This window comes from Actinobacillus succinogenes 130Z (assembly GCF_000017245.1).
GTDB classification, from domain to species: domain Bacteria; phylum Pseudomonadota; class Gammaproteobacteria; order Enterobacterales; family Pasteurellaceae; genus Exercitatus; species Exercitatus succinogenes.
The window spans coordinates 1843235-1900905 of record NC_009655.1 but is presented as its reverse complement, the minus strand read 5'-3'; the positions used below and the strand labels follow the sequence as shown (position 1 = coordinate 1900905).

General features: G+C 45.3%; 47 protein-coding genes and 1 tRNA gene (1 of these 48 cut by a window edge). 31 read left to right on the top strand and 17 right to left on the bottom strand.

Features of this window, described 5'->3' with window-relative positions:
• From ASUC_RS08940 to ASUC_RS11185, 8 genes are all read left to right on the top strand, one after another.
• Nucleotides 1-1756: the 3' portion of a DNA internalization-related competence protein ComEC/Rec2 gene (locus ASUC_RS08940; RefSeq protein ID WP_049752192.1), read on the top strand. It extends 608 nt beyond the left edge of the window; only the last 1756 of its 2364 coding nucleotides appear in the window; its start codon lies beyond the left edge, outside the window; its stop codon occupies nucleotides 1754-1756.
• A gap of 40 nt (nucleotides 1757-1796) precedes the next feature.
• Complete coding sequence (msbA, locus tag ASUC_RS08935; protein WP_012073457.1) at nucleotides 1797-3548, top strand: lipid A ABC transporter ATP-binding protein/permease MsbA; 1752 nt, start codon at nucleotides 1797-1799, stop codon at nucleotides 3546-3548.
• An 83-nt stretch (nucleotides 3549-3631) separates the two neighbouring features.
• Nucleotides 3632-4609 (top strand): tetraacyldisaccharide 4'-kinase, encoded by a 978-nt coding sequence (gene lpxK / locus ASUC_RS08930; RefSeq protein ID WP_012073456.1) that lies wholly within the window; start codon nucleotides 3632-3634, stop codon nucleotides 4607-4609.
• Between the two features lies 1 nt (nucleotide 4610).
• Nucleotides 4611-5390: a 3-deoxy-manno-octulosonate cytidylyltransferase gene (gene kdsB, locus ASUC_RS08925; RefSeq protein WP_012073455.1), complete on the top strand. Its 780-nt coding sequence runs from the start codon at nucleotides 4611-4613 to the stop codon at nucleotides 5388-5390.
• Between the two features lie 36 nt (nucleotides 5391-5426).
• On the top strand, nucleotides 5427-6032 hold the full coding sequence (locus ASUC_RS08920) for a YidB family protein (protein WP_012073454.1): 606 nt from the start codon (nucleotides 5427-5429) through the stop codon (nucleotides 6030-6032).
• A 112-nt stretch (nucleotides 6033-6144) separates the two neighbouring features.
• Complete coding sequence (gene uvrC, locus ASUC_RS08915) at nucleotides 6145-7971, top strand: excinuclease ABC subunit UvrC (protein WP_012073453.1); 1827 nt, start codon at nucleotides 6145-6147, stop codon at nucleotides 7969-7971.
• Between the two features lie 227 nt (nucleotides 7972-8198).
• Entirely contained in the window at nucleotides 8199-8789 is a 591-nt protein-coding gene (locus ASUC_RS08910) for a DNA glycosylase (RefSeq protein ID WP_012073452.1), read from the top strand.
• 8 nt (nucleotides 8790-8797) lie between these two features.
• Nucleotides 8798-8968, top strand: coding sequence for a YoaH family protein (locus tag ASUC_RS11185; RefSeq protein ID WP_012073451.1), 171 nt, complete (start codon nucleotides 8798-8800; stop codon nucleotides 8966-8968).
• Between the two features lie 56 nt (nucleotides 8969-9024).
• Here ASUC_RS11185 and ASUC_RS08905 read toward each other — a convergent pair whose 3' ends face one another.
• From ASUC_RS08905 to ASUC_RS08895, 3 genes are read right to left on the bottom strand one after another with little or no spacing between them, the layout of a single operon-like run.
• Complete coding sequence (locus ASUC_RS08905; RefSeq protein WP_012073450.1) at nucleotides 9025-10281, bottom strand: sigma-54-dependent transcriptional regulator; 1257 nt, start codon at nucleotides 10279-10281, stop codon at nucleotides 9025-9027.
• Nucleotides 10274-12256, bottom strand: a complete 1983-nt coding sequence (locus tag ASUC_RS08900; protein ID WP_012073449.1) for an ATP-binding protein — start codon at nucleotides 12254-12256, stop codon at nucleotides 10274-10276. Before ASUC_RS08900 ends, ASUC_RS08905 begins: the two co-directional genes overlap by 8 nt.
• A complete protein-coding gene (locus ASUC_RS08895; RefSeq protein WP_012073448.1) occupies nucleotides 12253-13500 on the bottom strand; it encodes an ABC transporter substrate-binding protein in 1248 nt (415 codons plus the stop codon). The genes ASUC_RS08900 and ASUC_RS08895 overlap by 4 nt, the downstream gene beginning before the upstream one ends.
• Nucleotides 13501-13855: 355 nt before the next feature.
• On the opposite strand from ASUC_RS08895, the gene ASUC_RS08890 reads away from it, so the two are divergent.
• Genes ASUC_RS08890 through ASUC_RS08875 form a run of 4 tightly spaced genes read left to right on the top strand, consistent with a single transcriptional unit; the run spans nucleotide 13856 to nucleotide 18722 of the window.
• A complete protein-coding gene (locus tag ASUC_RS08890) occupies nucleotides 13856-14851 on the top strand; it encodes an ABC transporter substrate-binding protein (protein WP_012073447.1) in 996 nt (331 codons plus the stop codon).
• Nucleotides 14852-14868: 17 nt separating this feature from the next.
• A complete protein-coding gene (locus tag ASUC_RS08885; RefSeq protein ID WP_012073446.1) occupies nucleotides 14869-15942 on the top strand; it encodes an ABC transporter ATP-binding protein in 1074 nt (357 codons plus the stop codon).
• Nucleotides 15943-15944: 2 nt separating this feature from the next.
• Nucleotides 15945-17642 carry an ABC transporter permease gene (locus ASUC_RS08880; RefSeq protein WP_012073445.1) on the top strand — a complete coding sequence of 566 codons (1698 nt, stop codon included), beginning with the start codon at nucleotides 15945-15947 and terminating at the stop codon, nucleotides 17640-17642.
• Nucleotides 17643-17663: 21 nt separating this feature from the next.
• Nucleotides 17664-18722: an ABC transporter ATP-binding protein gene (locus tag ASUC_RS08875; protein WP_012073444.1), complete on the top strand. Its 1059-nt coding sequence runs from the start codon at nucleotides 17664-17666 to the stop codon at nucleotides 18720-18722.
• A 109-nt stretch (nucleotides 18723-18831) separates the two neighbouring features.
• Here the strand turns inward: ASUC_RS08875 and tehB are convergent, their stop codons facing one another.
• A complete protein-coding gene (gene tehB / locus ASUC_RS08870; protein ID WP_012073443.1) occupies nucleotides 18832-19692 on the bottom strand; it encodes an SAM-dependent methyltransferase TehB in 861 nt (286 codons plus the stop codon).
• A 147-nt stretch (nucleotides 19693-19839) separates the two neighbouring features.
• Nucleotides 19840-20448, bottom strand: a complete 609-nt coding sequence (locus tag ASUC_RS08865; RefSeq protein ID WP_012073442.1) for a DedA family protein — start codon at nucleotides 20446-20448, stop codon at nucleotides 19840-19842.
• A gap of 283 nt (nucleotides 20449-20731) precedes the next feature.
• Between ASUC_RS08865 and rplY the strand changes: the two genes are divergently transcribed.
• From rplY to purF, 5 genes are all read left to right on the top strand, one after another.
• Nucleotides 20732-21019: a 50S ribosomal protein L25 gene (gene rplY, locus ASUC_RS08860; protein WP_012073441.1), complete on the top strand. Its 288-nt coding sequence runs from the start codon at nucleotides 20732-20734 to the stop codon at nucleotides 21017-21019.
• 140 nt (nucleotides 21020-21159) lie between these two features.
• On the top strand, nucleotides 21160-21954 hold the full coding sequence (gene truA / locus ASUC_RS08855) for a tRNA pseudouridine(38-40) synthase TruA (RefSeq protein WP_012073440.1): 795 nt from the start codon (nucleotides 21160-21162) through the stop codon (nucleotides 21952-21954).
• Nucleotides 21955-22395 (top strand): terminus macrodomain insulation protein YfbV, encoded by a 441-nt coding sequence (gene yfbV, locus ASUC_RS08850; protein ID WP_012073439.1) that lies wholly within the window; start codon nucleotides 21955-21957, stop codon nucleotides 22393-22395.
• A 72-nt stretch (nucleotides 22396-22467) separates the two neighbouring features.
• Nucleotides 22468-22959 carry a CvpA family protein gene (locus tag ASUC_RS08845; RefSeq protein WP_012073438.1) on the top strand — a complete coding sequence of 164 codons (492 nt, stop codon included), beginning with the start codon at nucleotides 22468-22470 and terminating at the stop codon, nucleotides 22957-22959.
• Nucleotides 22960-22971: 12 nt separating this feature from the next.
• Entirely contained in the window at nucleotides 22972-24438 is a 1467-nt protein-coding gene (purF, locus tag ASUC_RS08840; protein WP_012073437.1) for an amidophosphoribosyltransferase, read from the top strand.
• A gap of 263 nt (nucleotides 24439-24701) precedes the next feature.
• On the opposite strand, the gene ASUC_RS08835 is transcribed toward purF, so the two are convergent.
• The 3 genes from ASUC_RS08835 to ASUC_RS08825 all read right to left on the bottom strand — a co-directional run bounded on the left by ASUC_RS08835 (nucleotide 24702) and on the right by ASUC_RS08825 (nucleotide 27190).
• Nucleotides 24702-24787 (bottom strand) — tRNA-Leu (locus tag ASUC_RS08835).
• A 15-nt stretch (nucleotides 24788-24802) separates the two neighbouring features.
• On the bottom strand, nucleotides 24803-25156 hold the full coding sequence (gene secG / locus ASUC_RS08830) for a preprotein translocase subunit SecG (protein WP_012073436.1): 354 nt from the start codon (nucleotides 25154-25156) through the stop codon (nucleotides 24803-24805).
• Between the two features lie 99 nt (nucleotides 25157-25255).
• Nucleotides 25256-27190, bottom strand: coding sequence for a DNA topoisomerase III (locus ASUC_RS08825; protein ID WP_012073435.1), 1935 nt, complete (start codon nucleotides 27188-27190; stop codon nucleotides 25256-25258).
• A 434-nt stretch (nucleotides 27191-27624) separates the two neighbouring features.
• On the opposite strand from ASUC_RS08825, the gene ASUC_RS08820 reads away from it, so the two are divergent.
• A complete protein-coding gene (locus ASUC_RS08820) occupies nucleotides 27625-29463 on the top strand; it encodes an NAD(P)-binding protein (RefSeq protein ID WP_012073434.1) in 1839 nt (612 codons plus the stop codon).
• Entirely contained in the window at nucleotides 29460-32267 is a 2808-nt protein-coding gene (fdhF, locus tag ASUC_RS08815; protein WP_012073433.1) for a formate dehydrogenase subunit alpha, read from the top strand. The genes ASUC_RS08820 and fdhF overlap by 4 nt, the downstream gene beginning before the upstream one ends.
• Nucleotides 32268-32373: 106 nt before the next feature.
• Here the strand turns inward: fdhF and gntR are convergent, their stop codons facing one another.
• Nucleotides 32374-33372 (bottom strand): gluconate operon transcriptional repressor GntR, encoded by a 999-nt coding sequence (gene gntR, locus ASUC_RS08810; RefSeq protein ID WP_012073432.1) that lies wholly within the window; start codon nucleotides 33370-33372, stop codon nucleotides 32374-32376.
• A 208-nt stretch (nucleotides 33373-33580) separates the two neighbouring features.
• On the opposite strand from gntR, the gene ASUC_RS08805 reads away from it, so the two are divergent.
• From ASUC_RS08805 to cysB, 3 genes are all read left to right on the top strand, one after another.
• Nucleotides 33581-34204, top strand: a complete 624-nt coding sequence (locus ASUC_RS08805; RefSeq protein ID WP_012073431.1) for an L-threonylcarbamoyladenylate synthase — start codon at nucleotides 33581-33583, stop codon at nucleotides 34202-34204.
• Nucleotides 34205-34494: 290 nt separating this feature from the next.
• Nucleotides 34495-35403 (top strand): 23S rRNA pseudouridine(2605) synthase RluB, encoded by a 909-nt coding sequence (gene rluB, locus ASUC_RS08800; RefSeq protein ID WP_404799674.1) that lies wholly within the window; start codon nucleotides 34495-34497, stop codon nucleotides 35401-35403.
• A 77-nt stretch (nucleotides 35404-35480) separates the two neighbouring features.
• Nucleotides 35481-36452, top strand: a complete 972-nt coding sequence (gene cysB, locus ASUC_RS08795) for an HTH-type transcriptional regulator CysB (RefSeq protein WP_012073429.1) — start codon at nucleotides 35481-35483, stop codon at nucleotides 36450-36452.
• Nucleotides 36453-36525: 73 nt separating this feature from the next.
• Here the strand turns inward: cysB and pgsA are convergent, their stop codons facing one another.
• Both pgsA and ASUC_RS08785 read right to left on the bottom strand, forming a co-directional pair.
• On the bottom strand, nucleotides 36526-37086 hold the full coding sequence (pgsA, locus tag ASUC_RS08790) for a CDP-diacylglycerol--glycerol-3-phosphate 3-phosphatidyltransferase (protein WP_012073428.1): 561 nt from the start codon (nucleotides 37084-37086) through the stop codon (nucleotides 36526-36528).
• A gap of 129 nt (nucleotides 37087-37215) precedes the next feature.
• On the bottom strand, nucleotides 37216-38247 hold the full coding sequence (locus ASUC_RS08785) for a branched-chain amino acid aminotransferase (protein ID WP_012073427.1): 1032 nt from the start codon (nucleotides 38245-38247) through the stop codon (nucleotides 37216-37218).
• A 451-nt stretch (nucleotides 38248-38698) separates the two neighbouring features.
• Between ASUC_RS08785 and ASUC_RS08780 the strand changes: the two genes are divergently transcribed.
• Nucleotides 38699-39586, top strand: coding sequence for a transcriptional regulator GcvA (locus tag ASUC_RS08780; protein WP_012073426.1), 888 nt, complete (start codon nucleotides 38699-38701; stop codon nucleotides 39584-39586).
• Nucleotides 39579-40673 carry a 23S rRNA (cytidine(2498)-2'-O)-methyltransferase RlmM gene (gene rlmM / locus ASUC_RS08775; RefSeq protein ID WP_012073425.1) on the top strand — a complete coding sequence of 365 codons (1095 nt, stop codon included), beginning with the start codon at nucleotides 39579-39581 and terminating at the stop codon, nucleotides 40671-40673. Before ASUC_RS08780 ends, rlmM begins: the two co-directional genes overlap by 8 nt.
• A 58-nt stretch (nucleotides 40674-40731) precedes the next feature.
• Here the strand turns inward: rlmM and ASUC_RS08770 are convergent, their stop codons facing one another.
• From ASUC_RS08770 to cysT, 3 genes are read right to left on the bottom strand one after another with little or no spacing between them, the layout of a single operon-like run.
• Nucleotides 40732-41808 (bottom strand): sulfate/molybdate ABC transporter ATP-binding protein, encoded by a 1077-nt coding sequence (locus ASUC_RS08770; RefSeq protein WP_012073424.1) that lies wholly within the window; start codon nucleotides 41806-41808, stop codon nucleotides 40732-40734.
• 37 nt (nucleotides 41809-41845) lie between these two features.
• The gene (cysW, locus tag ASUC_RS08765) at nucleotides 41846-42712 is read right to left on the bottom strand and encodes a sulfate ABC transporter permease subunit CysW (protein ID WP_012073423.1); all 867 of its coding nucleotides are present in this window, start codon (nucleotides 42710-42712) and stop codon (nucleotides 41846-41848) included.
• Complete coding sequence (gene cysT / locus ASUC_RS08760) at nucleotides 42712-43533, bottom strand: sulfate ABC transporter permease subunit CysT (protein ID WP_012073422.1); 822 nt, start codon at nucleotides 43531-43533, stop codon at nucleotides 42712-42714. Before cysT ends, cysW begins: the two co-directional genes overlap by 1 nt.
• A gap of 247 nt (nucleotides 43534-43780) precedes the next feature.
• On the opposite strand from cysT, the gene ASUC_RS08755 reads away from it, so the two are divergent.
• The 7 genes from ASUC_RS08755 to cysI all read left to right on the top strand — a co-directional run bounded on the left by ASUC_RS08755 (nucleotide 43781) and on the right by cysI (nucleotide 53570).
• Entirely contained in the window at nucleotides 43781-44815 is a 1035-nt protein-coding gene (locus ASUC_RS08755) for a sulfate ABC transporter substrate-binding protein (protein ID WP_012073421.1), read from the top strand.
• A complete protein-coding gene (cysG, locus tag ASUC_RS08750; protein ID WP_012073420.1) occupies nucleotides 44815-46245 on the top strand; it encodes a siroheme synthase CysG in 1431 nt (476 codons plus the stop codon). The genes ASUC_RS08755 and cysG overlap by 1 nt, the downstream gene beginning before the upstream one ends.
• Nucleotides 46246-46316: 71 nt before the next feature.
• Nucleotides 46317-47048, top strand: coding sequence for a phosphoadenylyl-sulfate reductase (locus ASUC_RS08745; protein WP_012073419.1), 732 nt, complete (start codon nucleotides 46317-46319; stop codon nucleotides 47046-47048).
• Nucleotides 47049-47315: 267 nt separating this feature from the next.
• Nucleotides 47316-48242, top strand: coding sequence for a sulfate adenylyltransferase subunit CysD (gene cysD / locus ASUC_RS08740; protein ID WP_012073418.1), 927 nt, complete (start codon nucleotides 47316-47318; stop codon nucleotides 48240-48242).
• Between the two features lie 101 nt (nucleotides 48243-48343).
• Complete coding sequence (locus ASUC_RS08735; RefSeq protein ID WP_012073417.1) at nucleotides 48344-49633, top strand: sulfate adenylyltransferase subunit 1; 1290 nt, start codon at nucleotides 48344-48346, stop codon at nucleotides 49631-49633.
• A 296-nt stretch (nucleotides 49634-49929) separates the two neighbouring features.
• Entirely contained in the window at nucleotides 49930-51720 is a 1791-nt protein-coding gene (locus ASUC_RS08730; RefSeq protein ID WP_012073416.1) for an assimilatory sulfite reductase (NADPH) flavoprotein subunit, read from the top strand.
• A gap of 83 nt (nucleotides 51721-51803) precedes the next feature.
• Nucleotides 51804-53570 carry an assimilatory sulfite reductase (NADPH) hemoprotein subunit gene (gene cysI, locus ASUC_RS08725; protein WP_012073415.1) on the top strand — a complete coding sequence of 589 codons (1767 nt, stop codon included), beginning with the start codon at nucleotides 51804-51806 and terminating at the stop codon, nucleotides 53568-53570.
• Between the two features lie 109 nt (nucleotides 53571-53679).
• On the opposite strand, the gene ASUC_RS08720 is transcribed toward cysI, so the two are convergent.
• From ASUC_RS08720 to ASUC_RS08710, 3 genes are all read right to left on the bottom strand, one after another.
• Nucleotides 53680-54144: a hypothetical protein gene (locus tag ASUC_RS08720; RefSeq protein ID WP_012073414.1), complete on the bottom strand. Its 465-nt coding sequence runs from the start codon at nucleotides 54142-54144 to the stop codon at nucleotides 53680-53682.
• Nucleotides 54145-54385: 241 nt separating this feature from the next.
• Complete coding sequence (gene fbpC / locus ASUC_RS08715; RefSeq protein WP_012073413.1) at nucleotides 54386-55441, bottom strand: ferric ABC transporter ATP-binding protein; 1056 nt, start codon at nucleotides 55439-55441, stop codon at nucleotides 54386-54388.
• Nucleotides 55442-55572: 131 nt separating this feature from the next.
• Nucleotides 55573-57630, bottom strand: a complete 2058-nt coding sequence (locus ASUC_RS08710; RefSeq protein WP_012073412.1) for an ABC transporter permease — start codon at nucleotides 57628-57630, stop codon at nucleotides 55573-55575.
• Between the last annotated feature and the right edge of the window lie 41 nt (nucleotides 57631-57671).

The window sequence follows — 57671 nt, the reverse complement described above, 5'->3', positions numbered from 1 at the left end:
GGGGTTTGGCGAACGCGCTTGGTTGTCGCCCGAAATCCGGAAAGTTTATCAGCGAACCAATACGGCACATTTAATCGCGATTTCCGGGTTGCACATCGGATTAGCGATGATGTTGGGAACGGTTCTGGGACGGGTGTTGCAGTTTTTTCTGCCGACTATACGGATTTCGCCGCTGTTCCCGCTGTTTACAGGTGTAAGTTTGGCATGGATTTATGTAAATCTGGCGGGGTTTGCCGTCTCCACTTCCCGTGCATTACTGGCTTTATTGCTGGTAACGGGACTGCGTATGACACGGGGCTACTGTTCGGCTTGGCAGCTTTTTATTTACGGCGTCGCCCTTTTATTGCTGAGTAATCCGTTGATGGTTTTATCCGTCGGTTTTTGGTTGTCGGCGGGAGCGGTGTTTTGTCTGATTTTGTGGTATCGGATTTTCCCGCTGAGAGCCGTCCGTTGGCGCAATCGCCCGATTCCGGTCAAAGTGCGGTGGATTTTTGCATTGCTACATTTACAGTTCGGTTTGTTATGGCTGTTTACACCCGTTCAGGTTGCTTTATTCAACGGTTTTTCCTGGGCGGGACTGGCTGCGAACCTGATTGCCGTCCCGTTTTTCAGCTTTTTATTAGTACCGCTGGTGTTGTTTGCCGTGCTGACGGACGGTGCGGGAGCGACCTGGCAAATTGCCGATCAACTCGCTCAATGGATTGCTCGCCTGATTATGCGGTTTGACGGTTATTGGCTGACGGTCAGCGAAAAAACAGGTTGGATTTTGACCGCACTTTTAACGCTATGCCTGTTGATGTTTATTCGTCGGCTTTATCGTGAACTTGCGCAACCGGCTCCGTCGTTGCCGTCGCATACCCCTTCCTTAGGCGGATTCTCTTTATTTTCCGAAAATAAACCGGCGGAGCTGTCGGGAATCGTTATCGGTTGCCTGTTATTGCTTTCGTTGTGCGGCGGTCGTTTGGCATATTTATGGTTACAAGAACCGGATTGGCGGGTGGAAACGTTGGATGTGGGACAAGGGCTGGCAACCTTGATTGTGAAAAATCAACGCGCCGTTTTGTATGATACCGGTGTGGCTTGGGAAGGCGGCTCCATGGCGGAAATTGAGATCCTGCCTTATTTGCAACGGCAAGGGATTGTGCCGGAGCAGTTGATTTTAAGTCACGACGATAAAGATCATGCGGGTGGCGCACGGGTGATTTTACGGACTTATCCCGACATTGAACTGATTACGCCGTCACACAAAAACTACGGTAAAACCGACCGCACTTTTTGTGTTAAGGGACTGAACTGGCATTGGCAAGGTTTGACATTTGAGGCGTTATCACCGGCGGAAATCGTACCGCGTGCGGAAAACGGCGATTCTTGTATTATACGGGTTTCCGACGGTATTCACCGCGTTTTGTTGACGGGTGATGCGGATGTGGCGGCAGAAAATAGGATTATTGATCGGTTAGGGAAAATCAATGTGCTGCAGGTGGGGCATCACGGCAGTAAAACCTCTACGGGCAGTCGTTTGGTGCGGCAAATCCGACCGGATATCGCATTGATTTCAAGCGGACGTTGGAATCCTTGGCATTTCCCGCATCCGTCGGTGACGGAACGTTTGATTCGTGTGCAAAGTGCGGTGAAAAATACGGCGGTTTCGGGACAGATTTCCGTTCGTTTCCATGGCGGGAAGATGGCGCTGGAAACCGTGAGAACCGATTTTTCGCCCTGGTATCGTGGATTTATTGGCGAAAGTACGAAATAACGGGTACAATGCGTTCAAATTTTTACGGGCGATTGGATTTATGACACAAGAAAAAGATATTTCGACTTTTAAAACCTTTAAGCGTTTATGGCCGACAATTCAACCTTACAGCTGGGTGCTGGTGGGCGGCGGTGTCATGTTAATACTGAATGCGTTGATTGACTCGGGGTTGATTTACCTGCTCAAACCGTTGTTGGACGAAGGATTCGGCGCGGCGGATCACGATTTCCTGAAATTAATGGCGCTGGTTGTGGTGGTGTTTATCTTCTTCCGCGGCATTACCAATTATTTTTCCGCTTACGCCATTTCTTGGGTGGCGGGCAATGTGGTGATGAATATCCGTCGTCGTTTGTTCCGTCATATGATGTTTATGCCGGTGAGCTATTTTGATCAAAATCCTGCCGGACGTTTATTATCCCGCGTCACTTATGATACGGAAATGGTCGCCAATTCGTCATCCGGCGCTTTAGTGACAATCGTGCGTGAAGGCGTCTATTTGGTTTCACTGTTTGTAGTGATGATTTATACCAGTTGGAAGCTTTCCGTGGTGTTGTTCGTGCTGGCTCCTATTATCGGCGGACTGATTGGCGTGGTATCGAAACGTTTCCGGGAGTTAAGCCGTAATATTCAAGGCGCGATGGGAGAGTTAACCACGACCACCGAGCAAATGATCAAGGGGCATAAGGTAATTTTGTCTTACGGCGGACAACAAGTGGAAGAAAAACGTTTTAATGATGTCAGCGACGACATGCGCCGTAAAGGCTTAAAAATTGTGGCGGCGGACGGTATTGCCGACGGTGTGGTGCAATTAATCGCGTCGTTAGCCTTATCCGCCGTATTATATGCGGCGACCATTAAAAGTCTGGCGATTGATAATTTGAGTGCCGGTTCTTTCACCGTGGTGTTTTCCTCTATGATGGCGATGATGCGCCCGTTGAAATCTTTAACCAATGTAAATTCCCAGTTTCAGCGAGGAATGGCGGCTTGTCAGACTTTATTCGATTTTCTGGATTTAGATGTAGAAAAAGATCGGGGAACTAAAGAAGTTACACGCGCTAAGGGCGAGGTGACGTTTAAAGACGTCTTCTTTGCTTATGACGGTAAAGAAGAGTTAGCGTTGAAAAATATCAGCTTTAATATCGAACCGGGTAAAACCGTGGCGTTGGTGGGAAGATCCGGTTCGGGTAAATCCACCATTGCCAGTTTATTGACCCGTTTCTATGATGTTATGGACGGCGAAATTCTGCTGGACGGTGTGAATATTCAGGATTATAAACTTTCTAATTTACGCGAGCAGTGTTCTATCGTGTCGCAACAGGTACATTTATTTAACGACACTATTGCCAACAATATTGCTTATGCGGCGAATGATCGTTACAGTATCGACGAAATTATCGCTGCGGCGAAAGCGGCGCATGCAATGGAATTTATCGAGAAACTGGATAACGGATTGGATACGGCGATTGGTGAAAACGGTGCCAGTTTGTCCGGCGGTCAGCGTCAGCGTCTCGCTATTGCCCGTGCTTTATTGCGTAACTCGCCGGTACTGATTCTGGATGAAGCCACTTCGGCGTTAGATACGGAATCGGAACGCGCGATTCAGTCGGCATTGGAAGAGTTGCAAAAAGATCGTACCGTGTTGGTGATCGCCCATCGGTTATCCACCATTGAAAAATCCGATGAAATCATCGTGATTGAAAACGGCGAAATTAAAGAACGCGGTACCCATGCGGATTTATTGGCGCAGGACGGTGCCTACAAACAATTGCATTCTATGCAGTTTTCCCATTAAATAAAGCGGGTGTTCGCCCGCTGTTTTCTCATTAAAAACAACATTCATATGGGCATAAATAAGCCCGTATTACGGAGGCAATAATGAATTTCTGGTATTCCCGTTCCAAAATCGCCTATCTGTTGTTGCCTTTCTCTCTTCTGTTTTGGCTAATCAGCACTATCCGCCGTTTTTTATTTCAATCAGGCATCCTCTCCGCTTATAAAGCTCCCGTTCCCGTTATTGTCGTAGGAAATTTATCGGTAGGCGGTAACGGCAAAACCCCGGTGGTGATATGGTTGGTACAACAGCTACAGATGCGCGGCTTAAACTGCGGTGTGATTTCCCGCGGTTACGGCAGTCAGTCCGAGGTCTATCCTTTATTGGTGAATGCTGAAACTGATCCTGTTCGGGGTGGGGACGAACCTGTTCTGATCGCCAAACGCGCCGGCGTACCTGTGTGCATTTCACCGAATCGTCAGCAAGCGATAGAATTATTATTAAGCAGTTATCCTTGTGATGTTATCGTCAGCGATGACGGATTACAGCATTATAAACTACAACGCGATATCGAAATCGTGGTGATGGATGCCGTCAGAGGGTTAGGTAACGGATGGGTTTTGCCGGCGGGACCGTTGCGGGAATTACCGAGTCGTTTAGCGGATGCGGATTTCATTATCGGTAATGGCGGCGAGAATGTTTATACGGATACGGCAATGCGGTTGGTTCCTCATTATGCGATCAATTTAGTGACAAATGAAAAACGTGAATTAAACGCTTTTGAACAAGCGATAGCGATTGCCGGAATCGGCAATCCTGACCGCTTCTTTAAAATGTTACAGGATGAAGGTATTCGGCTGGTAAGCTCACAGGCATTTCAGGATCACCAAAAATTCAGCGCCGATTTATTTGCGCGATTTGCACCGAACGTGCCTTTGCTGATGACCGAAAAAGACGCGGTAAAGTGCGGTCGGTTTGCGCAACAAAATTGGTGGTATGTACCGGTGGACGCTGAAATTACAGGGGAAAAATCCGCCGCACTTTTAGATAAAATCGAACAAATGACACAGCAAGGAAAATAATATGACGACATTTACGGTAATTATTCCCGCGCGTTTTGCGTCAAGCCGCTTGCCGGGTAAACCGCTGGCGGATATCGCCGGTAAACCCATGATCCGACACGTGTGGGAAAAAGCCCGTCGGTCGGGGGCAAGCCGTGTGGTCGTGGCGACGGATAACGAGCAGGTCAAAAATGCGGTATTACAATTCGGCGGCGAAGTGTGTATGACGTCGGAAAAACACAATTCCGGCACGGAGCGTCTGGCGGAAGTGGTAGAAAAATTAGATATCGCAGACGATGAAATTATCGTGAATATCCAAGGTGACGAGCCCTTGATTCCGCCTGTCATTGTACAACAGGTGGCGGCGAACCTGGCAAAGTATCGGGTGAATATGGCAAGTTTGGCGGTGAAAATAGAGGATGTCCAAGAACTTTTCAATCCTAATGCCGTCAAAGTGCTGACGGATCAGGCGGGATACGTTCTGTATTTTTCGCGGGCGGCGATTCCGTGGAACCGTGACGAATTTGCGGATATTGCGGCAAATACGAAAAATCTTGATGACTTACGGTTGGGTGATCATTATTTACGCCATATCGGCATTTATGCCTATCGTGCGGGATTTATCAAACGATATGTGCAATGGCAGCCGACGGCATTGGAAAAAATCGAAAGTCTGGAGCAGCTGCGTGTGTTGTGGTATGGTGAACGCATTCATGTCGAACTTGCCGAAGAAGTACCGGCTGTAGGCGTGGATACACCGGAAGATTTAGAAAAAGTGCGGTCGATTTTGACGGCGTTTTAAACAACAAAAATTCAATCACATTAAAGGAAAAATAAAATGTTAGACAAAATCATCGGTTCGGTATTAAGCAATGTATTGGGCGGTTCCGCTAACAGCACAAGCCGCGGTTCCGTCATTACCGACGTGCTGGGTTCGTTATTGAAAAACCAGGGCGGTATGGAAGGCGTTTTCAATCAGTTACAAAAAGGCGGTTTGGAAGATTTACTGAATTCATGGATTGGTACCGGACAGAACAAACCGATGAATGCCAATCAGGTGAACGATGTATTCGGCGACGAAACTATTTCTAACGTAGCGCAACAAGCGGGAGTGGAAAAAACGCAGGCGCAGGATATTTTATCTCAAGCGTTGCCGCAGATTATCGATATGCTAACACCGAACGGACGTGAAGGCGGCGTGCGACCGGAAGTGATCGGTCAGCGTGCTCAACAGGCTCAGCAACAAGGCGGTTTAGGTTTGGATGATTTGTTAGGCGGGTTATTGGGCGGTCAACAAGCGCAGGCGCAACAGGGCGGTTTGGACGACTTTTTAGGGCAAATTTTAAACCGGCAACCGACCCGTACCAGCCAGACTTCCGCACCGAGCAGTAATAACGAATTGGCGCGGGATATCGGTTCCGTATTAAACAGCTTCTTTAAATAAGATTGTTTGTTATGCGATAAAAAGGCGACGATTTTGTCGTCTTTTTATTTGCCGATTTCCGCTAAAATTATGCTAAAATCGACCGCACTTTTATTCGTCAGTTTTAAATCGTATGTTTGATTCCAAAGCGTTTCTGAAAAACGTGCCTCATGATCCCGGTGTTTACCGCATGTTCGATAAAACCGATACGGTAATCTATGTGGGGAAAGCGAAAGATTTGAAAAAACGCCTGTCCAGTTATTTTCGTCCGAATTTAAGCAGCAAAAAAACGGAAGCGTTGGTGGCGTCCATTACCCGCATCGAAACTACCATCACCACATCGGAAACGGAAGCGTTATTACTCGAACACAACTACATCAAAACGTTTCAACCGCGTTATAACGTGCTGTTACGCGACGACAAGTCTTACCCTTATATTTTGCTGACGAAAGAACGTCATCCGCGGATTGCCGCTTATCGCGGGGCCAAGAAAATTCAGGGTGAATATTTCGGGCCTTATCCGCACGCAGGCGCGGTGCGGGAAACGCTGTCGTTGCTGCAAAAACTTTTTCCTATTCGGCAATGTGAAAATTCGGTTTATAAAAACCGTTCGCGTCCTTGTTTACAGTATCAAATCGGGCGTTGTTGCGCACCTTGTGTGGCGGGTTATGTGACAGATGAAGAATATCAGGCACAGGTGGAATATGCCCGTTTGTTTTTGCAGGGTAAGGATCAACAGGTATTGGATCATCTGATCGCAAAAATGGAAACCGCCAGTCGAGCACTGGATTTCGAAAATGCCGCCCGTTTTCGCGATCAGATTCAGGCGGTTCGCGCGGTGATTGAAAAACAATTCGTGTCTAATGATCGTCTGGACGATATGGATATTATTTCCATCGCTTACCGACACGGTGTTGCCTGCGTGCAGGTGTTATTTATCCGCCAGGGTAAAGTGTTGGGCAATCGCAGTTATTTTCCTAAAGTACCGGCAAATACGGATTTATCCGAATTAACGGCAACTTTTGTGGGACAGTTCTATTTGCAGGCGCATCAAGGACGTACGGTGCCGAACAGCATTGTGGTGGATCACAAACTGGAAGCGAAGGAAGAAATCGAACAACTACTTTCCGAACAGGCGGGACGCAAAGTTAGTATTCAGGATAACGCCAAAGGCAGTAAGAGCAAATATTTGTCGCTGGCGCAAATGAATGCGAAAGCGGCACTGACCTTGAAGCTCAAGGAAAGCACGCTGATCAGCGAACGTTATCGAGCATTGCGGGAATTGCTTGATATGGACAAAATAAACCGCATGGAATGTTTTGATATCAGTCACACTATGGGCGAACAGACCATCGCTTCCTGCGTAGTGTTTAACGATGCGGGTCCGTTCAAATCCGAATACCGTCGATTCAATATCGAAGGCATTACCGGCGGCGATGATTACGCGGCGATGGAACAGGCGTTGAAGAAGCGTTACGATCGGGACTTAACGCCGGAAAAAATTCCCGATATTATCTTTATTGACGGCGGTAAAGGTCAGCTGAACCGCGCGTTGAAAGCGTTCGGCGAACTGAACGTAAAATGGGATAAAAACCGACCGCACTTGATCGGCATTGCGAAAGGCGTAGATCGCCGGGCCGGGCAGGAAACTTTGATTTTAAGCAAAACGGGGCGGGAAGTAAATTTAGATCCGGATAATCTGGCGTTGCATTTGATTCAGCATATTCGCGACGAAAGCCATAATCATGCCATTTCCGGACACCGTAAAAAACGTCAGAAAGCTTTCACGCAAAGCGGTTTGGAAACCATTGAAGGCGTCGGACCGAAACGTCGTCAGGCGCTGTTAAAATATCTTGGCGGTATGCAGGGGGTGAAAAATGCGACGCTGGAGGAAATCGCCTCCGTACCCGGCATTTCAAGAGCGTTAGCCGAGATTATTTTCGAAACCTTGAAACATTAGGAACGGGTGATGAAAGGTAATCGGAGCCTGAAAACCGCAGAAAAACGTGCGCCCAAACGTGAAGTAAGGCGAGCAAAAGTAAGCTACTGTTGTTTTTTAAACCTATACGCGCCGTATAGAGTTCTTTAATTTCGGCTGCTTTGCCGCCCACAATAAAGCCTCGGCGGGGTTCAGGTTAATTAACCTGGTACAGTTTGAGGCAGAATATAAAACTTAAGGATGATTTTATGTCGGAATTTGTTATTGAAAGCCACCCGTTTCCGCCTCTTTTGCCGTCACAGGCAACGGTCATGATGATGGGAACCTTTCCGCCGCCGGCGGATAAACGCAGTATGGCGTTTCATTATCCGAATTTCCAAAACGATATGTGGCGCATTTACGGTACGATTTTCTTTGAGGATAAAGATTATTTCGTGGTAAAAAATGAAAAACGGTTTGATGCCGACAAAATCAAGGCTTTTCTTACGGAACGGGGAATCGCTTCTTGTCCTACCGTGCTGAAAGCCATTCGTGAACGGCGCAATGCGTCGGATAAATTTCTGGACGTTGTAGAACCGGTTCCGCTGGCGGATGTTTTACGTCAAGTTCCGCAATGCAAATGGATTTTCACCACCGGCGGCAAAGCGACGGAAGTGTTGTGCAGTCTGTCGCCGCAGAAACTGAAAGAACCGAAAACCAACGAAGTGATTGACTTTCTCTTTGCGGGAAGGGAGTTGAAACTTTACCGCGCACCGTCCACTTCAAGAGCTTATCCGTTGAGTTTTGACAAAAAAGTGGCATCGTATCGTACCTTTTTTCAACTAGCCGGCATTTTATAGGAGTCACCATGTTAGACAGCACTTTATTAGGTTTAACGCATGCACAGCAGCAACAGGCCGTAGAAGAAATTCAAAAACTGATGTCGAAAGGCATTCCCGCCGGTCAGGCCATTAAGCTTGTGGCGGAAGAATTGCGTAAACAACATGAGGAAAAGGGAAAAGGGGTTGATGAATTTTAAACATGATAATTATTTCAGGGACTGCTTATCTTTCAAAAAAGTCAGTTAGATTTTTCTCAGAATTTATATTCTCTTTTATCAATACCGTATTTTCGCATACGTAAATAAAGTTTTTTACGCGGAATGTCCAAATAATTTGCTACCTCATTAATTCTGCCTTGGAAGAAAATTAAGGCATCTTCAATCACTTGTTTTTCATATCGACCGATTTGCTCATTGAGCGGATTCATGTCGTCTGTTTTTAACTTAACGGTGGGCGGCGTGGTTGCGTGCGGTTTAGATAGAAGTCCAATAGCATAAAGCTCGGCAACACTGATGAGTTCCGTTACGTTGCCTATCCATTGCTGATGACAGAGATGTTGCAGGAGCTTCTTCGGGGGTTCTAATACCGATTTATGTAGTTGTATACAACTTTTATGCACATAATGCAGGAAAATATCGACAATATCTGCCGGGTGCTTGTGTAGCGGTAATAATTCGATTTGAGTATGAATAAACAGTGAATAGAGCTCAGCACTTAAATGATATTGCTGAATAAGAGTCACTAGAGGGAAATCGCTAATAGCAATAAAGCGAATATTGTTCGCTTCACTATGCAATGCAGCGGTCAGCTGATTCTGTTCAGTACCAGAAAGCCAATGTAAATGTTTGATGATCAAGGTACTATTTTTGCTCTGTTCGATTAAATTAATTATCGGATGTTGGCTATGTTCCGTACATTCATAGAATACCAAAGAATGAGGATTACGTTGGCTTAGGTGGTGTAGATTGACAGCGGATAAAAAACGACCTGTGCCGTTTTCACCCCACAAAAAGACAGGTAAATGGCTATCCGCCAATGCTTGTAATTGTAAGCGGTGAGTGTTTATCCAATCGCTGTGTCCGATAAATTGTTGATTGAGCTTTTCTCGCTGCCATTGACGTTGATCAATATATTGACGGCGTTTGTTAAGGCTGTTTTCTACTTGTTGTAATAAATTCTCAGGTGACACTGGTTTTTCTAAAAAATCAGTCGCACCCTTTTTTACTGCATTTACCGCCATAGGCACATCACCGTGACCTGTAATCATAATAACGGGAATTAATGCATCCGATTGCATAATTTCATCTAAAACCGTCAAACCTGAAATTCGGGGCAGCATAACATCACAGAGAACAACGCCCTTCCAATCCGTCGGTATTTGTTGGACGATGGTTTGAGGATTAGCGATCGCCAACACCCGATAGCCTTCTTGTTCTAATAAATCTTGATATGCGGTTAAAATATCCGGGTCGTCATCAATTAATAAGACATTGTATTTTTCATCAAACATGGTGTGCTACCTTAAAAATCAATATAACTAATGCGTTTCGTTGCAAAGTTGAGGCAATCCGCAACTCTCCACCGCATTGTTGCATAATGGAACGACTAATAGATAAGCCTAGTCCTAAATTCAGCGATTTGCTGGAAGAAAACGGCTGCAGTAATTTATCGCTCAATGGCCAACCTCTGCCATTGTCGATTATCCATAAACAAATTTCTTGTGAATTCTGCCACTGAATTTCAACTTTGATCTGCGGCGGATCTTGTTCAATCGCCTCTAACGCATTCAGGAAAATATTGACGAACACTTGCTCGATAAGTACGTTCTCTCCCCAAATATGCGGTAGGTTTTGAGGTAAATCCAGTCGTACTTTTCGGTGTTTATGTTTACTTTCTAATAATTCCCAGGCATTTGCAAAACTTTCGTTTAAATTGACCGCTTGTAACTTTCCGTTTCCTTGTTTGGAAAATTGACGCAAGCGTTTAATAATCACTGCTGTTTTTTCGGTCAAGCGGTTGATTTTGTCCAAATAATCGTAAGTCGCTTCATAATTTTGTTTTTGCAACGCCCGTTTAGCACTGAAAATATAGGCATTCATCGCATTTAACGGTTGGGTAATTTCGTGACTGATAGAAGTCAGCGTTTTACCGACCACCGCGAGTTTCGCAGCTTGCGTTAATTCCTGTTGGAGTTGCATCAGTTCATCTTGCACTTTGATTCGGTATTCAATTTCATCCATCAATACTTGGTTTCGTTTACTTAATTCCAATTGTTTATGTTGCATTTCAAATAAGAATAAACGGAGTAAACGTGCAATTTTTCCTAATTCATCATTGCCGTATACTGCAATTTTTACATTTTCTTCTCCTTGGGTTAACTGAGCGACTGCTTGATTAAGGCGATCGAAGCGTTTTAACATACGTAGACGGATGTAAAAATAATTGACGGCAATGACTAATAAAAAAGCGAATAACATTACCGCTAAGATAATAATACCGTTAAACCGAGTGCTTTTGGCAACGATATTATGTAATAAATCCAGCTGGTTTTTGCTGTTTCCCACCTGCTCGCGAACTGTTTGTCGAAAGTGTTGGAATAATTGGTTACTTTGTTGGATCAATTGTTGTTTTTCTTGCTGTAATGTCTTGTGGCGACTGAATAATTCGGGCAACTGCATTTTATTTAGTCCGAGTGCGAGCAGTTCATTTAAAATTTGTTTGATGGTTTCTCCGGCCGCGTGGAGTTGCAGCGGTTCAAAACGTTGTTGGATTAATAAACTCAAATAATCAAGTTGGTTACGGAAGAGCTCTTCTTGGTGATTATCCGGATCGCTGATTTGCTTACTTAATTCGTGAATCAATAGTTCTTCATATTGCATAAAATCATTGACCAAAACCAGTTGTTGCTGCAATTGGTGAAGTTGGATTAACTGGCGTTCATTTGAGGATTGATGCGTAATATTTTTTGCGAGAGTGGATTGTTGCCAAGCAATTTCTTGCAAAAGTGCGGTAAATTCTTGCTTAAAATCGTTATTTAGCCAGTTGATTTTAGCTAAACTATGACTGAACGATTCGTTTAAAGTTAGTTGTGCCGAAATCGTTGTCGAAAGCCGCTCCAATAAATTTTCCTGTTGAGTTAAAATCAGTAGTAAATTTTTATTTAAATTTTCTTTTAATACGGTAAGCAAAGTGCGAAGTGCTGCCAAATGCTTCCGGGTATGTTGATAAAACTCGACTTTTTCCGTTGTCGTTTTGGAATTCGAAAATTGTATAAACGCATTGTGTAATAAATTAGCCTGTTCTTCTGCTTGAAAGGCGGATTGGACTTGGGGAAAATTCTCACTTAACGCAATATTGATTTCGGCACGTTGCTGTTGCCAGGTGAGTAGCCCCAACCCACCTACAAATAAGCAAAGTAACGCACTAAGCCAAAAAGAAAGCTGTAACCCACGGCTGATATTTAAGCTGTTAATCCATTTTCTCATTGTAATTTTTCCAAGGCACTAATAAATGCTAATTGTTGTGAGATAAAAAATGCCTGCCAATCCAGTAATCGTTGTTTTTGATTAAATGTTGTCAAATATTGCTCATCTTCGGCTTGTTCGGCTGAAACTGGGAGTTGATTAAGAATGTCGCGTAGTTCAGGCAGTATCTTGCCCAATGCGGTTTCTTTTTGCCTTAACAGTTGCCAGTTTTCCTGTAATTGATTTAAACGATAAGTAATTTGTTGTTCAAACAGTAATTTAACTAAATGATCCCGTTTTAACATAAGTTGATAATCGATTTGCGGTTGTTTGAACAGTTTTTGCTGAATGTCATAATTTGCAGATTCGGGCGATAATGGCGTAATAGGGATTTTGCCCATTTTGCTGTGATTTAATGCTGTTTGTCCTTGTTGACTGAGTAAAAAACGGATAAAAGCCATTGCCTGCGAATGATTAGAGCTTGTTTTGTTTAACGCAATAAAAGTCGGAGAAAGGGTGAAATGTTCAAAATAGCGAAAAATAAGGGGAGATTGAGAATCTCTTTTAGCAGTAAATAAGTTTGCATAGTTGTCAATAGTAATGCCCACTCCACCAAGCCCTGCCTGGACTTTATCTACCACTCCGAAACTACGGGAGGAAATTGTACCGACATTCGCCATAATTTGATTCAATAATGCCCAGCCTTGGTCCCAGCCGAATTGTTGCAAAATAGTTTCCAGCATAATATGGTTGGTATCGGAACGGGTCGGGCTGCTGATAATGACTAATCCTTGTAATTCGCTCCGAGTTAAATCCTGCCAAGAACGAGGTATCTGAATAGACTGCTTATCCAACACTTCGGTATTGAGCAGCATACCGTAGCCGGATAAAGAAAAAGCAAGCACTTTATTTTGTAGCATAGGCGGAACAAATTGCTGGTGGAATGTTAATTCCGGCGGCAATTCCGCCAAGCCGTCTTTTTGTTGCAGATTGTCAAACAGCATTGGTGACGAACTTAAAATCAGATCCACTTCTTTTGCCCGTTCAGTGGAAAAAAGTTGTTGAATGGAATCGCTGGTACGGTTTAAGGTTGTCACAGCAGCGGAATTCGGCTGCTTATGCCATTCATCAATTAAATGCTGTACTCCTTCTCTGGCGAGTGTAGTCGCAATCACCAGTTCCGAACTGTGGGCGGTCGAAATGCACAAGGTAAGAATCAATAAAAAACAGGTTAGATTTTGTCGTATTTTTTGCCGGCTAAACATAGATTTTCCCTTCAATGATTTTCACTAATCTTACTGAAATTCCAAAGGAAATATAATGGATATTCTGTGATCTTGTTCACAAAATAAAAATTTTTCTTTATGGGAAAAATTTTTATTTTTGTGTCATTTTTTACACAAATTTTCGTAAAACAGACCGCACTTTTTTTAATCGGTCAAAATGGGTTAATTTTGACACGATTTGAGATACGAAATGTGTCATTTCTGACTGACTTTTTAAACCGGTAAGAATCTTTTTTTTCATGGACTTTTGCATTATGGTGATGAGGATTTCATTGCTTTGAATGAAAATAAACAGTATCGATCGTTCTATTTCCGAATAAATGAGGGCTTAATTATGAACAAGAAAATTTCTTCACTTATTATGGCGTTAGGTTTGGGGGTAACCGTTGCCGGTTTTGCCTCGGCAAATGAAAAATTAATCGTTTATACCTCAATGAAAGAATCTCTTATCGGGGCATTAAAAACTAAATTTACCGAAAAACATCCTGAAGTGGAAATGGATTACCAATCTGCCGGCGCAGGTAAATTAATGGCAAAAATTGCTGCAGAGAAAGAATCGGGTCAGATTATGGCTGATATTATCTGGACCAGTGAGGTTCCCGACTTCTTTAGAATGAAAGAGACGGGTATGTTAGAACCTTATGTATCTAAAGAAGTGGATAATATTGTGAATCCGATTCCGGATTTTGACGGTTCTTTCACGCCTATCCGCTTAGGCACATTAGGCATTGCCTATAATACCCGATTTGTGAAAAATCCTCCGAGCGAATGGCAATGGTCGGATATTTTAGCTAAAGAATATAAAGGAGCATTCGGTATTGCCAATCCGGCGTTATCCGGCACTTCTTATATGAGTGTGGCATTATTGAAATCAACTTTCGGTTGGGAATTCTTTGAAAAAATTAAAGAAAATAAGGGTAAAGTGGGTAAAGGTTCCGGACAAGTGGTGGATGATACGGCTTCCGGTGATTTGTTGGCATCACTCGCGGTGGATTACATTACCAACGACAAGATCAAAAAAGGGGCGCAGCTAAAACTGGTTTATCCGAAAGAAATGTTGGTGATCCCAAGTCCGGCGGCAATTTTTAAAGGTACGAAAAACCTCAGTGCCGCCCAAAAATTTGTTGATTTCCTGCTTTCTGAGGACGCACAAAAAATTGTTTCGAACGAGGGGACTTTACCGGTAAGAAAAGGTGTTGCGGTGATGGACGGAATGCCGACAGTGGAAGATGCGATTCAGCGCGCAATTCCGATTGATTACAATGCAATTTTAAGTGAAAAAGAAGAAACAGTGAAAAAATTCACACAGATTCTGCAAAACCGTAATTAAATTACGGAGGTTCTATTATGGCAACCATTATATTTGAGAACATTAGTAAAACCTTTGGCTCAAATGAAGTGTTGGAAAATCTTTCACTTGTCGTTAATAACGGCGAGTGTTTTACACTTCTAGGTCCCTCAGGTTGTGGAAAAACTGTTTTGCTGCGTTTACTCGCAGGTTTTGAAGTCCCTGATTCCGGGCGGATTTTAATTGACGACGAAGTAGTAGCGGATCCGGCGGCAGGTATTGATGTTCAACCGGATCAACGCGGGCTGGGCGTGGTTTTTCAAGATTATGCGGTATGGCCGCATATGACCGTATTTGATAACATCGCCTACCCGCTCAAGCTAAAAGAACTGGATAAAGAAACTATTCACCAACAGGTAATGGAAGTGGTGGATTTAGTGAATTTGACCGGATTAGAAAAACGCCTGCCGTCCCAACTTTCCGGTGGTCAGCAACAGCGGGTTGCACTGGCTAGAGCTTTGGTGGCAAAACCCTCCTTAATGTTATTAGATGAACCTCTAAATAATCTTGATGCTAATTTGCGTGAGGAAATGCGTTTTGAGATTAAAGAGTTACAGAAAAAATTAGGTATTACAATTTTGTATGTCACTCACGATCAGGAAATCGCCCTCGCTATTTCCGATCGCCTTGCTATTATGGATAAGGACGGTTCAATTCAACAAATCGGTACTCCTTGGGAAATTTACGAAAAATCGGAAAATGAAATGGTATTCAAATTTATGGGTTTGGCTAATTTTATTCCGGTACGTTTCGAACAAGGACAGCATTTTGTCGGTGATGGTCCTCAAGCCATCAGATGGGGCGAATTACCGTCGCAAAATGGTAAATTCGGCTGTCGTCCGTCGGATATTATTCTGACAAAAGCCGGTGACGGGCTACAAGGAACGATTGTTCGTGCCAGTTTTTTAGGAGCGGTAATGGATTATATGATTGAAATTGACAATGTGAATTTACGTACCGAAATTTCAACCAATTATGCTTTACAAAATGAGCTAATGTTTAAGGAAGGGGAAAACTGTGTGGTGAATTTCCATGATTTATTGTGGTTCCCTGAAACGGAACAAAGGGGGTAATTATGTCTGCAGTGATTGAGAAAAAAAGCCCGTTTAATGTAGCTAACGCCATTTTAGCTTTATCTATCGGGATTTTGGTCATTGTCGTAGCGGTGCCAGTATTGCTGATTTTTATCAATTCGTTCTGGGTGGACGGTCAGTTTAATCTGACGGATGTGATAAAAATTCTGAAGCAGCAAGAAACCTATGAAGCCTTGTTGAATTCTTTGTTTATCGCTTCAGGCGTAACCGTGATGAGTACGATCATCGGAACATTTTTTGCATGGTTGGTTACTCGTACGGACTTGCCCTACAAAGGCTTTATGAAAGTAATGTTTTTAGTGCCTTTTATGCTACCGTCCTTTATCGGTGCATTAGCGTGGAAAATGTTACTTTCACCGCGAGCCGGTTATATTAATCGTTTCTTTATGGATAATTTCGGCTTGGAAGATCCGCTTTTCAACATTTACAGCTACGCTGGTATTATGGCGGTGGAAACAATGTATTTGTTCCCGTTTGTTTTTATCCAAGTATGCGGTGCATTGGAACGAATGGATCCGACCTTAGAGGAATCTGCCCGAATTTCAGGTGCTAGCCTGTTTACTATCACCCGGAAAATTACGATTCCGCTAGTTATGCCGAGTATTGTATCCGGTGCATTGTTAATTATGCTTTATTCCATGGCACACTTTGGCACAGTGGCGGTACTGGGGGTAGAAAACGGTATTTTCAATATCCCGACCTTAATTTACGAGCGTATTCACCAAAGTGCGGGTAGTTTTGAAGCAATTCGTACCGGTACGGTATTGGCAACGGTATTAGTGGCGACAGCCGCACTGATCATTTGGGTGCAAAATCGCATTTTAAGCAAAGGCCGTTTCCAAATTATTGCCGGTAAAAGTTTCCGTCCTGTTGAGGTGAAGTTGCGCGGTTTGCGTATGCCGTTATTAGCTATTTGCTTGCTTTATATTGCCTTTACTATTGTCTTGCCGACAGTAACTATTTTCCTTGTAGGCGGGTTAAAAACTTACGGTTTACCGATTACGTGGGAAAATCTCACTTTGGAAAATTATAAATTTATCCTATTTGATTGGCAGCTCACCAAAGATGCAATCCGTAATAGTGTGACTTTAGGCCTAGCCGCTGCGGTAATCACAATGTTTGCCGGCGTGATGATCTCTTATGTAATTGTAAAAATGCGTGTTAAAGGCAAAGGTATTCTGGAATTTTTGGGAATGTTACCATTCTCCGTACCCGGTTCGGTTATCGCACTTGGTGTGATTTTAGCGTGGAGTGGTAAATTCGGTATCAATTTGTATAACACCGTCTGGATTATTCTGATTGCCTATATAGCCCGTTATATGGCGTTCTCGCTCAAAGCCAACTCTGCAGCATTAGAGCAAGTACACGATTCTTTAGTAGAAGCATCTCGTGCCTGTGGCGCAAGCATGTGGCAATCCCTAAAAGATATTGTCATCCCGCTGGTCAGACCGGGAATGATCGCCGCATTTTTCTTAATCTTCTTGCCGGCTTTACGCGAATTGACCGTTTCAGTAATGCTTTATGGACCGTCAACACGGACTATCGGGGTAGCAATTTATACCTTGAATGAGGATGGCGAAACCGTATATTCAGCGGCTCTTGCAGGTATTGCGTTGATTATTATCGTATTCGGTCAAACTGTGATCAAACGTTATGCAGAGAAGAAAACGCAAAAATAGCCAAAAGGTAAGGAGCATAAAATGAGTTATATTCAATTAACCAATGTCATGAAACAATTTGGCGATGTGATTGCTATTCCCGACTTAAATTTGTCCATTGAAAAAGGAGAATGTTTCTCAATGTTAGGGCCTTCCGGTTGTGGTAAAACGACAACGCTTCGAATGATCGCAGGTTTTGAAGACTTGGACGGTGGAGAAATTCGTGTTGGTGAACGGTTAATTTCCTCTAAAGCGACCAATTACTACTTGCCGCCGGAAAAGCGCAATTTTGGTATGGTATTCCAAGCTTTTGCGGTGTGGCCGCATATGACGGTGTATGATAATGTGGCATTTCCGTTGGCGTTAAAAAATCTTTCTAAACAGGAAATTGAAAAACGTACCACGGACGCACTGCATCATACCAATCTGCTCAATGTGGCACTAAAAAGCCCGGATGATTTATCGGGCGGTGGTAAACAGCGTGTTGCCTTGGCACGTGCATTGGCGTTAAATCCGGATGTAATGTTGTTAGACGAACCACTATCCAGTCTTGATCCGCATTTACGTGAGGAAATGCGGTTTGAAATTAAGGCATTACAACGTAAATTCGGTTTTTCTATTATTTACGTAACCCATGATCAATCGGAAGCGATGGCGTTGTCCGACCGCATTATGGTAATGAAAAAAGGTGTGGTGGAGCAAATTGATACTCCGTTGAATGTCTATAACAGCCCGGCGAATAAATTTGTGTTTAATTTCATTGGGTTATCTAATCAGTTAAACGTGAATTTATCTAACCTAGGCGTGTCTTTCGATGGCTTACCGGAGGTATTTAACATCCAACCGGCACCAAGCCAAGAATTAATTACTCAAGGCAAGGCAATTCTCGCTACTCGACCATCAGAAATTGATTTTGTCGGCTCCGGCGGAGTAAGTGGTATTGTCAAACGCCGTTCCTATTTAGGTGAAGTGGTAGATTACAGTATCTTTATCGGCAATCAGGAGTTACGGGTGCAAAAAGGAAGACGTGATGATGGTCCGGAAGAAGGGGAAAGCTGTCAAGTGGTATTCAAAAAATTGCATTGGTACCCGGCAGAATAATCCGTTTTGTATCTTGCAATAATAAGATACGGTAATTTTGATTGCGGGAGCTGTTTGTCTTTCATAAAAAGCCAAACAGCCCCTTAAAATTTTGACTAAAATAAAAGGTTTATTTTTTGCGCGCCAACATGGTCACGAATTTCATTTTAATCCGGTTGCCGTTGTCATCGGTCTTATGCAGCTCGCCCGGTTTTTCATTATATTTTATTAATTCCCAGTCCCGGTAATAACGGCTCAATTCTCCTTCTTTGAAGGTGAAAGAAAACGGAATCGGACAAGGCGTATCGGCCGTATCCATGGCGGCGACAATCAGATTATAACCGCCGCTGTTGGTGTGGGTCTGCATATTTTGAATGATTGACGGCACGGCGTCGCGGTTTAAAAACATAAAAACCACAGTAGATAAAATAAAATCGTAGTTTTCCTGAATATTCGCCGAGTTAATGTCATAAAGCGCGGTGGAAACAGGAAGATTTTCTTTTTCCGCAGTTTCCTGCAAAAATGCCAGACTGGTTTCGTTGTGATCCCGAGAAGTCACATCGTATCCCAACAGACTTAAAAATAACGAATTGCGCCCTTGTCCGCAGCCTAAATCCAATGTTTTACACGGTCGAATCCGTTCTGCCGCAGCTTTCACTTCGGAATGGGTTGCCGTCATATTGTATTTTTTGCTGAAGTAATCCGCTTTAGTACAATAGAATTCCAGATAACATTCTAAATCGTCGGACGCCGCTTCTACGCGGTGCCATACTTGCGGTTCGACGAATGGCGTGTCATTCGCCGGCGTAAAGAGGTGGTCGCTGATTACTTCGCCGTTTTCCGCTAATACATAGAATTTTAATTGGCCTTTTAAAACGGTGATTTTGCCCCAAGTTCCGCTTTTAGTGTTGTGTTTTTCCTGAAACATTCGGGGCAGGCTGTTTTTGGTCCATATCGGCATTTTTTTGTAGCTGATTAATTCTGTTTTCATGATTGTTCTCATTCCTGTCATTTAGCGATTATATCTGAGCGATATAGTAGGTTATTTAGCGGGGGATTTCAAGGAAAAGTGCGGTCAAAATTCGGCGAGTTTTAGCGAAAGAAAAATCCGCGCAAACACGCGGATTTTTCATCTTTTTTATTCTTTTGAAGCTTTGCGGGCTTTATAAATTTTCCATCCCACAAATAACACAACCAGACCGATAATCACATAGATACCCGATTGACCGGTTTTTATCTGTTCCGCCAGCCATTCCCGATTGTTGGCGCCGTGTTCGCCCAGATATACCCAAACCGGTACGGAAATAATGGCGGCACAGAAATCCAAGAACAGAAAACGGACGAAACTGACCCGGCGGGTAATGCCGGATACCATATAAATCGGCGCCCGTAGGCCCGGTAAAAATCGGGCGACGAATAATACGCGGTTACCGTATTGATCGAATTTATCCCGCACCATACGCAGCCGTTGTAAGGTTAAAATGCGCCGCATCGGACGGAAGCGCAGGATTTTTATGCCGTAAATGCGCCCGAGCCAGTACATGGTGCTGTCGCCGACTAAGACGCCGATCATACTGACGAGTAGCATAATGTGTACATTCACCTCTTCCGGATATAATCCGGCGATAATCCCGCCGGAAACCAAGGTAATGTCCTCCGGAATCGGTACGCCGAACCCACAAATAATTAACACAAATAACACGGCCCAATAGCCGTAGTCAGTAAAAAAATTGACTAATAAATCCATAAAATGCACACATTAAAGTTATTAGGATTTGTTTATTTTCCGTTAACGGCAGGTTTTCGCTTTGATTGAGCGAAAAAACGCCGTTCAGTCATTCTAAACAAACAATTTAAAACAGCGTTTATTTTGCCTTTTTTAGCGGTTAAATACCAGTTTAAATTTGCTTTCGTAGAATAAATTCATTATAATTCACGCCCTCAAAGGCTGTCTTTGGGCAAATTACGGGAAATTGCTGGGTCGCCTGCAATTTCTGAGATTAAATCTTACAATTTAAGAGAACATTAATATGGCATTTAAATTTAACGCTGAAGTTCGTACAGCGCAAGGTAAGGGTGCGAGCCGCCGCCTGCGTCATAACGGTCAAATTCCTGCAATCGTGTACGGTGGCAGCGAAGCGCCGGTTTCAATCGTATTAAACCACGATGAATTAAACAACGCACAAGTACACGATTCTTTTTATTCGGACGTAATCACTTTAGTGATCGACGGTAAAGAAGTTGCAGTAAAAGTTCAGGCAATGCAACGTCATCCGTTCAAACCGAAATTAGTACATATCGACTTCAAACGTGCTTAATTTTTAATTATTGAAGAACACCAATAATCCCCGATTGTTGGTGTTTTTTGTTTTTAGCGTAAACTGAGCCGATAAAGTGCGGTCAAAAAACAGCCTGTTTTTTGAATGAAAATCGATTTGAGGAGCTTTGGACGCAATCTATGAAAATTGCTTTAGGTGTGGAATATAACGGAAAACGTTATTTCGGTTGGCAGCGGCAGGAAAAAGTCCTGAGCGTGCAGGAAGAATTGGAAAAAGCCTTGTCTTTTGTAGCGAACGAAAAAATCGATCTGTTTTGTGCCGGTCGGACGGACAGCGGTGTACACGGTACGGGGCAAGTAGTGCATTTCGAAACCGAAGTCGTACGTCCCGAAAGAGCTTGGGCATTCGGCACGAATGCCAATTTGCCCGACGATATTGCGGTGAAATGGGCGAAAACCGCAGATGATGAATTTCACGCCCGTTTCAGTGCCACGGCACGTCGTTACCGTTATCTGATTTATACTAATCCTTTGCGTTCCGCCGTATTGCCGGAGGGAGTGACTCATTGCCATTTGCCGCTTGATCATGAAAAAATGCACGAAGCGGGGCAATTTTTACTAGGGGAAAATGATTTTTCGTCTTTCCGCGCGGCACAGTGTCAATCGAAAACACCTTGGCGTAATGTACATCATTTACAGGTGACGCGGCACGGTCGTTATATTGTGGTGGATATTCAGGCGAATGCCTTTGTGCATCATATGGTACGTAATATTGTGGGTAGCCTGATGGAAGTCGGCAGCGGACGGCAGCCTGTGGAATGGATGAAATGGTTGCTGGAACAACGGAATCGCAAGCTTGCCGCTCCGACGGCGAAACCGCAAGGATTATATCTGGTGCGCGTGACTTATCCCGAACGTTTCGGTATTCCGCTTTCGCCCCTTGGGCCGTTATTTTTACCTGACGAGTTAGTATAAATGGCTTTTTTTCAAACCGTAAAACGCGGTCAGCGGTATCTCGAACGCTGGCCTTCGCACCCTAAATTGGCGGCGATTTTTCCGGAAAACCGGGTAATTGGCGCCACTAAATTCGCACAAAAGGCGATGCCCTTTCTGGCGGTCTTTGCCGTGGTATGGCAGCAGCTTTTTTCCAAAGGTAATAATGTGGCGTTTGCAGCGGCAGTTTTGACCGCACTTTTCGCCTTATGCCTGCCTTTTCAAGGGTTGTATTGGTTAGGGAAGCGGGCTAATACGAAACTGCCGCCGCAAAGTGCGGTCAAATTTCAGGAAATTTTTTCCCGGCTGAAAAACAAAGGGGAAATATTAACACCGAACGAACAACCTGATTTCGGAGATTTGGCCGATCTTTTGCAGAAAGCGGAAAAACATCTGGGAAAAAGCTTTTGGGAAGAACTGTAATTTCTTGTTATTTGGACTACGCAAACGGTTACTTTTTTTGTAAAATAGCCGAGTTAATTTTGGGGAGCATTTATGATTGATTATATTATCATCGCAATTATTGCCTTTTCTATCATCGTTAGCCTGCTGCGAGGCTTCGTACGCGAAGTGATGTCTCTGGCAAGTTGGGTGGTGGCGTTTATTATTGCCAGTCAATTTTATCCTTATCTTGCCGATTTACTTACGCAGATAGAATCCGAATATATCCGCAACGGTACGGCTATCGGTATTTTGTTTGTTTTAAGTCTGATTGTGGGCGCCGTAGTGAATTATGTTATCGGGCAATTGGTGGATAAAACCGGTTTATCCGGTACCGATCGCGTATTAGGCGGCTGCTTCGGTTTTTTGCGCGGAGTGCTGATTGTAGCGGCGTTACTGTTTTTCCTTGATACGTTTACCAATTTCAATCAAACGGAAATGTGGAAAACTTCAAAATTGATTCCGCATTTCGGTTTTATTGTGGAATGGTTCTTTGAGCAGCTCCAAACGAATTCCAGTTTCTTAAATTTACCTACAACGAAATAAGAGGGTGACCAAATGTGCGGTATTGTCGGGATTGTTAGTCAAACCCCAGTAAATCAATCAATTTATGATGCCTTAATGGTGCTGCAGCATCGCGGACAGGATGCGGCGGGAATTGTGACGGCGGATGAAAACCGCTGTTTCCATTTACGTAAAGCAAACGGGTTGGTGACGGATGTATTCCAGCAGGTTCATATGGAACGTTTGCGCGGTAATGCCGGTTTGGGACACGTCCGTTATCCCACAGCGGGCAGTTCGAGCGAATTCGAAGCCCAACCGTTTTATGTCAATTCTCCTTATGGTGTGACTTTGGTACATAACGGCAACTTAACTAACTCCGAAGAGCTCAAAGAAAAACTGTTTAAAGTCGCCCGTCGTCATGTGAATACCAAATCCGATTCCGAAGCCCTGCTTAATATTCTTGCCTATCACATCGATCAAACCGATAAATATCACCTCGCTCCCGAAGACATTTTTACCGCTTTACGCTTAACCAATAAAGATATTCGCGGTGCGTATGCCTGTGTGGCGATGATTATCGGACACGGTTTGGTGGCATTCCGTGATCCGCACGGCATTCGTCCGTTGGTGTTAGGAAAACGGGAAGATAACGGTAAAACGGATTATATGTTTGCTTCCGAATCCGTAGCATTGGACACCGCCGGATTCGAATTCGTACGGGATATTGCACCGGGCGAAGCGGTATATGTCACTTTTGAAGGCGAAATTTATTCGGAAATCTGTGCGCAAGATCCGAAATTGTGTCCCTGTATTTTCGAGTATGTCTACTTTGCCCGCCCGGATTCCACTATTGACGGCGTTTCCGTTTATGCGGCGCGAGTTCATATGGGGGAACGTTTGGGGCAGAAAATTGCCCGAGAATGGGCGGGTGAACAGATTGATGTGGTGATTCCTGTGCCGGAAACGTCGAACGATATTGCATTACGCATTGCCCATGTATTGGGTGTGCCTTATCGTCAAGGTTTCGTGAAAAACCGTTATGTAGGGCGTACGTTTATTATGCCGGGACAAACTCAGCGTGTCAGCGCGGTTCGACGTAAATTAAACACTATTGCGGCGGAATTTAAAGGTAAAAACGTGTTGTTGGTGGATGATTCCATTGTGCGTGGAACTACATCCGAGCAAATTGTGGATATGGCGAGAGCGGCAGGCGCCGACAAAATTTATTTTGCTTCCGCCGCGCCGGAAATTCGTTATCCGAATGTGTACGGTATCGATATGCCGACTAAACACGAACTTATCGCTTACGGTCGTACGACAGAAGAAATTGCCGCGTTAATCGGTGTAGATCGCCTGATTTTCCAAGATCTTTCTTCTCTTGAAATTTCCATTCAGCAAGAAAATCCGCATATACGCGAATTTGATACTTCCGTTTTCACCGGCACTTACGTTACCGGCGACATCACGCTTGAGTATCTGGACGAAGTTGCCGATCAGCGTAATGATAAAGCGAAGAAATAACCCGTTTTTAATGTAGCTAAAAAAACTAAGTTCTGTTATTGCAGCGCCTAGTTTTTTTATTTATTGGAATAAAACGGATGAACATTCCTTATGTACCGGATGTTTTAAAGTGTACCTGGCGACATGATTAATCTAAAAAATATTTTGGCTGACTATACGACTTTTTTATGTTTTCCGTTCTTATCGTTAATCGCGGTTAACAACGGTTAGCGGTAAAGAAAAATAAGAATGAAAAAACCGCTTTTTAGCGGTTTTTTATGGATTGGTGCTCTGGGCGAGACTTGAACTCGCACGACCTTCGGTCACTACCCCCTCAAGATAGCGTGTCTACCAATTCCACCACCAGAGCGTTATTGTTAAATTGTTAATTTTGAGGAATATCTGCGTTTTTATTTTCTACCGCGGGTGCAACGGTTTTTTGTTGTTGCTGTTCAACCTGTTGAGCGGCTTGTGATAAATCGTCGAATTTGCCTTGTTCAACATTATTACGGTGCGCATTAATGTTCCCGATAACGATGCTGATGACAAAAAACGCAACCGCTAAGAGACTGGTCGAACGAGATAAAAAGTTTGCGGAACCGGCTGAACCGAAAACCGTACCGGACGCGCCGCCGCCAAAGGATGCACCGGTATCAGCACCTTTGCCTTGCTGAATTAAAATTAAGCCAATCATCACGATTGAAATAATTAAATAAACAAATAATAAAACGCTATACATTGAATCTTCTCTGCGGATATTCGCAATTAACAAAAACGGGTCGAATACTACCGAATATTTATAGGCTTCGCAAGTGTTTTTTGTGTGAATGCCGAAAATCTAAACGGATTTGACCGCACTTTTATCGGCTGTTTTTCTTGCTTTGCGTTTGAATGTCGGCTTTGGTCGGTCGGCAACGGCACTCAGTCGGCGCAGGGCGGAAAAATTCACGAATTGCACCAACTCCGGCAGCATTTGAGTCAGTTGAAACATGAAAGACTGATAACTGGTTTCTTTTTGACTGATGCCGTTTAGCTGTGCTTCCCATTGTGCCGTCATATCGGGCTGGGTCGCCAGATCCGGCAATGCCTGAATCAGAATACGTCCTGCTTCGGTACTGTGAATGTTACGCCCTTTTTTATACAGAAATCCGCGTTTGAATAACAGTTCGATAATACCGGCCCGGGTGGCTTCCGTGCCTAAACCGTCGGTTTCACGCAGGATTTTTTTCAGTTCTTTATCCTGTACGAAACGGGCGATACCCGTCATGGCGGAAAGCAATGTCGCATCCGTAAACGGTTTGGGCGGTTGGGTTTTCTTGCTGACGATCTCGCCTTTCTCGCAAAACAGCATTTGCCCTTTTTTCACCACAGGCAAAGGCGCTTCAAGTTGCTCGTCGTCATCTTCTTTGCCGATTAATTCTTTCCAGCCGGCTATCTGTAAATTTCGCGCCTGCGCAATAAAGGTGCCGCCTGCAATATTCAGGGTGATTTTACTTTTGCGGTATTCGGCGTCCGGGCAGAACTGCATGAGATATTGTCGGGCAATCAAACCGTAAATGTCTTGTTCCCGCGCGGTTAAACTTACCGCACGGTTTTTTGCCGTCGGAATAATAGCGTGGTGTGCTTCCACTTTTTTATCGTTCCAGCAACGGTTTTTTTGTTCGGAATTCACCGCACTCGGCAGCGTTTGATATGCCGTACAATGTACGGAAATGGCGTTCATCACCGCATGACGATCGGCAAAATGTTCGTTCGGCAGATAACGGCAATCGGAACGCGGATAGGTAATCAGCTTGTGCTTTTCGTACAAACTCTGGCAGGTGTCCAACACATCCTGCGCGGAAAGAGCAAAACGTTTTGCCGCGTCGATTTGTAAAGCGGAAAGCGAATAGGGCAGCGGTGCGGTTTGCTTTTCCCGTTTATCTTCGTATGCCGTTACTTCCGCCGGTTGCCGAGTAATGCGCTTAATCACATTTTCCGCTAAAGCGCGGGAAAGCACGCGTCCGTCTTCATCCTGATAATCTTCGCAGGCTTTGGAAGGTTGCCACAAGGCGGTGAAGGAAAGTGCGGTCGGATTTTGTTCGCTTTTTATCTGCGCCAGTACTTCAAAAAAATCTTTCGGTCGAAAATTTTCGATTTCCAGATCGCGTCGCACAATGAGTCCTAACACGGGCGTTTGCACGCGTCCAACGGACAGTACGCCGTTGTAGCCGGCTTGACGTCCGCGAATGGTGTAGGCGCGCGTCATATTGATACCGTACAGCCAGTCGGCGCGGGCGCGGGCGAGTGCGGAGGTCGCTAAAGGAATAAAATTGCGGTTCGGTTGTAGCTTATTAACGGCTTTTTCCACCGCATTCGGGTTGAGATCGCTCACTAAGCAACGCTGAATTTTATCTTTTTTATCCGCCGGCAAATCGGCGTAACTGAACACTTCGTCCACCAATAACTGACCTTCCCGATCAGGGTCGCCGGCGTTAACCAGTTCGTCCGCCTGGTGAATCAGCTTTTCTACGATTTTCAGCTGTTTAGCCACTTCTTTCCGGGGAATCAGTTGCCATTTTTGCGGCACGATAGGTAAATGTTCCAACCGCCATTGTTTGTAGCTGGGGTTGTAGGCATCGGGTTCCGCCTGTTCCAGTAAATGTCCCACGCACCACGTTACATAATCGTTTTCGCCGCAGCGAATAAAACCGTCGCCGCGACTGTGCGGTTTCGGCAGAACATCGGCGATAGCGCGGGCCAGACTGGGTTTTTCAGCAACAAATAATCGCATGGAGAACTCTTTCGGTTTATAAAGTGAGGCGATTTTACCGCACTTTTTATCTCCGTCAAAATTTCCGGTTCGGCAAGATGAACGGAGTCGTTTTTTATCTCAAGTGCGGTCATTTTTTAGGGTATTTTGTCAGTAGGATTTGGTCATTTTCACAAAAACTCAAGAAAAAACGACCGCACTTTTGTGATTTTAATAGTTACCGATCCGCGCCTTTATTTTTATGATGAAAACATGGAATAACCCTGCAATTATCAGTGAGGAAACGTTTGCGTCCAAGACCTTGGATATAAAAAATTCTCAGATAAATGATATGGATCAATATAAGTGCATTTTTCTTATTGGGGTAAATTTACACATTTACATGTTTGCTATAGATTGGAACGGTTATTTTTTAATTTGTTTTTTTTACCTGAAATTATGTTGGAGTGATTGCTATGGCGAAGTTTTTTCTGATGCCGGAGGATAACTACGATACGAAAATCGGTGTGCTCATCGATAAATTCGTCAGTAAAGTCCAGAGTTTTCCGCCCGGTACTTGTCCGTTGGTGGTGCAATATGCGTCTTTGCGTTCATCCGTCAGTCAAACCTGCGGTAAATGCGTGCCTTGTCGCGACGGTATTCCGCAGCTGTCGATTTTAGTAAGAAAAGTGCTGGACGGCGAGGGCGACGAATCTACCATGAAACAGATTCGGGAACTGGCAGAAATGATCCGTGACGGTTCCGACTGTGCCATCGGTTATCAACCTGCTTTTGAGATTCTAGACAGCATTGAAGAATTCAAAGAGGAATACGAAAGCCATATTCATAACAAATCCTGTCTGAAAAGCGTCGGGCAAAAAATTCCATGCATTAATATGTGCCCCGCCCATGTGGATATCCCCGGTTATATCGCCCATATCGGTGACGGTAACTATGCCGATGCCGTTAATCTTATTCGTAAAGATAACCCGCTGCCGACCGCTTGCGGGCTGGTTTGCGAACACCCTTGCGAAGAACGCTGTCGTCGTCGTCTGATTGATGACGCCATTAATATTCGCGGGTTGAAGAAATATGCGGTGGATCAAGCGGCGGCGGATACCGTAAACGTGCCGCCGCCGTTGCCGGATACCGGTAAAAAAGTCGCGGTAATCGGCGGTGGCCCGGCGGGTTTAACCTGCGCTTATTTTCTTGCGCAAATGGGACACCGTGTCACGATTTTCGAACGTCAGAAAGCCTTAGGCGGTATGCTGCGTTACGGTATTCCGAATTATCGTTTCCCGAAAGATCGTTTGGATCAGGATTTGAATGCGATTTTGTCCGCCGGCAATATTGAAGTGCAGTACGGCGTGATGGTCGGCGAAGATTTGCCGATTGATAAAATTAAAGCGGATTATGACGCCATGTTTGTGGGTATCGGTGCGCAAAAAGGTAAAGGCTTGCGCATCGAAGGCGCGGATGCCAATAATGTATTTTCCGCCGTGGAAATGCTGGACGGTATCGGTAACGGTAATATTCCGGATTACAGCGATAAAGTGGTGGTGGTCATTGGCGGCGGTAACGTTGCCATGGATGCGGCTCGCTCGGCTGTGCGGTGTAAAGCCAAAGACGTGCGTATCGTATATCGTCGCCGTCAGGACGATATGACGGCGTTACATGCGGAAATCGAAGCGGCGATTATGGAAGGAATCGAATTAATCACTCTGGCCGCGCCGGTCGCTATCGAAAAAGACGAACAAGGTAACTGCACGGGCTTAACGGTGCAACCGCAAATGACAGGACCTTATGACCACGGCGGTCGTCCGAGTCCGGTGGCGGTGAAAAAACCGCCGTTTACCATCGGTTGCGATGTTATTTTAATTGCGGTAGGGCAGGATATTATCAGCCAACCGTTTGAAGAATTCGGTATGCCGGCAAATCGCGGCGTGTTTCAATCGGAACTGACTACCGCCGTACCGGATATGCCCAGTGTATTTGTAGGCGGAGATTGCGCTACCGGCCCTTCAACGGCGATTAAGGCCATTGCGGCAGGAAAAGTTGCGGCACACAATATTGATGAATATTTGGGTTACCATCACGAATTTCCTTGCGAAACCAAAGCGCCGGAACCTAAGGAGAATATGCGTATCCAGGTCGGTCGCGCGAACATTACGGAACGACCGGCTTACATCCGTAAATGTGATTTTGAACATGTAGAAAATCCGTATACTTACGAAGAAGCTATGCAGGAAGCTTCCCGCTGTCTGCGTTGTGATCATTTCGGTTGTGGAGTGTTACAGGGAGGACGTAATCTATGATTAATTTAACCATTGACGGATTAAATGTTCAGGTCGAAAAAGGAACAACCGTACTCGAAGCGGCAAAATCCGCAGGCATTAATATTCCGACGCTGTGTTATTTAAAAGATGTGAGTAACATCGGTTCCTGCCGCGTTTGTGTGGTGGAAGTGGACGGTTATGACAAATTACCGACTTCCTGCAATACCTTGGCACAGGACGGCATGGTGGTGCGTACGCAGACCGATCGCGTAGTGAAATCCCGTCGCATGGCGTTGGATTTGATACTTTCCCATCATAATCTGATCTGTTTCTCTTGCCCGTCCAACGGCGCTTGTGAACTGCAAAACGTCTGTCATCAATGCGGTATTTCCGAATCAAGTTATGAAAATATCCGAGTAGCCGGTATAGAAGTGCCGCACGTGGAGGATAACCCGTTCTTAGGGTATCGACCGGATTTATGTATTCACTGCCAGCGCTGCATTAATACCTGTGCTAACGTAAGCGGTTGCGATTCCATTAAACTGACTTCACGGGGGATTTTCCGTACCATTGAAACGCCGTTCGGCAAAAACTGGAAGGAAACGGATTGCGAATCCTGCGGTAACTGTGCGGAGGCCTGTCCGACCGGTGCGATTTACAAAAAAGAGGCGAAATCCTACCGCACTTGGGAAATTTCACGGGTACGTACTACCTGTCCGCATTGCGCCGTAGGTTGTCAGTACGAATTACTGGTAAAAGATAATAAACTGGTGGGGGCGGAAGCGGTGGACGGACCGTCTAACGGCGGACGTTTATGCGTAAAAGGGCGGTTCGGTTCCTACAAATTCGTGATGTCGGGCGATCGGTTGACGGATCCGTTGATTAAAGATCGTGCCACCGGTAAATTCCGTAAAGCGAGCTGGGAGGAAGCTCTTGATTTAGTAGCCTCCAAATTTATGGCTTTAAAACGGCAATACGGTCCGGATTCTTTGGCGGGATTCGCCTGTTCTCGTTCGCCGAACGAGGATATTTATATGGTGCAAAAAATGGTACGCACCTGCTTCGGTACCAATAACACCGACAATTGCGCCCGAGTCTGCCATTCCGCCTCCGTGGAAGGATTGGCTAAAACATTGGGTTCCGGTGCGATGACTAACCCGATTTATGATATTACTCATGATGTGGATGCTATTTTGTTAGTGGGTTCCAATCCGGAAGAAGCGCATCCTGTGATCGGCATGCAAATTCGTGAGGCGGTACGCAAAGGAACCAAACTAATTGTCGTGGATCCGCGCGATATCGGCTTGACGAAGCAGGCGGATATTCATTTGAAACTGCGTCCGGGTACCAATATCGCCTTTGCCAACGGCATGTGTCATATTTTTATCAAAGAAGGGTTGATTGATGAAGAATTTATCGCCGAACGTACGGAAGGTTTTAAAGAACTGAAAAAAATCGTGAAAGATTATACTCCGGAACGGGTAGCGAAAATCTGCGGAATTGACCCGGACGATTTACGTGCGGCGGCAAGAATTTATGCTACGGCGAAAAAAGCGCCGATTATTTACTGCTTGGGCGTAACGGAACATTCCACCGGTACGGAAGGGGTGATGTCTATGTCCAATATGGCGATGTCGGTGGGTAAATTGGGACGCGAAGGTTGCGGTGTGAATCCGTTGCGCGGACAAAACAACGTGCAAGGGGCTTGCGATATGGGGGCTATGCCGGATAAATTCCCCGGCTATCAACCGGTGACTAACCCGGAAATCCGTGAAAAATTTGAAAAAGCCTGGGGCGTGAAATTACCGGCACATGCAGGTACCCATGCTACCGATATATTTCCGAAAGCTGTTAAAGGGGAAGTGAAAGGACTGTATATCTACGGGGAAGATCCCGTAGTAACGGATCCCGATACCAATCACGTGGTGAAAGCTTTGAAAGCGTTGGATTTTTTAGTGGTACAGGAACTGTTTATGACGGAAACCGCACTATTGGCGGATGTCGTGTTGCCGGGGCGTTCCTATGCGGAAAAAGACGGTACTTTCACTAATACGGAACGTCGCGTACAACGGGTACGCAAAGCGGTGACATTGCCGGGCAATGCTCGTCTCGATACGGATATTATCTGCGAATTGATGCGCCGTATGGGCTATAACCAACCGACCTTGACCGCCTCGGAAATTTTCGATGAAATGGCGTCGGTTACGCCGTCGTTCCATGGTATGAGTTATGCCCGTTTAGATAATGAACCGAGTCAGTCTTTGCAATGGCCTTGTACGGACAACTATCATGCGGGTACAGCGATTATGCACGTCGGTAAAATGGTACGCGGGCTGGGTTTGTTCTATCCGACGGAATACCGACCGGCGAAAGAATTGCCGGATAAAGACTATCCGTTAATGTTGATGACCGGACGGATTTTATATCATTACAATACCTCGGCGATGACGGCAAGAACCGAAGGATTAATGGAAATCGCCGGCCATTCTTTTGTGGAAATCAACACCGAAGATGCAAAATCCTTAGATATTGCGGACGGTGAAAGGGTCAGTATCCGATCGCGGCGGGGCTGCATTACTTCGGAAGCGCGCGTATCGGATAAGACTAACCCGGGAGAATGCTGGATGCCGTTCCATTTCGCCGACGGCAACTGTAACTGGCTGACCAATGCCGCGTTAGATCAATTCGCCCGCATTCCGGAATATAAAGTCTGCGCCTGCCGTATTGAAAAACTGCCGAAAGAGGAAGCCTTTAACGCTAAAGGTAAATACATCTCACAAAAAATGGTGGCGAAGCAATGGCGTAAACGAATGGATAAAAATATCGCGCGAGTGCTGGGATAGCGATAATTATTAAGATAATCTGCACTTTAATAGGTTGGTTTTTAGTCCAACTTTTGGGGTGCAGATTAAAAAGCGAAGTTTTTTGTGACCGCACTTTCATGCTTGGTTACAAGGTTTCGCCCAAATGAACATCATAACCTAAATTAATCACTGCGCTGCGGTAGGGAATGCCGTTTATGCGGTTGAGTAATTCCTGTGCGGCAATTTGACCGATTTCGAAACGCGGGGTAATTACGGTGGCAAGTTGCGGGCTGATAGATTGTCCCACATCATGACCGTGGAAGCCGGCAATGCCGATTTGTTCCGGCACGCCAATGCCGAGCCGTTGGCATTCGAACAGGGCGCCGATGGCAAGGTCGTCATTGGTACAGAAAATACCGTCCATAGACGGGTATTGTTTTACCGCCTGCTGTAACAGTTCGCCTCCCAGACTAAAAGACGAATGGGCCTGCGTGCTGATGGTATGCGGCGTTAACCCGTGTTTTTCCATGGCTTTTTCGTAGCCTGCTTGTTTTAGTTTGGTGCGTTTATCCATGCGTACCGCAAAATACACAATATTTTCGTGTCCGCGTAGAATCATGGTTTCCACCATGGATTGCGCCGCACTGAAATTATCGAATCCTACCACTTGATGTTTGCTCATTTCGCTGGTGTCCATAATCTGAATGACGGGAATATCGGCGACTTCCAGCATTTTCAGCGTACGTTCGGTGTGAATGTTTTCCGATAAAATCACACCGTCCACGTTGTAAGACAGCAGGCTTTCCAGCCGTTTTTCTTCTTTCTCGATACTGTAACCGAAATGTGCCAGCATGGTTTGATAACCGGCGCGATCGGTCACTTGCTCTATACCCCGAATAACATTGGCAAATACCGCATTGGTCAGCGACGGAACCAATACGCCGATGGCTCCGCTTTTCGCATTGGAAAGCATATTCGGCGCTTTATTCGGGATATAACTGAAATTTTCAATGGCCTGAGCAATACGGATTTGGGTTTCCGGCGCTACGGTGTCGGGGTTGCGCAGATAACGGCTCACCGTCATTTTGGTAATACCTAGATGGTTGGCGATGTCTTGCAGGGTTGGGCGTTTGGCTTTAGTCATAATTTTTTATTTGACAACTTTTTGGCTTGGATCTTTTTTATGAAAGATAAACGGCTCCTAGTATAACGAAATTTTCCGGCGGAATAAAAGTGCGGTCGGAATTTTGTCAGAATTTTATCGGATTTATCCCGTAACATGGCGTCGGGTTGTATTTTCATTCCCTTATGAGTGCGGTATAATTAGCCGTTTTTTGCAGAAGGCACAACGTATGAGTCAATTTTTTTATATTCACCCCGAAAATCCGCAATCGCGTCTGATTAATCAGGCGGTGGAAATTTTGCGTAACGGCGGTGTTATTGTTTATCCGACGGATTCGGGTTATGCATTGGGCTGTATGATAGGCGATAAACACGCTATGGATCGCATCGTAGCGATTCGTCATTTGCCGCAAGGGCATAATTTCACCTTGGTATGCAGTGATTTGTCGGAGCTTTCCCACTATGCTACGGTGAGTAACGTAGCGTATCGATTGATCAAAAACAACACGCCGGGGCGTTACACCTTCATTTTGACTGCAACCAAAGAATTGCCTCGCCGTTTAATGACGTCGAAACGCAAAACCATCGGATTACGCGTGCCGGACAATCAAATCGCGTTGGATCTGTTGAAAACATTGGGCGAGCCGATTTTATCCTGTTCGCTGATGTTGCCGGGCGAAGATCATATTACTCAGTCAGATCCGGAAGAAATTCGCGATCGATTGGAACGTCAGGTAGAATTAATCATTCACGGCGGTTATTTGGGGCAAGAACCTACCACCGTGGTGGATTTAACCGACGAAACGCCGGTGATTCTGCGTGAAGGCAGCGGTTCCGTGGAACCTTTTATTTAATCCGTATATTCATCCGCCTGCCGAAGGAAATAACCGAATGCAGGCTTCGACGCTTGTGAAAGCGACAAGGAACAATTATGAAATTTCAATCTCATCCCCGTCAAAAAAAATCAGAAAACCGACCGCACTTTAAGCGTCACGACAATGGTAATGAAGGCCGTTTTAAAGAATATCGAGAAGAGCGTCATTTACCGCGTCGCAAAAGCTCCGATGGTAATACGGCAACGGGCGGTCACGCCAAAAGCGCGGTCGAAAAATCCGATGAAAAAAGATCATTCGAACGTAAACCTTTGCCTATGCGCCGGCCTAAACCGGCTCAACCCGTCGAGCGGAAAGCTGCCGTAGCCGGTGAGAAATTGCAAAAAGTATTGGCTCGAGCGGGACAGGGATCCCGCCGCGAAATCGAAGCGGTTATCGCGGAAGGCCGCGTAAGTGTGGACGGAAAAATAGCCGCATTGGGTGATCGCGTCATTGTCCATTCCGGCTTAAAAATTCGTATTGACGGGCATTTGGTGAATTTGACCGGCGTACAAAAAGACGTTTGCCGCGTGTTGATGTATTACAAACCGGAAGGCGAACTGTGTACCCGTCATGACCCTGAAGGTCGTGCCACAGTGTTCGAGCGCCTACCGCGTTTAACCGGTTCTCGTTGGGTTGCGGTGGGACGTTTGGATATTAACACTTCCGGTTTATTGCTATTTACTACCGACGGCGAACTGGCTAATCGTTTAATGCACCCGAGCCGCGAAGTGGAGCGGGAATATTCCGTGCGCGTATTCGGCAATGTGGACGACGCCATGTTGGCACGTTTACAAAAAGGTGTTCAGCTGGAAGACGGACCGGCAAATTTCACTGCGATTAAACCGGCTGGCGGTACGGGAATGAACCGGTGGTTTGACGTGACTTTAATAGAAGGGCGTAATCGTGAAGTGCGCCGTTTGTGGGAAAGCCAAGGTATCCAAGTCAGCCGCCTGATCCGTATTCGTTACGGTAATATTAAATTGATGAAAACCCTGCCGCGCGGCGGTTGGCAGGAGATGGATTTGGAAAACGTCAACTATTTGCGCGAACTGGTGGGGTTACCGCCGGAAACGGAAACCAGGTTGGATGTAACCCAATCGAATCGTCGAGCCAAAACCGGACAAATTCGTCGTGCGGTGAAACGTTATTCCGATGTGACAAGACGTTACAGAAAATAAAAGTACGGTTAAAATTATGAGTTTTTCGGGCGGATAACTTATCCGTTAATCTTGATGAATCAACGTAGAGAATTTTTATGAAGCTCCAACAATTACGTTATGTGGTTGAAATTGTGAATCAAAATCTGAACGTGACGGAGGCGGCGAACGCGTTGTACACATCCCAGCCGGGTATCAGTAAACAGGTGCGCCTGCTGGAAGAAGAACTGGGATTAGAGATTTTCGAACGTAACGGAAAGCATATTAAATCGGTAACGCCGGCGGGTAAGAAAATTGTCGCCATAGCCCGCGAATTACTGGTGAAAACGCAGGCAATCCGCGCCATTGCGGACGAATATACCCAACCGAATCACGGCGTCTTGCGCATTGCCACCACCAATACTCAGGCGCGTTATATGCTACCCGGGGTAATCGAAAAATTCTCGAAACGATATCCTGATGTGAGTCTGCATGTTCACCAAGGTTCGCCGAATCAGCTTTATGACGCGTTATTATCCGGTGAAGTGGATTTTGCTATCACTACGGAAGCGCAATACCTGTTCGACGATGTGATTTTGCTGCCGTGTTATAAATGGAACCGTTCGATTGTAGTGAAGCCCGGTCATCCGCTTACTAAAGTGAAAAACGTTACTATCGAAGAACTCAGTAAATATCCGTTGGTGACATATACTTTCGGGTTTACCGGTGTATCGGATTTGGATTATGCCTTTAATAACGCGGGATTACTGCCGAATATCGTATTTACGGCAACGGATGCGGACGTCATTAAAACCTATGTGCGCCTTGGTTTGGGCGTAGGAATTATAGCTTCCATGGCGCACACGGAAGCGGATACGGATTTGGTGGCGATTGACGCCAGTCATTTATTTAAATCCAGCACTACTCAAATCGCCTTTAAGCACAGCACTTTCCTGCGGAATTATATGTATGATTTTATTCAATATTTTTCCCCTCATTTAACCAGAACGAAGGTAGAACGGGCGGAGCAGGTGCGGGATAACGGCGATGTGCAAAAACTGTTTGAAGGAATTGTATTAGAAGAAAAATAGGCGAATTTATCTGTTTAATGCAAAAAAGTGCGGTTAAATTGACCGCACTTTTTTGTAGTCTTTTCAGCTTATGCTACTTTGTTTCAATCTCATCCAGCAGGTAACTTTTTGCCGCTTTTAGATATTGCAGCATTGACCAAATAGTCAGAATTGCGGCCACATAAAGCAGAATAATCGCCAGAATTTCCATGACAGAGTTATAACGCCAGAGCAGTCCGCCGAGCGCCAGCATTTGTGCTGTGGTTTTGACTTTGCCGATCCAAGACACGGCGACGGCCGTGCGACTGCCGATTTCCGCCATCCATTCGCGTAATGCGGAAATAATAATTTCACGGGAAATCATGATTATCGCGGGAATGGTGATCCAGAATACATGGTAATATTCTACCACCAGTACCAATGCGGTGGCGACGATAACTTTGTCCGCAACAGGATCCAGAAATGCGCCGAAACGAGTGGTTTGTTTCCATTTGCGAGCGAGATAACCGTCGAACCAATCGGTGATGGAGGCAATGAAAAATACGGCGGTAGCCGCGAACGGCGACCATTCGACCGGTAAATAAAATGCAATAATAAAGAATGGGATTAGTACCACTCGAAACAAAGTGAGAAAGGTCGGGAAGTTAAGTTTCATAATAATACTCTGCCTAGAGTAGAAAATTAAAATTATTTTAAACGATATTTTATCTGTTGAGAATGCTCTTTAAAAATCTTTACAAAAAAAGCACGCGATAATGCATTGCGTGCTTTTCGGAAAAAAAGATTATTCGACTTTTACAATCCAACCTTCGGGTGCCGGTCTATCGCCAAACTGAATACCGGTTAATTCGTCGTAAAGTTTACGGGTAACGGGCCCCACTTCCGTTTCGGAATAGAATACGTGATAATCGCCTTTATGCTGGATACCGCCTACCGGAGTGATGACTGCGGCGGTACCGCATGCGCCGGCTTCGGCGAATTGATCAAGCTGATCGATATAAACGTCGCCTTCCACAGTTTCCATACCTAAACGTTCTTTTGCCAAATAGAGCAGGGAGTATTTGGTTATACTCGGGAGAATGGATTCGGATTTCGGCGTGACAAATTTATTATCTTTGGTGATACCGAAGAAGTTTGCGGCACCCACTTCCTCAATTTTAGTATGGGTTTTCGGATCCAAGTAAATGGCATCGGCGAATTTACGGGTAGCCGTGCCTTCTTGCGTTGCCAGTTCATGAGGTAACAAACTGGCCGCATAGTTACCGCCTACTTTCACACCGCCCGTTCCCATTGGCGCCGCACGGTCATAATCGGTAGTAATGAAATCGGACGGCGCTAAACCGCCTTTGAAATAAGCGCCGACCGGACAGCAGAAAACGGAGAAAATATATTCCGGCGCTGCTTTCACGCCGATGTTTTCCCCGACACCGATTAAGAACGGACGTAAATAAAGCGTTGCGCCGGAACCGTAAGGACCTAACCATTCCTGATTGGCTTTTACCACTTCTTTACAAGCGCGGACAAATAATTCGGTAGGAACCGGTGCCATTAAAAGACGTTCTGCGGTTTTTTGCATGCGTTCCGCATTGGCTTGAGGACGGAAGAGATTGATTGAACCGTCTTTGCAACGGTATGCTTTTAAACCTTCAAAGCATTGCTGACCGTAATGAAGGGCGGTGGAACCTTCGTGGATGTGAAGCATATTGTCCGTGGTAAGTTTTCCTTCATCCCATTTGCCGTCTTTCCAATGTGCAATAAAACGATAATCGGTTTTAATGTAGGAAAACCCAAGATTATTCCAATCAAGATCTTTCATGATATTTATCCTTCTTACTACTTATTTATTTTAAATAATTAAGCAAATATACGCCAATCCAGGCGGATTGAAAACAATTATTTATGATTTCAGCGGGAAGAAAATATGATAGAATTTCGATATAAAAAAACACCGCACTTTTTTGGAGTTTAAGCGCGGTGCCAATAACCTAAAATTAGGTAGTAAATATACAGGAAGTTAATAAGTAATTAAATAGAAGGATTAATTACTTTTGTTTGGTTACCCAAACAATATGCAAACACAACATAATACTTAACTAAAAGATTCAACTCTTAATCAATTAAGGAATTACCAGTCATTAAGTATGCGCGTATTGTAGAAAAAGAAAGCAGAGCGGACAAACTAGAAATATTTATTTGACGGATTAAAAAAACTAATCCATAAGAAACTTTATTTATTATATAGTAAAAATATACTAGAGGGAAGAATTATGTTTAAACGATTGCCTCCCTTGAATTCACTGAAAGCATTTGAAAGTGCGGCAAGAAATTTAAGTTTTACCAAGGCGGCTGAAGAGCTTTTTGTCACACAAGCCGCCGTCAGTCATCAAATCAAACTGTTGGAGGATTTTCTTGGTTTTCCGCTTTTTGTGCGGAAAAGCCGGGCCTTGGAATTAACGGAAAAAGGGGAACAATACTTTACGGAAATCGCCTTTTTATTGCATAAGCTGTTGGAATGCACACAAAAAATTATGGCGCAAAACCGACCGCACTTAACCATCAGTGTGCCGCAGACTTTCGGTATGCATTGGTTGGTGCCGCATCTTGCCAATTTCCACGATCGTTATCCCGATATCGACGTGCGAATTAAAGCGGCGGAACAAGACGACGGTTTACTCAGCAACGACGTGGATATTGCGATATATTACGGACGCGGAAACTGGGATAACCTCAAAGCAGAGCTGCTTTCGCAGGAACAAGTAGTAATGCTGGCCTCACCACGCTTGCTTGCCGTTAATCCGGTGAATTGCCCCGCGGATTTGAATAAACACCAACTTATTCATGTTCATACCCGGGAAAATTGGCAGAATATGGCGCATTATCTTAAACTTGACAACCTTGATACCCAACAAGGCATTGTCTTCAGTCATACCTTTATGGGCTTGCAGGCGGCCAGATTAGGACAGGGAATCGTACTTGCCAATCGGATTTTGGCATTACAGGAAATAAAAAACGGTAATTTACAAATTGTCATGCCGACCCGATTACAGGACAGCAAAGCATTTTATGTAGTGAATGCGCAGGCAAAAACAGATGATCAACCCATTACGACATTCCGCGAATGGATTATGCAGGAAATGAAAAACAAACATGAATAAACTGGCTTTATATTGCCGTATCGGTTTTGAGAAAGAAGTGGCGGCGGAAATTACGGATACAGCCGCCGAACGAGGCGTATTCGGTTTTGCCCGCATACAGGAAAATGCGGGCTATGTGATCTTTGAATGTTACCAACCGGGAGAGGCGGATCGTCTTGCCCGAGAAATTCCCTTTACCCAATTAATTTTCGCCCGCCAATTGGTGGTGGTTTCCGATTTATTGCAGAATTTGCCGACGACGGATCGGATTACGCCGATTTTGCAAAAATATCAGGAAGTTTCACCGCACTTAAAGCTACAACAAAGCAGCGAACTTTGGGTGGAAACCGCCGATACCAATGAAGCAAAAGAATTATCCGCATTTTGCCGCAAATTTACCGTGCCTTTGCGGCAGGCATTGAAAAAACAGGGATGGCTGAATTTCAAACAAATTAAGGATAGCGGTATGACTTTGCATTGCCTGTTTGTACGGTCCGACGCCTGTTATGCGGGGTATTCCTATAACCGTAATCATTCGCCCTATTTTATGGGGATTCCCCGGCTGAAATTCCCGACGGAGGCGCCAAGCCGTTCTACTTTAAAATTGGAGGAAGCGATTTTAACCTTCATTCCCCGCGAAGAAGAAAGCAAACGTTTGAACGAAAACATGATCGGTGTAGATTTAGGCGCTTGTCCGGGCGGTTGGACCTATCAGTTGGTTAAACGCGGTTTATTCGTTTATGCGGTAGATCACGGTAAAATGGCGGCTAGCCTGCATGAAACGGGACGAATCGAACATTGCTCCGAAGACGGTTTTAAATTTCAACCGCCGAAACGAAAGAAGGCGGATTGGCTGGTGTGCGATATGGTGGAACAGCCGGGCAGAATTGTGGCATTAATCGGAAAATGGCTGAGTAACGAATGGTGTCACGAAACGATTTTCAATTTAAAGTTACCCATGAAAAAACGTTATACGGAGGTACGGCGGTGTTTACAAAAACTGGCGGACGAATTGACGCAAAGCGGTTTGAAATTCCGTATGCAAGCTAAACATTTATATCATGATCGTGAGGAAATTACGGTACATGTTCGAACTTGGCGCCATTAAGAATACAGTAAAAAGTGCGGTCAAAAAATTAAACGTTTTTCGACCGCACTTTTCTGTTTTAAATGTTCATTTGTTGGAATAAATTCAATTTATCCGGCACTAAATAAACCTGTTCGTTCAACTGATATTGCGCGTCAAGGTAAGCGTTTTTAGTTAAAATAACCTCAATGGGTTGTTCGCTTTGTGCGCTTTGGATTTCTATACGGACGATAAAACCGATGGCATTAATGTGCGTAATTTTACCCGTTGCCAGTGCATTTTCAGCGGAACGTGACAGGGTGAGCTCATAAGGTCGGATGTAAGCTGTAGCCGATTGATTATTCATGGGTTTTGTCATATTTTCACGTTCGTTAATGTGATGGGAAAATTCGCCGATTACCAGTTTCCCTTGGTCGATATGGCCGTGAAATACGTTGACATCGCCGACAAATTGCGTAACAAACGGCGTTTGCGGCGCATGATAAATCCGGGTCGGTTCGCCGATTTGTTCGATTTGTCCTTTATTCATCACCACAATGCGATCGGATACATCCAGCGCTTCGTCCTGATCATGAGTGACAAAAATACTGGTAACGTTCAATTCCTGATGCAAATCACGCAGCCAGCGACGCAGGGTTTTGCGTACCTGCGCATCCAGTGCGCCGAACGGTTCGTCCAATAACAGCACTTTGGGCTGAACCGCCAGAGAACGTGCCAGCGCAATACGTTGCCGTTGTCCGCCGGAAAGCTGATTCGGATAAGATTCCGCCAGCCATTCCAGTTCAATCAATTTCAAAAGTGCGGTCACTTTTTCGTGAATTTCCGCTTCACTCGGACGCGTTTTACGCGGTTTCACCCGCAAACCGAAAGCGATATTGTCGAATACTGTCATATTCTGAAATAAGGCATAATGCTGAAAAACAAATCCCACACCGCGCTCTTTTGCCGATAGACCAGTCACATCACGCCCTTCAAACCAAATACGTCCGCGTTCTGCAAATTCCAGTCCGGCAATGATTCGCAATAAAGTGGTTTTACCGCAACCGCTGGGACCTAACAATGCCGTCAGTTGGTTTTGCTGAAACCGTAAATTAATATTTTTTAAGGCATGAAAACTGCCGAAATATTTTTCTAAATTTTCAATACGGATTGACATTTTGCTTTCCTAAATTCATAAAATACGGTTGTTAAGTTTATGCGTTACGACGGGGTAAGGATTTTACCGTTTTACGCCGTTGCAACCGGCCGATTAAATTTTGACATCCCAGCGTGAACAACGCTAAGGAGGCGAGCAGACCGGCGCAGGCAAAAGCGGCGATAAACCGGTATTCGTTATAACTGATTTCTACATACAGCGGAATGGTATTGGTTAAGCCGCGAATATGACCGGATATCACGCTCACCGCACCGAATTCACCCATGGCACGGGCGTTGCTGAGAATCACGCCGTAAATTAACGCCCATTTTATTTTCGGCAGTGTGACGCTGAAAAATAACGTCCAAGTGTTTGCGCCGAGAATCAGCGCCGCCTGTTCTTCGCTGTTACCTTGCGCCGCCATAGCGGGAATCAAGGATTTTACGATTAACGGAAAGGTCACGAATAACGTGACGATCACAATACTCGGCATAGCGAACACAATACGGAAACCCTGTTCGATAAACCATTTGCCGACCAAGCCGTCTAATCCGAACAGCAATAAAAACATTAAGCCGACAACCACGGGCGAAATGGAAAAGGGTAAGTCTAAAAGTGCGGTCAAAAATGCTTTACCTTTAAAATTAAAGTAGGCGATAGTCCACGCCATCACTACACCGATAAAGACATTCACAGGCAGCACAATCAACGCCACTTTCACCGTTAACCAAATGGCAGCAAGCGCCTCTTCATCGCCGATTGCCCGAATAAACAAATTGAAACCCTGTTCGAAGGCGTAATAGAACACGGTGACTAACGGCGCCAATAAAATTACGGCGAAAAACAGAAAACCGAGTGCGATAAGGCTCCGTTTTTGCCAATCTGGCCGGCGTCGGTTTTTATGCGGCATAGTCGAAATATTCATTATTTTACCTGCGTCATTTTTTTACTGATTTGCCATTGCGCGACGTTAATCAGAAAAATCAAAAGAAAAGAAATGATGATCATCAGTAATGCTACGACCGATGCCCCCTGTACGTCGTAAAGATCCAATTTCGACATGATAATCAACGGTGCAATTTCGGATACCAACGGGACATTACCGGCAATAAAAATCACGGAACCGTATTCGCCGAGGGAACGGGCGAATCCCATACCGGCACCGCTGATAACGGCGGGCAGCAGAACGGGAATAATAATACGGGTCAGCGTTATCCGTTTATTTGCGCCCAAAATAGCGGCGGCTTCTTCATAAGCGGGATCCAGTTTTTCCAATACGGGTTGAACGGCGCGTACTATAAAAGGCAGACTGACAAAAATTAACGCAACGGCAATACCAAGCGGAGTATAAGCGATTTGAATCCCGATTTTGGCCAATAACCCGCCGAATAAGCCTGTCGGTGCGTAAAGGGAAGCCAGTGCGATTCCCGCTACCGCCGTGGGCAGCGCAAAGGGCAGATCAATCAGTGCATTCATCAGACTTTTCCCCCGGAAGTCGTAACGCACCAAAATCCAAGCCAACAGAAAACCGAAAATCAGATTCACCGACGTTGCGAGTAATGCCATTTTAAATGACAACCAAATAGAGGCGATGACCCGTTCACTACCGATAACCGCCCAAATATCAGTGCTGCCGAGCTGTAATGCTGTGGCGATTAACAAGCCTAACGGTAACAGAATCATAGATCCCAGCCATAAAAGCGTAATAGTGATTCCACGTTTGAAAAAAGGTAAAACGGTTCGCATAACTTTGCATACTCCATAAATCGCACAAAAAAATAACCGCACTTTATGCCGGATGCAAAGAACTAAAATTTATTTATTATAACTAAATGTAATATTTAATCGCTTATTTTGGTTGCATATATTCCATTTTATTCTAAGAAATAAATTTTTGTTATTTTTGAATCGGAACATTTTGTTTTATAAATTTCACCGTAACGAATGGGCAATCGCGGAATGTCGCTGGCAAACCTGATATGGAGGACGCAGAGTGAAGAAAATAATTGCAGTTTTTCTTGTGATTTCGGTTACCGTTACCACTTTTGTCGCCTGTTCTTCACATTCGGATAAGCAGGATAAAAAAGTATTGCTGAATGTGGCTTATGACGTCATCCGCGATTTTTACAAAGAATACAATACGGCATTCCGGCAGCAACATCCGCAAATTACGATTTCTCAGTCTCACGGCGGCGCCAGCAAACAGGCGCTGAGCGTGGCAAGCGGTTTACCGGCGGATGTGGTGACGCTTACGCAAGCGAATGATATCGATATGTTGGTGGAAAAAGGATTAATCGCAGCAAACTGGCGGTCGGCGTTACCGGATAATGCTACGCCTTTCGGTTCCGTTATGGTGTTTTTAGTACGCAAAGGCAACCCGAAGAATATTCGGGATTGGGCGGATTTAGCCCGTCATGACGTTAGTACGATTTTCGCCAACCCGAAAACGTCCGCCAACGGGCGTTACGCCTATTTGGCCGCGTTGGCTTATGCGCGACAACGGTTCGGCGACGAACGACAGGTTCACGGGTTTATCGAAAAAATGCTGCGTAATATACCGGTGTTGGAAGCGGGCGCGCGCGGGGCGACCATCTCGTTTACCCGGCGTAATTTGGGCGATGTATTAATCGCACCGGAAAACGAAGCCGCACTTGCCGTGCAAACTTTGGGGCGAGACGACTTTGAGCTGGTTTATCCCGGTTTAACGGCGTACACCCCGGTATTGGTGGCGGAAGTGAATCAAAATAGCAAGATTAACGGCACCCGCGAACAAGTTCAGGCTTACTTGCGGGGATTGTGGTCAGCCGAAGCGCAACAGCTGGCGGCGAAAAATCATTTTCGTCCGAGCGATAAAAAAATATTGAAAAATTTGACCGCACTTTTTCCTGAAATCGAAACCTTCGACGTGAATGAAAAGTTCGGCGATTGGACGACGATTAACCGTATGCATTTTGCCGATAACGCCCTGTTCGACCGGCTTTATATTCAGGCGCAACAAAACGCACAGCAACAAAAAGGAACGAACTAATGCATTATTTTCCCGTATTTGCCGATTTAAATAACCGTCCCGTATTGGTGGTGGGCGGCGGAGGCGTTGCCGCGCGTAAAGTGAATTTATTACTGAAAGCCAATGCGGATGTACGTATTGTGGCGCAAAAATTAAACGCCGAATTGACCGCACTTTTTGAGCTGGGACATATTCTTTGGATTGCCGGAGAATTTAACAGCGAACAGATTCGCAACGTATTTTTAGTGATTGCCGCGACCGATGACGAATACCTGAACGAACGGGTATTCCGGGTGGCGGAAAGTCAGCAGAAGCTGGTTAACGTGGTGGACGATCAAGCGCGTTGCAGTTTTATTTTTCCCTCGATTATCGATCGCAATCCGATTCAAGTCGCCGTTTCCAGCGGTGGCACGGCGCCGGTATTGGCCCGTTTGTTACGGGAAAAATTAGAAGCCTTATTACCGCAACATTTAGGTGCGATGGCGGATATTTCCGGCAAATGGCGACATAAAGTAAAAACCAAACTGAAAACCGTAACCGAACGCCGCCGTTTTTGGGAAAGCCTGTTTAACGGCAGATTCAGTCAATTGCTGAAAAACCGCCAAACAGAAGCGGCAAAAAAAGAATTGGAATTACAACTGGATAAGGATTATCGCGGCGGGTTCGTTTCGTTAGTCGGCGCAGGTCCCGGAGATGCCGGTTTGCTGACGTTGAAAGGTTTGCAGGAGATTCAGCAGGCGGACGTGGTGTTATACGATGCCTTGGTTTCCGACGAGATTTTAGAATTAGTGCGTCGTGATGCAAAATTGGTGTTCGTGGGAAAACGGGCGCAAGGCAAACAAGTGGCGCAGGAGAATACCAATGCGCTGTTAGTGAAATACGCGCAGCAAGGCAAACGCGTGGTGCGTTTGAAAGGCGGCGATCCCTTCGTATTCGGTCGCGGCGGTGAAGAACTGGAAGTATTGGCGGAACGACAAATTCCGTTTTCCGTGGTGCCTGGCATTACGGCGGCAATCGGCGCCACCGCTTATGCGGGTATTCCGCTGACCCATCGCGATTACGCCCAAAGTGCGGTTTTCGTCACCGGTCATCGCAAAGCGAATGCTTCGGACATTGAATGGCAAACCCTGGCACGCAGTAATCAAACATTAGTGATTTATATGGGCACATTGAAAGCCAAGGATATCGCCGAACGTTTACAGCAATTCGGTCGTGCAGGTTCGACACCGATTGCGGTGATTTCTCAAGGCACGCAAGCAAGGCAAAAAACACATATCGGCACTCTGACGGCGTTGGCGGAAATTGCCGAGAATGCGCCGACGCCGGCATTGATTGTAGTGGGCGAAGTGGTGACGTTGCACGACAAATTAGCTTGGTTCGGCGAACAAAAATTTGCCCAAAAACGACCGCACTTTACGTTAGATAGTTTACGGATCGAAAGCGTGGCATAGACGGGATTCAGCCTGTGATAAAAGAATTTAAACAATAAACTAAAGCGGATAATTTGAATGTGGGGAAGCAGATGATTATAAGACCGGAACTATGGCAAATTCCTCGGCCGACAGAAAAGGATTTTGCCGATTTACTCGAAAAAGAAACCGCACTTTTTGAGCGTATTCATGAAATAGCAGAACATCATCAACATGCCAGATTTGCCAGCAGTCTGGCGGCGGAAGATATGGTGATTACCGACGTCATTGCTAAAAGTAACGCAAAAATTAGCGTATTTACCCTGGAAACCGGACGTTTAAATCCTGAAACTCTGGCATTAGTAGAGGCTGTGAAAAACGTCTATCCCGATTTGGATTTCCAATTATTCCACCCTGTCTCCGCCGTTGCGGAAAAATATGATCGCGAAAAGGGCCGGTTTGCATTCTATGAAAGTGTGGAATTGCGCCGCGAATGTTGTTATATCCGCAAAATCGAGCCGCTTAACCGCGCGCTTAAAAACGCCGATTGCTGGTTGACGGGGCAACGCCGCGAACAGTCCGTAACCCGTACGGAATTGGCTTTCCGCGAACAGGACCGCGTCCGCGGTATTGACAAATACAACCCGATTTTTGACTGGCATGAAATCGATGTATGGGCATACATTCTTAAGCACAATATTCCTTACAACGAATTGTATAAACAAGGCTGTCCGAGCATCGGTTGCGAACCTTGCACCAAACCCGTCAAACAGGGCGAAGATATCCGCGCCGGACGCTGGTGGTGGGAAAACAAAGACAGCAAAGAATGCGGACTGCATAAATAGTAAAAATTTAACCGCACTTTGTGGTGTTGATGATTCCCCGTCTGAGACGCCTGCGCGGCTTGAAATTTTTAGGAAAATAAGCTTGTTTGAGCGAAGCGGGTTTACTTATTTTCCGTAAAGAAAATTTCAATCAAGCGAAGAAAAGCGGTGAAGCCGGGGTGTGTTTCTTTTGCCAACTTTGCTTTGCTCAAGAAAAGCAAAGTTGGTCGCCATTGGCGAAAACAAATTCAATCAAATAAGAGAATTAAAAAAATAAAAGGATTAACAATGACAACACAAAACAAAATCGAAAACGGACATCTCGATTGGCTGGAAGCCGAATCGATTTACATTATTCGCGAAGTAGTCGCCGAATGCAGTAATCCGGCATTGCTGTTTTCCGGCGGTAAGGATTCCGTCGTGTTGCTGGCGCTTGCCCGTAAGGCTTTTCAGTTGGAAGGTCGCGATTTAGTGTTGCCGTTCCCGCTTGTTCATATCGATACGGGGCATAACTATCCGGAAGTGATTCGATTCCGCGACGAACAGGTGAAAAAACTGAACGCACGTTTGGTGGTGGGTCATGTGGAAGATTCTATTGCCAAAGGTACGGTGGTGTTACGTAAAGAAACCGACTCCCGTAATGCGGCGCAAGCGGTGACGTTGCTGGAAACTATTGAAGCCAATAGCTTTGACGCCTTAATGGGCGGTGCCCGCCGTGACGAAGAAAAAGCCCGGGCCAAAGAACGCATTTTCTCGTTTCGCGATGAATTCGGCCAATGGGATCCGAAGGCGCAGCGTCCGGAATTATGGTCGCTTTATAACGGCAAAATGCACAAAGGCGAAAATATGCGGGTATTCCCGATTTCCAACTGGACGGAACTCGACATTTGGCAATATATCGAACGGGAGAATCTGGAATTACCGCCGATTTATTACGCTCATCAACGGGAAGTAGTGGAACGCAACGGATTATTCGTGCCGGTAACGCCGTTAACGCCGAAACAACCCGGCGAACAAAGTGAAATTCGTTCCGTGCGTTTCCGCACTGTAGGCGACATTAGCTGCACTTGTCCGGTGGCAAGTACCGCCGCTACGCCGGCAGATATTATCAAAGAAACCGCCGTCACCGAAATTTCGGAACGCAGTGCTACCCGGATGGATGATCGCGCCTCGGAGGCGGCCATGGAACAGCGTAAAAAACAGGGTTATTTTTAACCGCACTTTTAATGATCGTAGGGGCGGAGTTTATCTCCGCCCAAAACCGAGTGAATATTACGGGCGAGGATAAAACTCGTCCCTGAGAAGGAATAAAATATATGAGCAACCTAAACCAATTCGCCCCATTACGTTTCATTACCGCCGGCAGCGTAGACGACGGCAAAAGTACTTTAATCGGCCGCTTACTGTATGACAGTAAAGTGCTGCTGAGCGATCAATTACTCAGTCTGAATAAATCCAAAAACAACGGTGAAGCCATTGATTTTTCCGTTCTTACCGACGGTTTGGAAGCGGAGCGCGAGCAAGGCATCACTATTGACGTCGCATATCGTTATTTCTCAACGGCAAAACGTAAATTTATCATCGCCGATACGCCGGGACACGAGCAATATACCCGCAATATGGTCACCGGCGCTTCAACCGCTAATGCGGCGGTAGTGCTAATTGACGCTACACAGTTGGATTTCAGCGGGACCGAAGTGGAATTGTTGCCGCAAACCAAGCGCCATTCTGCGATTCTGAAACATCTGCGTTGTCCGCATATCATCGTGGCGGTAAATAAAATGGATTTATTGGATTTTGATGAAAACAAATTCAACGCCATTACCCAAGCCTACCAAAAATTAGCGCAACAACTGGGGTTAAAGGACGTGTTGTTTGTACCGGTTTCCGCATTACAGGGCGACAATATCGTGCATAAAAGCGACCGCACTTCTTGGTATCAAGGCGAACCCTTGCTCACTATTTTAGAAAATTTACCGACGGACGACGAGCAATCGGAAAACGCGACAGATTTTCATTTTCCGGTGCAATCGGTTTTACGTTTAGACCAAGATAAAGCGGATGATTTCCGCGGTTATCAGGGGCGTATCGAAGCGGGACAAATCGGAGTCGGAGAGCAAATCCGCATTGAACCGAACGGTTTGGAAAGTTCCGTAACGGAAATTTATGCGCCGAACGGTTTGGTACAAAGCGCCAAAGTGGGCGAGCAAGTCACCGTTCGCTTAGCGGACGATATTGATATTTCGCGCGGTGATACGTTTGTCGCCGTAAATTCGCCGACGGTTTCAACCAAACAACTCACGGCGACTATTTGCTGGTTCGACCAACGCGCCCTTAACCCTGCACGTAAATACCTGCTTAAACAAGGCACGCAAACCGTCTTCGCCAAAGTAAATGAAGTGGAACAAATTTTAGATTTAAAAACCTTGCTTAACGACAGCGATGCCGACCAAGTAAAAATGAACGATATCGCCCAAGTGCGAATCGGTTTACAGAAACCGATCACCGCTACGTCTTATGCAAAAAACAAAGCGACAGGCGCATTCATCTTAATCGACGAGGCCACTTACCACACCGTCGCCGGTGGCATGATTCTACAAAACTAAACCAAAAACGACCGCACTTTTGTTCATGACGCTCAGTATAAACCGGGTCCCGTCTGAGCTTCCTGAGCGACTTGAAATTTTTAGGAAAATAAGTTTGTTTGAGCGAAGCGAGTTTACTTATTTTCCGTTAAAAAATTTCAACAAAAGCGAAGAAAAGAAGTGAAGTCGGGTGTACTTTCTTTTGCCTACTTTTCCTTGTACAGGCAAAGAAAAGTAGGTCGCCCAAGCGGGCGAAACCCGATATTGATTCATGAGAAAGTTTGAAATTAAAAAATACATTGTGGGAAAACACCAATATGTCAAACACAACAAACCCTCTACCGCCGGAAACCGAACAGTTACTGGCAACACTTAACCCGATTCAGCTGGCATGGCTTTCCGGTTATGCCTGGGCGAAGGCGCAAGGCGCCGATGCCCAAAGTGCGGTCGGTTTTACGCAAGTTTTAAGTACGCCGACAGCGGAACCGCTGAAAGTGACGGTGCTTTCCGCTTCGCAAACCGGTAATGCCAAATCTGTAGCAAACAAACTGGCGGATCGCTTAAAAGCGGAAGGCGTGAATGTTAATCGCGTATCCCTGCAAGACTATAAAGCGAAAAATATCGCTGCTGAGAAACTGGTGCTGTTAGTGACTTCCACCCAAGGTGAAGGCGAGGCGCCGGAAGAAGGCGTTGTGTTGCTGAAATTGCTGAACGGCAAGAAAGCACCGAAATTAGACGGTTTACAATTTGCCGTTTTAGGCTTAGGCGATAGTTCTTACCCGAATTTTTGTCAGGCGGGCAAGGATTTCGATAACCGATTCGCCGCTTTAGGCGGTAACCGTTTGTTGGAACCGGGCTTGGCGGATTTGGATTTTCAGGCGACAGCGGATAAATGGATCGATGACATTACGGCGATTGTGAAAGAAAAAGCCGCCGCTTCCCAACCCGTAGCGGTTTCGACTTCAGCCGGCGCGGCAAAACCGTTGATTGAATCTCAATACAATAAAGAGAATCCTTTTCCGGCAACCTTAATCACTAATCAGCGTATTACGGATAAAAGTGCGGAAAAAGACGTACGTCATTTGGAATTGGATCTTGCCGGTTCGAATTTAAGTTATCAACCCGGTGACGTGTTAGGCGTGTATTTCGAAAACGATCCGGCTTTGGTGGCGGAAATTCTGGCAGCGGTCGGTTTGAAAGGGGATGAAGAAGTCTCAGTGGACGGAAAATCATTCGATATTTCCACCGCACTTCAAACCGAACTGGAGCTTACGCAAAACACCACTGGCTTTGTGAAAAGTTATGCGGAACTTGCCGATAATGCGGCACTGAATGCCATTGTAGCGGACGGCGAAAAATTGCAGGCGTTGGTACAAAATACGCCGATTGCGGATGTGTTAAACGAATTCCCGACAACTATGTCGGCGGATGCACTGGTGAATTTATTGCGTCCGATTACGCCGCGTTTGTATTCCATTGCGTCATCGCCGGCGGAAGTGGGCGAGGAAGTGCATTTGAGCGTGGGTGTGCTTCGTTTCGAACATAACGGGAAAGCCCGTTCCGGCGCAGCGTCGGGCTACTTGGCGGAGCGCGTGGAAGAAGACGGTAAGGTACGTGTGTTTGTAGAGCATAACGATAATTTCCGGTTACCGCAGGACAACAGCAAACCGATTATTATGATCGGTTCCGGCACAGGGATTGCACCGTTCCGTTCTTTTATGCAACAACGTGCGGCGGATGTCGCGGAAGGCAAAAACTGGTTGATTTTCGGTAATCAGCACTTTGCTCTTGATTTCTTGTATCAAGCGGAATGGCTGCAATTCGCCAAAGACGGTTTTTTAAATAAATACAGTTTCGCCTGGTCGCGCGATCAAAAAGAAAAAATCTACGTACAGCATAAAATTCGTGAAAACGCCGCTGATATTTGGCAATGGATTAAGGACGGCGCTTACATTTATGTGTGCGGTGATGCCGCTCGAATGGCGAAAGACGTAGATAAAGCCTTATTAGAGGTGATTGCCGGACAAGGCAACTTAAGCGGGGAAGAGGCGGAAGAATTTCTTGACAGCTTACGCGAAGACAAACGTTATCAGCGTGATGTGTATTAATGTAATACGTTGATGGGAAAATTTAATAGGGCGGGCGGAAGCCTGTCTTACGAAAGAATAATGAAAATTTCGGAGTGAACAACATGACAGATTCAACGAAACAAAAAGGTTTGGAATGGCAAAAACAAGGGCTTTCGGACAACGAACGCCTGAAAGCCGAAAGTAACTTTTTGCGCGGAACCATTTTAGATGATTTGGAAGACGGATTGACCGGCGGGTTTAAAGGCGATAATTTTCAAATGATTCGTTTCCATGGTATGTACGAACAGGATGATCGCGATATTCGTGCCGAACGTGCGGATGAAAAGCTGGAAGCGCGCAAATTCATGTTGTTACGTTGCCGTTTACCGGGCGGAATAATTAAACCGGCGCAATGGATTGAAATTGATAAATTCGCCCGCGATAATAACTATTATCAGTCGATTCGTTTAACCAACCGTCAGACTTTCCAGTATCACGGCGTGCCGAAAACCAAGTTACAGGAAATGCACCGTTTACTGCATAAATTGGGCTTGGATTCTATTGCTACGGCGTCGGATATGAACCGTAACGTATTGTGTTCTTCCAATCCGGTTGAATCGGAATTACATCAGGAAGCTTACGAGTGGGCGAAGAAAATTTCCGAACATTTATTGCCGCGTACCAACGGCTATTTAGATGTATGGATTGCCGGCAAAAAGGTGCAGAGTTCCGACAGTTTTCTCGGGCAGGAAGACGAACCTATTTTAGGTAAAACTTACTTGCCGCGTAAATATAAAACCGCAGTAGTTCTGCCGCCGCTTAATGATGTGGATATGTACGGTAATGACATGAACTTCGTCGGCATTCAGGATGAAGCGGGTAAACTGGTCGGGTTTAATGTGTTAGTGGGCGGCGGGCTTTCTTTCGAACACGGTAACACCAAAACTTATCCGAATGTCGCCTTGGAATTGGGTTATATTCCGGTGGAACAAACGCTGAAAGCGGCGGAATGTATTGTGACTACTCAACGTGATTTCGGCAACCGGGCGGATCGTAAAAATGCGCGTTTGCGTTACACATTGCAAAATATGACGTTAGACGGTTTCCGTGAAGAAGTGGAACGTCGCATGGGTTTTAAATTCGAATCGATTCGTCCTTTCGAATTTACCGAACGCGGCGACCGCATCGGCTGGGTGAAAGGTATTGACGACAAATGGCATTTAACCTGCTTTATCGAAAGCGGGCGTATTACGGATAAACCGGGAAAACCGTTAATGACGGGAATGCTGGAACTCGCCAAAGTACACACAGGCGATTTCCGCATTACGGCGAACCAAAATATTATCATTGCCAATGTAGCGGAAGAAGACAAACAACGAATTGAAGATATCGCCCGCGAATACGGATTAATAGGTAATATCAGTAAATTGCGTGAAAATTCCATGTCTTGCGTATCTTTCCCCACTTGTCCGTTGGCCATGGCGGAATCGGAACGTGCGTTGCCGGAATTTATCGACGAACTGGATAACATTATGGCGAAACACGATGTGGCGGACGATTATATTGTCACTCGTATTACCGGTTGCCCGAACGGATGCGGACGAGCTATGTTGGCGGAAATCGGTTTAGTGGGAAAAGCGATTGGTCGTTATAATTTGCACCTCGGCGGTGACCGTCCCGGTACCCGCATTCCGCGGATGTACAAAGAAAACATCACGTTGCCGGAAATTCTGGCGGAATTAGACGGTTTAATCGGACGTTGGGCGAAAGAACGTAATTCGAACGAAGGTTTCGGCGATTTCGTTATTCGTGCGGGCATTATCAAACCGGTGGTGAATGCCGTAGTGGATTTTTGGGATGCGAATTTAATTCCGACAGTCACGGCTTAAAGAAAATTTTTGTCATGAAGCGAAATATCGCCCAGTCCTTATTTTAACTAAGGGTAGGGCGATATTTTTTATGTCTTCGATTTTCTTCGAATAACCAAAGGATTTGTAACTAACTTTGCTGACATTCCAACCAAGGTACGGCTGTTCCCTGACGGTTTTTGTAGTATACCGAACTACGTTCGCCGGCAATTAAGTTAATATAAGAACCTTGAATAGGATGATATGAACGATAGGTTACTTCAAAACGAGACGCTTGAGCATTAAGCGGTTTGTTTTCAATGTGATCAAAAGGTTCGGCTTTGCCGTTATCTAACTGAAAATAAATCCCGAAATTTCCCTTTAACCGGCTTTCTCTCGAAAGAGGGAAATAGGTGGATAAATAAGATTCCGAACCCGTTTCAAAATTATTGCAAGTGTAATAATAATGTTTGTATCGGGTTGGATTTTGAAGTTCCGCCTGACTGATGTCGTCTTTTAGATAACCTGTTTTCGCTTCTTTTGCCGGTTGGGTATGAGTACAAGCGAATAAAGTTGTGAGCGCAGAGGTGAATAAGACAAGTTTGATTTTGTTCATAGATACAATTCCGATAAAACGATAACACCGATTTGAATGGACTATGATAGATCAAATCGTTGATAGCGCAAGTGTTCAGGAAAACTATTCATAAAATCTATCCTAATGCTATTGCAATGGATTATTCTCAATTACGATTGTAAAACGGGCGGGGTTTATTTCCCGCCCGGAAATGTCCAAAAAATAGCACTTAGACAATGATGAACTATGAAGAAAGAAGAAAATTTATTTAAAAATAAATTTATTCCTTCTTCAACAAAAACACGCCGTGTTTTGCCAGATGGACGAAGCCTTGGGTCATGTCCGGATTAAAGTCGTCCGGGCGGGCGTTAACCAGTAAATTTCTTCCGCCCCAATCGGCGACGACTTCCCAGTGGTTACCCATATAAACCGCCGATTTAACGGTACAGGCTTGGCTCGGTTCGCCTTCGGTTTTTAAGCTGACGGCTTCTGGACGAATGCCGACCAAACAATCGCCTTCCGCTACGTTAAACTGCTCTGCTTGCGGTAATTCTAACCGGTAGCCGTTAACGGTGACGTTACCTTGCGCCAGTTTACCTTCGAAAATGCTGCTTTCGCCCATAAAGTTGGCTAAGAACAGGGAGTTCGGGCGTAAATAGAGTTCTTTCGCCGGTGCTTTCTGCATGATTTTTCCTTTATGCATTACGATGACTTCATCGGAAACGGCGAAGGCTTCGGTTTGATCATGGGTCACATAAAGAGAAGTAATGCCCAACTGTTGCTGTAGTTCGCGAATTTTTTCCCGCATAGAACGGCGCAAGTTAGCGTCCAGGTTACTGAGCGGTTCGTCGAATAACAGCACTTTCGGTTTTAATACCAAGGCGCGCGCTAAGGCGACGCGTTGTTGTTGACCGCCTGAAATTTGATCCACAAAGCGATCTTCAAAACCGGCTAAATCCACCAATTCCAAGGCTTCTTTCACTCGTTTTTGACGTTCTTCCGAATTCACTCCCTGCATACGTAAGCCGTAACCGACGTTATCGCCGATGGACATGTGCGGGAAAAGGGCGTAGGACTGGAACACGATACAAATGTCGCGGTTTTGAATGGACGATTTAGTCACGTCTTCACCGTCAATGAAAATTTGTCCCGATGTCGGATTTTCCAATCCGGCGACCAAGCGCAAAACGGTGGTTTTACCGCAGCCGGAAGGACCGAGCAAAGTCACCATTGTGCCGCGCTTGATAGTTAAATCTAAATCATCGATAACGGTTACTTTACCGAAAGATTTGGTGATATTTTTTAAAACTAAAAAATCGTCGTTTTTTGTTGTCATAATTTGGTACTGCCTGTGTAGGGTGCGTGTTTATGCACCGATTTCTATTCCGTAGGGGCGGTTTGCATACGCCCGTTCAGTTTATTTATCGGAGTGTACGCGTTGTACACTCATAAAAGTGCGGTCAAAATTTAATTCATTTTTTTCGCTTTCGAACGTGAAATTCGGGTATCGCCCACAATCCAGTCGAAGAACAGGATGATCGTCATCATCACTACGATAAGGATTGAACCGTAAGCAATGGCGACACCGTATTCGCCGTCTTCTACGCGGTTTAAGATATAGGCGGTGGCAACCCGGGTGTCCGCCGTCACCAAGAAGATAATGGCGCTGACGGTTGTCATGGCGCGCACGAAGCTGGTGACTAACGCAGACAATAACGCCGGTTTCAGCAGTGGGAACACGATAAACCAAATGGTTTTCAGGGAGCTGCCTTTCAGAGAAAGAGACGCTTCATCCAGCGATTTATCCAACTGTCCAAGACCTGCGATAGCGGCGCGCATACCGATTGGCAAATCGCGCATCACCATGGAAATAATGATGATAATACCGGTACCGGTGATGTACATCGGCGCGTTGTTAAAGGCTAAGATGTAGGATACCCCGGCGACGGTTCCCGGCACCGCGAAGCAGAGCATGGTTAAGAATTCCAGTGTTTTTTTGCCTTGGAAATCTTTGCGCACCACAATGTAGGCGATCAACAAACCGAACAGTGCTGTCAGCGGCGCGGCGATTCCTGCGTAAAGCATGGTGTTTAACAGTGACGGCCATGCCCCGTCGCTGAACCCTTGACCGAACATCAGTTCATAGTTGCGGGTGGTTAAGGTGTAATCCACGCCCCAGTTCACGGTGAAGCTGCCGTAGAAAATACTGCCGTACAGCGCCAGATTGAAAATCACCCAAAATACGAGCATGCCGATGATAGTCCATTTCAATCCGATCGGCAGATCCTGCACATCACCGCGGTAAGATTTACCCGAAACCGTCACATAAGAACGGTTGCCGATCCACATATATTGCACCACGAAAATCAACAATGAGAAGATCAGTAACATAGAACCCAGTGTACTTGCCGAGGCGTAGTCAAGCTGAGAACCGGCAATATAGAAATAGATTTGGGTGGCGATCACGTCGAAACTACCGCCTAACACTAACGGATTACTGAAGTCTGCCAGCGATTGTACAAACACGATTAAAAACGAATTCGCCAAAGCAGGGCGGAGCAACGGAAAAATAATGTTATAGAAAGTTTGGTAACGGTTTGCCCGCAAAGTGTAAGAGGCTTCTTCGATAGACGGATGAATGGATTTTAAAGCACCGTCTAAAATCATAAAAGAAATCGGTGCGAAGGCAAGAATCTGCGCAATGGCGATTCCGTTAAAACCGTAGAGCCAGTTTTGGTTGGTGAAACCGAAATATTCGGATAAAAATTCGGTTACATAACCGGAACGACCAAGCATTAAGGTTACTCCTAAACCGACGACGAACGGCGGTGTGACGATAGGTAAAATCGAGAAAATTTTACCGATAAATGCCGTGCGTTTTGCAATTCGAGTGGTGTAAAGGGCGAAGGCTAAACCGAAAATGGTGGAAACCACGCCCACAAAACCGGATAACGCAAGTGAGTTGGTGATGACGCGGATAATATAGTTTTGGCTTAGAATATGCAGCACTTGCTGCGGTGCAAAGGTGTCGCCGTCGTAGAACATGGAGATTAAAATCGCCATGGTCGGATATACGATAAAGAAGAAAATCAACAAAACAATCGTAAGTAATGACGCGATAATAAATTTATCGCCCTGCATGACTTTAAGTTTCGCCAATGCAAAAGTCGCAAGTGCGGTCAAGGTTACGATTAAAATGATAACCGAATACCCCATCGATACTTTGAAAATCGTGGCGGTTACAAAAATAAACAGCGTGACGGCGGCTATAAGCCATAATTCCGTCTTAGCCTGCGTCGATGGAGACAGCCCCAGTCTCGGTGTAATGAAAAAACCGAGTAACGGCAAAAACCATAAAATGGTCAGGTTGACGGAAGACCAGCCCATGGCTTGGTAAAATTCGTCGGAGGTACTTTCCAGCAAACCGTAGTCGAGGGCTTGAGAAGGCAGAATTAAAAAGGCAAGAACGGATAATCCTATCCAAAAATTTGCCGTTTGAATAAAAGGTATTTTTGCGGAATTCATACAACCTCGCAATGTTCAAGGAAATTATGGGCATATTGCTA

Coding starts and splice junctions, on each gene's coding strand:
- ASUC_RS08880 (WP_012073445.1), top strand. CDS start 15,945: ATGTCTGCAGTGATTGAGAAAAAAAGCCCGTTTAATGTAGCTAACGCC.
- ASUC_RS08885 (WP_012073446.1), top strand. CDS start 14,869: ATGGCAACCATTATATTTGAGAACATTAGTAAAACCTTTGGCTCAAAT.
- kdsB (WP_012073455.1), top strand. CDS start 4,611: ATGACGACATTTACGGTAATTATTCCCGCGCGTTTTGCGTCAAGCCGC.
- ASUC_RS08735 (WP_012073417.1), top strand. CDS start 48,344: ATGAGCAACCTAAACCAATTCGCCCCATTACGTTTCATTACCGCCGGC.
- purF (WP_012073437.1), top strand. CDS start 22,972: ATGTGCGGTATTGTCGGGATTGTTAGTCAAACCCCAGTAAATCAATCA.
- ASUC_RS08770 (WP_012073424.1), bottom strand. CDS start 41,808: ATGTCAATCCGTATTGAAAATTTAGAAAAATATTTCGGCAGTTTTCAT.
- ASUC_RS08900 (WP_012073449.1), bottom strand. CDS start 12,256: ATGAGAAAATGGATTAACAGCTTAAATATCAGCCGTGGGTTACAGCTT.
- cysB (WP_012073429.1), top strand. CDS start 35,481: ATGAAGCTCCAACAATTACGTTATGTGGTTGAAATTGTGAATCAAAAT.
- rplY (WP_012073441.1), top strand. CDS start 20,732: ATGGCATTTAAATTTAACGCTGAAGTTCGTACAGCGCAAGGTAAGGGT.
- ASUC_RS08920 (WP_012073454.1), top strand. CDS start 5,427: ATGTTAGACAAAATCATCGGTTCGGTATTAAGCAATGTATTGGGCGGT.
- yfbV (WP_012073439.1), top strand. CDS start 21,955: ATGGCTTTTTTTCAAACCGTAAAACGCGGTCAGCGGTATCTCGAACGC.
- gntR (WP_012073432.1), bottom strand. CDS start 33,372: ATGACTAAAGCCAAACGCCCAACCCTGCAAGACATCGCCAACCATCTA.
- ASUC_RS08845 (WP_012073438.1), top strand. CDS start 22,468: ATGATTGATTATATTATCATCGCAATTATTGCCTTTTCTATCATCGTT.
- fbpC (WP_012073413.1), bottom strand. CDS start 55,441: ATGACAACAAAAAACGACGATTTTTTAGTTTTAAAAAATATCACCAAA.
- cysW (WP_012073423.1), bottom strand. CDS start 42,712: ATGAATATTTCGACTATGCCGCATAAAAACCGACGCCGGCCAGATTGG.
- ASUC_RS08865 (WP_012073442.1), bottom strand. CDS start 20,448: ATGGATTTATTAGTCAATTTTTTTACTGACTACGGCTATTGGGCCGTG.
- tehB (WP_012073443.1), bottom strand. CDS start 19,692: ATGAAAACAGAATTAATCAGCTACAAAAAAATGCCGATATGGACCAAA.
- truA (WP_012073440.1), top strand. CDS start 21,160: ATGAAAATTGCTTTAGGTGTGGAATATAACGGAAAACGTTATTTCGGT.
- cysG (WP_012073420.1), top strand. CDS start 44,815: ATGCATTATTTTCCCGTATTTGCCGATTTAAATAACCGTCCCGTATTG.
- ASUC_RS08710 (WP_012073412.1), bottom strand. CDS start 57,630: ATGAATTCCGCAAAAATACCTTTTATTCAAACGGCAAATTTTTGGATA.
- ASUC_RS08805 (WP_012073431.1), top strand. CDS start 33,581: ATGAGTCAATTTTTTTATATTCACCCCGAAAATCCGCAATCGCGTCTG.
- uvrC (WP_012073453.1), top strand. CDS start 6,145: ATGTTTGATTCCAAAGCGTTTCTGAAAAACGTGCCTCATGATCCCGGT.
- ASUC_RS08910 (WP_012073452.1), top strand. CDS start 8,199: ATGTCGGAATTTGTTATTGAAAGCCACCCGTTTCCGCCTCTTTTGCCG.
- pgsA (WP_012073428.1), bottom strand. CDS start 37,086: ATGAAACTTAACTTCCCGACCTTTCTCACTTTGTTTCGAGTGGTACTA.
- msbA (WP_012073457.1), top strand. CDS start 1,797: ATGACACAAGAAAAAGATATTTCGACTTTTAAAACCTTTAAGCGTTTA.
- secG (WP_012073436.1), bottom strand. CDS start 25,156: ATGTATAGCGTTTTATTATTTGTTTATTTAATTATTTCAATCGTGATG.
- rlmM (WP_012073425.1), top strand. CDS start 39,579: ATGAATAAACTGGCTTTATATTGCCGTATCGGTTTTGAGAAAGAAGTG.
- ASUC_RS08720 (WP_012073414.1), bottom strand. CDS start 54,144: ATGAACAAAATCAAACTTGTCTTATTCACCTCTGCGCTCACAACTTTA.
- ASUC_RS08730 (WP_012073416.1), top strand. CDS start 49,930: ATGTCAAACACAACAAACCCTCTACCGCCGGAAACCGAACAGTTACTG.
- ASUC_RS08825 (WP_012073435.1), bottom strand. CDS start 27,190: ATGCGATTATTTGTTGCTGAAAAACCCAGTCTGGCCCGCGCTATCGCC.
- fdhF (WP_012073433.1), top strand. CDS start 29,460: ATGATTAATTTAACCATTGACGGATTAAATGTTCAGGTCGAAAAAGGA.
- lpxK (WP_012073456.1), top strand. CDS start 3,632: ATGAATTTCTGGTATTCCCGTTCCAAAATCGCCTATCTGTTGTTGCCT.
- ASUC_RS08875 (WP_012073444.1), top strand. CDS start 17,664: ATGAGTTATATTCAATTAACCAATGTCATGAAACAATTTGGCGATGTG.
- cysD (WP_012073418.1), top strand. CDS start 47,316: ATGACAACACAAAACAAAATCGAAAACGGACATCTCGATTGGCTGGAA.
- ASUC_RS11185 (WP_012073451.1), top strand. CDS start 8,798: ATGTTAGACAGCACTTTATTAGGTTTAACGCATGCACAGCAGCAACAG.
- ASUC_RS08905 (WP_012073450.1), bottom strand. CDS start 10,281: ATGTTTGATGAAAAATACAATGTCTTATTAATTGATGACGACCCGGAT.
- ASUC_RS08785 (WP_012073427.1), bottom strand. CDS start 38,247: ATGAAAGATCTTGATTGGAATAATCTTGGGTTTTCCTACATTAAAACC.
- ASUC_RS08820 (WP_012073434.1), top strand. CDS start 27,625: ATGGCGAAGTTTTTTCTGATGCCGGAGGATAACTACGATACGAAAATC.
- ASUC_RS08890 (WP_012073447.1), top strand. CDS start 13,856: ATGAACAAGAAAATTTCTTCACTTATTATGGCGTTAGGTTTGGGGGTA.
- ASUC_RS08745 (WP_012073419.1), top strand. CDS start 46,317: ATGATTATAAGACCGGAACTATGGCAAATTCCTCGGCCGACAGAAAAG.
- ASUC_RS08895 (WP_012073448.1), bottom strand. CDS start 13,500: ATGTTTAGCCGGCAAAAAATACGACAAAATCTAACCTGTTTTTTATTG.
- cysI (WP_012073415.1), top strand. CDS start 51,804: ATGACAGATTCAACGAAACAAAAAGGTTTGGAATGGCAAAAACAAGGG.
- cysT (WP_012073422.1), bottom strand. CDS start 43,533: ATGCGAACCGTTTTACCTTTTTTCAAACGTGGAATCACTATTACGCTT.
- ASUC_RS08780 (WP_012073426.1), top strand. CDS start 38,699: ATGTTTAAACGATTGCCTCCCTTGAATTCACTGAAAGCATTTGAAAGT.